Genomic DNA, 55,640 nt, shown 5'->3' with positions numbered 1-55,640 from the left:
CGATCCATCGCCTCGACCACCCACCAGCGGCCTTCGGCGTACCCGTGCCCCTCGCCGGGGATCTGTCCCATCCCCGCGCCGTACTGCACGCTCCGGGTGGACTCGGCGACCAAGCGGCCCTCGCGCACGGCCAGGTTCTCCTCGATCGGCAGCCCGTCGATGGAGTGGACGTAGCTGATCGTGAACACCTCGCCCTCGGCGAGGGGGAGGGTGCCGAGCGGTTCACCGTCATCGGTCAGCCCCAGGGCCGGCCATACGGGCCACAGGAGGAGGGCCGCCGCCGCGGTGAGGACGAAGAGACCTCCCCAGAGGGCCGCGGCCGACGGGCGCGGGACACCGCCGGCGCCCGTCGGCCGCCGGCCGGCCGTCTCGTTCCGGGCGGCCATCGATCCGGTGGCCTAGCTCTGCGCGAGGAGGTCCTCGGGCAGTTCGACGCCCTGCTCCTCGTAGAATCGGGCGGCGCCGGGGTGTACGGGCACCGGGCTGTTCAGGATGCTCTCCGGCACCATGTACTCCTCACCGGGAGCGTACGCCGCGACGAAGTCGTCGATGTTGTCGAACATCGCCGAGGTGATGTCGTAGGCCTGCTGCTCGTTGAAGTCACCGCCGACCACCATGAGGTTCCACACCGCGATGGTCTGGACGTCCCCCTCGATACCCGGGTAGGTCCCGCCGGGGATGGTGTGCTCGGTGTAGCTGTTGGTCGCCGCGGTGATGACGGAGACCTCCTCGTCGCACATCGGGATGAGGTGGACGTCCTCGGTCGTGGCGAGTTCGGACAGCCCCGCGTGCCCCTCGCCGACCACCCACGAACCGGCGTCGAGCTGGTCGTTGCGCAGGGCCGAGTCCGTGTCGGCGTACCCGAGCTGCTGGATCTCGATGTCAGAGGTGGAGATCTCCAGGGCCGAGAACACGTTGGTGGTGGTGGCTTCGTTACCGCTGCCCACCGCACCCACCGAGTAACGGGTGTCGACGATGTCGCTGAAGCACTCCAGCCCCAGCTCCACGGCGTTCTCCTCCAGGGAGACGGCGTGGAAGACGTTGGGGTAGAGCACGGCCAGTGCGTAGGACTGGACCGCCCGGCCCTCGAAGTCGTTCCTCCCCTCGAAGGCCTCCGACACCGCGTCGCCCTGGGCGATGGCGATGTCGGCCTCACCCGAGCCGAGCAGCCGCAGGTTCTCCACCGAGGCGCCGGTGGTCTCCGCGGAACCGGACTGTCCTTCGACCCCGTCCGTGATGGTGTTGGCGAGGACGCCTCCCACCTGGAAGTACACACCGGTGGTCCCACCGGTGACGATGCTGAGCTGTTCACGGACAGCGCCCGCTCCCAGGCCCGACTCCTCCTCGGTCGACTGCTCTGCGGGTTGGGCGCAGCCGGCGAGCATGAGCGCCCCGGCGGGCAGGGCTACCAGAATCCGTGTCGCACGTCGCATGGTCGAATCCTCTCGGATCTCTCAGCGGTCAGGGGGGGTGGAGAAAGGCCTTCGTTGGTCCGCGTGAGACGTCCCGAAACCCCAGGACCGCGCCCTGTGTGGCCCATCCCACAGGGAACCTAACGGGATCCGCACTCCCCGCACGCGCTCCGACCGTCTCTTTTGAGCCTCCGCTGAGGTCCAGCGCGCTTTGGTATCGTCCGCCCATGGCACGGGCGCGGTATCGGAGTCGGTCTTGGACAGCACTTCGGATGGCGGCATCGGTACTCGTCGTCCTCGCTGTCGCCGGTTCGCAGCCCCCGTACGAGGAGCCTCTCCGGCTCCGCGTCGGCACCGGAGGCCCCGGAGGCGTCTACCACGAGTACGGCTCGGGTCTCGCCGACGCCGCCGCGTCCTCCCGCGCGGCCACCGAGATCGTGCCCGTGGAGACCGCGGCGAGCGTAGACAACAACCGGCTGATCGCGGCCGGTTCCGTGGACGCCGCCTTCACGCTCGCCGACGTCGCGGCGCTGGCCGTGTCCGGCGACCCCCCGTTCGACGAGCCCCTGCCCATCTCGGCTCTGGCCCGCCTCTACGACAACCACACCCACTTGGTGGTCCGCTCCGACTCGCCCTACGACGAACTCGCGGACCTCTCGGGAGCGACGGTGTCCCTGGGCGCCGAGGGCTCCGGCACCGAGCTCACGGCCCAGAGGCTCCTGGACCTCGCGGAACTGCGGGTGGCTCCGCGGGGCGAGGAGCGCGGTGGTGTGTCGGCGGAGTCCGGGGGCCCACGGGTGCAAGCGGTCCACCTTCACGTGAGCGAGTCCGCGCAGGCCCTCGCGGAAGGGCGCGTGGACGCGTTCTTCTGGTCCGGGGGGCTGCCCACACGGGCGGTGGCCGACCTCGCCGCACGAACTCCGATCCGTCTGATCGACCTCTCCGACCACGTCCCAGCGATGGCGGAGAGGCACGGTGAGTACTTCTCCGATATGCCGGTCCCCGCCGACACCTACGAGGGCGTCCCGGCCGTGCGCACCATCGGCGTGCCCAGTCTGCTGGTGGTCGGGGACGGGATGCCCGCAGAGACCGCCAGGGAACTGACCCGTCTGCTGTTCGAGTCCCGTGCCGATCTGGTCGACGTACACCCCGTCGCGCTCTCCCTGCACCCGCGTTCGGCCATAGCCACCCTGCCGGTCCCCCTGCACCCCGGGGCGGTCGAGTACTACCGTTCCGTCAAGAACGCCTATGGGCCGCCGGCGGCCTGACCACGGCCCCGGCACGAGGGTCGGGGAAGGCCCGCAGCGGCAGCCGCACCCGGGCATCGACCCCGTGGGGCCTCCGGGGCCGGAGGGTGAGCCGGGCCCCCTGGAGTTCCAACAGGGTGACCACGACGGACAGGCCCAGGCCGCTGCCGCCCCCGCCCCGGTGGCCGTCCCGCCAGAACGGCCGGACCGCGGCGGCCAGCTGCTCCTCCGGCAGTCCGGGCCCGTCGTCGAGGACATGCACGTCCACGTGGCCGCCCCCTTCGGCGGACCGGACGGGGGCGGCGACACCCACCACGATCCGCGCCCCCGCTCCGCCGAACTTCAGAGCGTTGTCGATCAGCGCGTCCAGCGCCTGGTCCAGCGTGCCCTCCACACACCGGACACGGACGCCGGGCACCACCTCCGCCACCAGTTCGGCGCCGATCCGCTCCGCGATGGGGGACCAGGCCGCCACCCGCTCCTCGGCGACCGCGGACACGTCCTCGCGCACCGTCGAATGCTCCGCATCCTCGGCCCTGGCCAGGGTGAGCAGGCTGTCACAGACCCGCGCCAGCCTGTCCACCTCGTCCAGCGCCAGCCGGTGCCCCTGGCGCCCCTGCGCGGTCAGGTGCGGTGACAGCGCGTCCACGCGCAGCCTCAACGCGGCCAGGGGGTTGCGGACCTGGTGCCCGGCATAGGCCACGAACATACGCTGGTTCTCGAGCATGGAAGCGATCGTGTCGGCCATGTGGTTGAAGGACTCCCCGAGCCGACGGAGTTCGAACGGTCCGGCCACCGTCCGCACCCGTGCGTCGAGGCTTCCGCCGCTCACCGCGCGAGTCGCCTCCTCCAGGTCGATGATCGGTCTCAGCACCCATCTGGTGAGGGGACCCGCGGCGGCGATGCCGACGACCATGACCGCGGCGGCCACGGCACAGGCCACACCCCACTGAACGAGGATCGACCGCCTCAGCGCACCGGTGGGAGAGACGGTGACGACCGCTCCGACGACCTCGCCCGCGCCCCCGACGGGTTCGGCGACGACGAGCGCTCCGCCGTCCCACGGCCAGATCACCGTGTCGGCGCCCGCACGGCTGCCCGCCAAGGCCGTGCGCACGGCGGCGGGGACCTCCTCGGTCCCCAGGCCCAGTTCGGTGGGTCCGACGCCCTCACGGGAGGACACGACGACGGCGCCCTCCCGGTCCACGACGACAGCGGTGATCCCGTACAGACGGTCGTAGGCGACCAGTTCGCCGCGGAGGCTCCCCGCCTCCCCGGTCACCACCGCCGACTCGGCGATTCTGGCGAACCTGGTCGTGTCGTTGATGCGGTCGAGCAGCATGGCCGAGGTCCCCCGCTCGGCAAGGCTCACACACAGCGGCAGGGCCAGCCCCAGGCACCCGGCGACCAGGAGGGTCACATACACGATGACGACGCGTCGGCGCACGTACCCGCTCCCCAGGCCTGCCCGGTCAGGAGTCCGCTGAGCGCGCCGCGGCGCGCTCGGGGACGACGAGGCGGTAACCGATGCCCCGAACGGTCTCGATGATCCCCGGAACGCCCAGCTTGGAGCGCAGCGTGCCCACGTGGACCTCCAGGGTGCGGCGCGTGCCCGGCCACGCCGTGTGCCAGACCCGCAACAGCAACTGCTCACGGGAGACGACCGCTCCTTCCTCCCTGATGAGCACGGTGAGCAGGTCGAACTCCTTCCGGGTGAGCTCGATGCGGGCACCCGCGCACGTGACGGAACGGTTCCCGGGATCGACGGTCACGGGCCCGGCGGACAGGACCGGGTCCTCCCGGCGGCTTGTGCGCCGCAGGACCGCCTCCATACGCGCACACAGCTCCTCGATGGCCAGCGGTTTGACGACGTAGTCGTCGGCCCCCGCGCGCAGGCCGCGTACACGGTCGTACCGCCCTCCGCGGGCCGTGACCATGATGAGGGCGGTGTCGCCGACGTCGTGCCGTTCCCTCAGGCGTCGGCAGAGCTCGATACCGTCCATGTCCGGCAGGCCGAGGTCGAGCAGTACGAGGTCCACCGGCGGAGAGGCCAGGGCTGTGGCCGCGGTACGTGCCTGTACGACCGTGTACCCGTGTCCCTCCAAGGCGCCGGTGAGCGCATCGGCGAGCCGGACGTCGTCCTCGACGAGGAGCACCGTGATCATGGGGGGATCCTTCACAGTGAGTGCGGGCCGGAGAGCCTGACACCGCACTTTAGTGGCACATGTCACAGATCACCAGATCCCCTTCCGTCCCACCTCCGGTCCGGGGCGCGGTGCGCCGCCTCAGGGGTGGTCGGCCCCGGGGCGGCTGATGGCCGCCTCCGGCACGATCTCCGGGGCGCCGTGCTGGATGGCGTCGGCCTCGTGGTCGGTGTCCTGCTCCTGTGCGGCGCGCTCGGCCTCGATACCCTTGCGGTAGTACTCGACCTCCCGTGCGACCTGCTCGGCGCTCCACCCGAGGGGTTCGGCGAGGAGTTCGGCGGCCTCCCCGGCCGCACCGATCCCCCGGTCCCAGGTCTCGAAGGAGATCCGGGTGCGCCGGGACAGCGCGTCCTCCAGGTGCCGGGCGCCCTCGGCGCGGGCCGCGTAGACGATCTCGGCGCGCAGGTAGTCGTCGGCTGCGGCGAGCGGGCGCCCGAGGTCGGGGCGCTCGCGCACCATCGCCAGCAGGTCGTGGATCGAGGCGCCGTAGCGGCGCAGCAGGTGTGTCACGCGCGAGACGTGCAGCCCCGATTCACGGGCGAGCACGTGCCGCTGGTTCTGGAGCGCCGCGTAGCCCTGGGCGCCCACCAGCGGCAGCCGGTCGGTCACCGAGTCCGGAACGCCGCCACCGAGCCCGTGCGCGACGGCATCCACGGCGTCCTTGGCCATCACGCGGTAGGTGGTGTACTTGCCGCCCGCGATGAGCACCAGTCCGGGCACCGGGTGGGCCACGGTGTGCTCCCGGGACAGCTTGGAGGTCTGCTCGTCCTCACCCGACAGCAGCGGACGCAGCCCCGCGTAGACGCCTTCGACGTCGTCCCTGGTCAGCGGGGTGCGCAGCACCTGGTTGACGTGGTCGAGGACGTAGTCGATATCGGTGCGGCTCGCGGCCGGGTTCTCCTTGTCCAGGTCCCAGTCGGTGTCGGTGGTGCCGATGATCCAGTGCCGTCCCCACGGGATGACGAACAGCACGCTCTTCTCCGTGCGCAGGATCATCCCCGAGGAGGCCTGGATGCGGTCGCGCGGGACGACGAGGTGTACCCCCTTGGAGGAGCGCACGTGGATCTGGCCGCGCCCGCCCACCATCTCCTGGATGTCATCGGTCCACACCCCGGCGGCGTTGACGACCTGGCGGGCGCGGACGGCGACCTCCTCGCCCGCCTCCAGGTCCCGGGCGCGGGCGCCGACCACGTGCTCGCCCTCGCGCAGGAAGCCGACCGCCTGCACCCGCGAGGCGATCCGGGCTCCGAGCCCGGCGGCGGTGCGCAGAACCGTGGTGACGTAGCGGGCGTCGTCGACCTGGGCGTCCCAGTACTGGACGGCGCCGGTGAGGGCGTCGCGCCGCAGCGCGGGGAAGACTCGCAACGCCCCGGCCCTGGTCAGGTGCCGGTGCGCGGGCAGGCCGCGGTTGTTGCGCGAGGTCAGTGCGAGGGTGTCGTAGAGGGTGACGCCCGCACCGATGTAGAACCGCTCCCAGTGCTGGGAGAACGGGAAGAGGAACGGCACCGGGCGGACCAGGTGCGGGGCGATCGTACTGAGCAGGAGACCGCGTTCGGTGAGCGCCTCGCGGACGAGCTCGATGTCGAACTGTTCGAGGTAGCGCAGCCCCCCGTGGATGAGCTTGCTGGAACGGCTAGAGGTTCCGGAGGCGAAGTCACGCGCCTCGATCAGGCCGGTGGACAGCCCGCGCGAGACGGCGTCCAGCGCGATGCCCGCTCCCACGATGCCGCCACCGACCACGAGGACGTCGAGTTCCTCTCCGGCCATCGACGTGAGCGCTTCGGAGCGCTCCCCCGGTCCCAGCCACGTCGTCGCCATCGGTCGCCTCTCCTCCTCGGTGGTGCTCCCCTCCACGCATACCCGCCCGGGGGCCCCGCCCACCCTGACCGGCGGGACGCCCCTCCCGGGACGCCCCGGCTCTCAGCGGTGCGGGTTGACCACGACCTCGACCCGCTGGAACTCCTTCAGGTCGCTGTACCCGGCGGTGGCCATGGTGCGGCGCAGCGCGCCCATGAGGTTCATGGAGCCGTCGCTGGTGGAGGCCGGTCCGTGCAGGATCGAGGCCAGGTCGCCGATCGTACCGACGGCCACGCGCTCACCGCGCGGCAGTTCGCCGTGGTGGGCTTCGCTGCCCCAGTGGTAGCCGCGGCCGGGCGCCTCCGTGGCGCGGGCCAGCGGGGAGCCGACCATGACCGCGTCGGAGCCGCAGGCCAGGGCCTTGGCGATGTCGCCGCTGGTGGTCATGCCGCCGTCGGCGATGACGTGCACGTACCGGCCACCGGACTCGTCGAGGTAGTCGCGGCGGGCGGCGGCCACGTCGCCGATGGCGCTGGCCATGGGAACGGCCACGCCCAGCACCGAGCGGGTGGTGTGCCCGGATCCGCCGCCGAACCCGACCAAGACCCCGGCGGCACCGGTGCGCATCAGGTGCAGGGCCGCGGTGTAGGTGGCACAGCCGCCGACCACGACGGGCACGTCGAGGTCGTAGATGAACTGCTTGAGGTTGAGCGGCTCGGCGCGGCCGGACACGTGCTCGGCGGAGACCGTGGTCCCGCGGATGACGAAGATGTCCACGCCCGCGTCGACGACCGCCTTGTGGTACTGGGCGGTACGCTGCGGCGACAGGCGGGCGGCGGTGACCAGGCCGGAGTCGCGGATCTCCTCGATGCGGCGGCCGATCAGCTCCTCCCGGATCGGCGCGGCGTAGATCTCCTGGAGGCGCTTGGTGGCCGCGACGTCGTCAAGCCCGCGGATCTCCTCAAGGAGCGGGGCGGGGTCCTCGTATCGGGTCCACAGGCCCTCCAGGTCGAGGACGCCCAGGCCGCCCTGGCTGCCGACGGCCATGACCGTCTCGGGGGAGGCGACGCTGTCCATGGGGCTCACGACGAGCGGCGTCTCGAACCGGTAGGCGTCGATCTGCCAGGCCAGGGACACCTCCTCAGGGTCCCGGGTCCGCCGGGCGGGCACGATCCCGATCTCATCGAGCTCATAGGCGCGGCGCGCGTTCTTCCCCAGCCCGATCTCCACCTGAGCCAACGCTTGATCCCCCTCGTGACGTGGGCCGGGCCGCGGCCCGGCACCCTGACTGCCGCGGCGAGTCTATCGGTCCCCGCCGTGCCCCTCATGCGCCTGTTTCGCTCTGCTCCCGGACATCTGCTCCGGTCGGCCACACGACCCCCTCAGTCACGCTATGTTTTCTCTTGGTCACCCAAGGTCCCGTCCTTGGGTTAGCGAAAGGGAACTCCATGCAAGGTAGGCGCATTCCGACCCGTGCGGCGTCGCTCATCGGCGCCGCGCTCATGTTCCAGGCGGTCCTCGGCGGGGCCGTGGCCCACGCGGCGGCCCCCGCCGAGGACACCGACGCCAGGACGCCATCACGCGCCCAGAGCAACGTGTACCGGTTCGTCAACGCCAACAGCGGCCTGTGCGCGGGGGTCGGCGGATCGAGCCTGGAGGAAGGTGCCGGGGTCATCCAGTGGGAATGCCTGGAGATCGATGACCAGGCGTGGCACCTCAACCACGTGAACAACGGGTTCTACCACCTGGAGAACATCAACAGCGGGCAGTGCCTGACCGTCGCCACCCCCGCCGGAGACGGGTCCCGCGTGGTGCAGATGCCGTGCGGGAAGCACCGCCACCAGGGCTGGCGCCTGGACAAGCAGGGCGGGATGGACCTCCGCTTCGTGAACTACGAGCCCAAGATGACCCTCGCGGTGGCCGACTCCTCCACCCGCCTCGGCGCGCCGCTCATCCTGTCCGAGACGGACGCCCGGGTGAGTGAGGTGTGGACCCTCAAGCCCGTCGAGTAGGAAGGCCGCGGTCCACAGACCCCCGCGTCAGAGGTCCATGGTAAGGCTGACACCCTCGTCCCCGCACCCCAGGCCGCCCCAGCCGAGCAGGCGGCCCTCGCCCGCGGGGACGAGGGGGCCGCAGTAGTCGACCCGGCTGCCCTGCCGCCAGTCGCCGGACCGCTCGGATGCGTGGTCCCAGAGGCTGACGGCCCCGGGCCGGGCGGCGACCAGTCCGAGCCCCTCCACGGCGTGCATGTCCCCTGACAGGAGGCCTCTGGTGACCAGCCGGACGGGTGGCAGGAAGTGGGGCGAGACCGCCGTCTCCACCGGCTGGGCCCGCCCGTGGCCGTCGATCCGGTACAGACGCGTGGTGGTGCCGACGCGCAACGTGAGCAGGGCGGTGCCCTCGGACGTGGTCGCCAGCCCCGCGCTAACGGTCCCGCCCTCGTTCTCCTGCGCCTCAGGGACCGGACGGACGGCGGCGCGATCGTGTTCACCGGGCTCGAAGGCGAGGGTGACGAGTTCCCGGCCCAGGGGGCCGGCGGCGGCCACCGCCACCACACCGTCGCCGCGGGCGGCCACGTCGTACACGGTGTACGCCTGCTGTTCCCCCATGGGCTGAGAGACCTCGACGGTGTGCCAGGCGTCCTCGGCCAGGGAGTACACCAGGAAGTCCGCGCCCCGGCCTCCGCCGAAGACGACGTGGTCGCCGACGACCGCCGCGCGCGCCAGGTCCCGCGCCTCGGGGGCGTCGGCGATCGGCTCCCAGGTGTCGCTCTCCGGGTCGTAGAGGGCGCCGTCCCGGGCCGTCATGGCGTCGGTCTCGTCGTAGGTGGCGGTGAACCCGCCCCACACCAGCATCCGGTCCCCCGCCATCACCGCGGTGTGGCGGGTCCGCGGCTCCAGACCGGACTCGGCCAGCATCCGCCAGGTACCGGTGTCGGGGTCGTAGGCCGCGCCGTCGGCAAAAGAGTTGTGCTGGCCCCGGCCAGGGCCGTCCCCGCCCCAGACCAGGAGTTCCTCGCCGGACCAGAGGAGGCTGTGCTCTCCGCGCGGGTCCAGCGGAGCCGACGGGAGCCCCTCCTCCACGATCTCGACGCCCCACGGGTCGGCCTGGGCGGGGCCGCAGGAGGAGATCAGGGGGAGGAGGGCCAGTGCTGGGACCACCGCACCGGGCAGGCGTCGCATGCGATCACGCTTCCGGGTCACCAGGCGCCGGGCGGCGCCCGTCGAAAGACGCAGTCTAGACCGGCGTACGCCCCGGGGACGGCACCGGGCCCCGGCAGCCCGGGGCTCCCAACGTTCCGCCGTCCGCCAGTAGGTCCGCGCGCTCCTGCTCCGTCATGGCGGCCAGGGCCCGTCCCGCCCGGTCCTGGGTGAGGGATTCGGCCAGACGCGCCCTGCGGGCGGGCACGCGCGACGGGTGCCCGGTGCCGTCGGACGGACCGTGCTCGTCGGAGACCATGGAGCCGATCAGCGGGCGTTGTAGTTGGGGGCCTCGACCGTCATCGTGATGTCGTGCGGGTGGCTCTCGCGCAGTCCGGCGTTGGTGATACGCATGAGCTGGCCGCGTTCGCGCAGCTCGGGCACGGTACGGGTGCCCGCGTACCACATGGACTGGTGCAGACCGCCGACCAACTGGTGGGCCACCGCGTGCAGCGGCCCCCGGTAGGGCACCTGGCCCTCGATGCCCTCGGGGATGAGCTTGTCCTCGGTGGCGACCTCGGCCTGGGCGTAGCGGTCCTTGGAGAAGGAGCGTCCGCGCATCGCGCCCAGGGAGCCCATGCCCCGGTAGGCCTTGAACTGCTTGCCGTTGATGAAGATCAGCTCGCCCGGGCTCTCCTCGACCCCGGCCAGGAGGCTGCCGAGCATGACGGTGCTGGCCCCGGCCGCGATCGCCTTGGCGATCTCGCCAGAGTACTGGAGCCCGCCGTCGGCGATGAGCGGGACACCGGCCGGCAGGCACGCCTGGGCTGCCTCCAGGATCGCCGTGACCTGGGGAGCGCCCACACCGGCGACGACGCGGGTGGTGCAGATGGAGCCGGGCCCGACCCCCACCTTGACGGCGTCGGCCCCCGCGTCCACGAGCATCTGGGCCCCGGCTCGGGTGGCGACGTTGCCCGCCACGATGTCGGCGCGGGAGTTGGCCTTGAGCTTGGCGACCATGTCCGCCATCCCGGAGGAGTGGCCGTGCGCGGTGTCCACCACGATGAAGTCCACGCCCGCCTCCACGAGCGCCTTGGCCCGTTCCTCGGCCTCGGCACCGACCCCGACCGCGGCGCCCACCACGAGGCGGCCGTCCGCGTCCTTGGTGGCGTGGGGGTACTGCTCGCTCTTGGTGAAATCCTTGACGGTGATCAGGCCGCGCAGGCGGTTGTGGTCGTCGACGATCGGGAGCTTCTCGACCTTGTGCGCGCGCAGCAGCTCAAAGGCCCGGTCCCGGGAGACGCCGACGGGGGCGGTGACCAGGTTCTCCGTGGTCATCACCTCGCGGGCCGGGCGGGAGCGGTCGTCCTCGAAGCACATGTCGCGGTTGGTGACGATGCCCACCAGCGCGCCGTCGGAGTCGGTGACCGGGACACCGGAGATGCGGTAGTGGGCGCACAGGCGCTCGATCTCGGCGAGGGTGTCGTCGGGGCGGCAGGTGACCGGCGCGGCGACCATGCCCGACTCCGAGCGCTTGACCAGGTCGACCTGGTCGGCCTGGTCCTCGACGGAGAGGTTGCGGTGCAGCACGCCCGCGCCGCCCTGGCGGGCCATGGCCACGGCCATCCGCGCCTCGGTGACGGTGTCCATCGCGGCCGACAACAGCGGGATGGTGAGTTCGATGTTGCGGGTCAGTCGGGTGGAGGTGTCCACATCACCGGGCTGGAGGGCGGAGTAGGCCGGGACCAGGAGGACGTCGTCGTAGGTGAGCCCCGGTGGCAGGAGTTTGTCTCCGTAGCCGCTGTACTCGTGACCCATGACACAACCTCCGCTTGTCCCGGCACACCTGCGCGGATTCGCCCCCGCGTGTCACCTCATCCTAGGCCGTGGCCCGGTGCGCCTCAGGAGAAAAGCCGAGCCTGACACGTCACCGCGCACGGAAAGTGAGCGGAATCACCGTTTGACGCCGGGGCTCAGCTCCCCGTGCGGTAGGCACACAGGCCCCGCCCGCGAGCAGAGGGGCGTCGGGGGCACACCGGGCGCGACCGCGCCCTGCGCGCGGTCTCACGGGAGGAGGCTGTTCGCCAGGGCCACCTGCCGAAGCCGAGCAATAGCCCGGTGCTGGGCAACCCGTACCGCTCCCGCCGACATTCCAAGAACATGTCCCGTCTCATCCGCTGTCAATCCGGCGATCACTCTCATCACCAGCAACTGCCGCTGTCTCTCCGGGAGCTCCTCCAGCAGCTCCCGAGCCCGCTGCGCCTCGATCACGCGGACCGCCGCCTCCTCTGGGCCGGGCCCGTCGTCGGGGGTCTCCGGCACGGCGTCCGCAGGGACGAGTTCCACCCGGCCGGCCCCCCTGAGGGTGTCGGCGACCTTGTGCGCGGCGATGCCGAACACCAGGGCCGCGAAGGGCCGCCCCCGGTCCTCGTAGCGGGGGATGGCCGAGATGAGAGCGATGCACACTTCCTGCGCGACGTCGTCGGAGTGGTGGGCCAGCCCCGAGACCCGGGCGAGCCGGGCTCGGCAGTAGCGCACCACCATGGGACGCACCTCGCGCAGGAACGAGTCCATGGCGCCGTCGTCCCCCTGGACCGCGAGCAACCCCAGGCGGTTCAGGCCGTTGTCGCACGTCGGGGCGTCCGCACCCCCGTGCGCCCCTGTCCGCTGCGCGGTAGCGCCCCCCCGGGCGCCTGCATCCGTCACGTAACGAATGATGCCCCCATCCGGGGACCTGACCACTCCAATCGACAACTACGGAATGGTTACGTTTAAGAAAAAACGCTCGAAAACACTACAAAAATCTGCGTTGCTTTTGGGAATACCGTGGTATCGAGCGGGGCGGGACGCCACCGCGCCCCGCCCCCGAAGACCGTCCGCCCCGCTAGTGGGCGTGCCCGTGGTCCTCGTCCTCGTCCGCCTCGGGCTTGTCCGCCACCAGAACCTCGGTGGTCAGCAGCATGCCCGCAATGGACGCGGCGTTCTCCACGGCGGACCGGGTGACCTTGACCGGGTCGATGATGCCCTGGGCGGTCAGGTCACCGTAGGTGTCACTAGCGGCGTTGTAGCCGTGGCCGACCTCCATCTCCGAGACGCGGTGCGTGACCACGTAGCCCTCGGCGCCCGCGTTCTCCGCGATCCACCGGGCGGGCTCGACCAGCGCACGGCGGACGATCGCCACACCGGTGGCCTCGTCGCCGCTCAGGCCCAGGTCGCCCAGGGCCGTGGAGGCGTGCACCAGGGAGGCGCCGCCGCCGGCGACGATGCCCTCCTCGATGGCCGCGCGGGTCGCCGAGATGGCGTCTTCCAGGCGGTGCTTCTTCTCCTTGAGCTCGACCTCGGTGGCCGCGCCCACGCGCAGGACCGAGACCCCGCCCGCCAGCTTGGCCAGGCGCTCCTGGAGCTTCTCGCGGTCCCAGTCCGAGTCGCTGGCCTCGATCTCCTTGCGGATCTGGGCGATGCGGTCGTCGACCTCGCCCTGCGCGCCCACTCCGTCAACGATCGTGGTGTCGTCCTTGGTGACGGTGATACGGCGGGCACTGCCCAGAACGTCGAGGTCGGCGTTCTCCAGGGTCAGGCCGACCTCCTCGGCGATGACCTGGCCGCCGGTGAGGACCGCGATGTCCTGGAGCATGGCCTTGCGGCGCTCGCCGAAGCCGGGCGCCTTGACCGCGGCGACGTTGAGCATGCCGCGCATCTTGTTCAGCACCAGGGCACCCAGGGCGTCGCCCTCGATGTCCTCGGCGATGATCAGCAGCGGCTTCTTGTCCTGCGCGATCTTCTCCAGGAGCGGCAGCAGCTCGTTGAGGCTGCTGATCTTGCCCTGGTTGATGAGGATGTGCGCGTCCTCCAGCACCGCCTCCTGGCGGTCGCCGTCGGTGACGAAGTAGGGCGAGACGTAGCCCTTGTCGAACTGCAGGCCCTCGGTGAAGTCGAGGTCCAGACCGAAGGTCGGGGCCTCCTCCACGGTGATGACGCCGTCCTTGCCCACCTTGTCGAACGCCTCGGCGATGAGGTCGCCGATCGCGGCGTCCTGGGCGGAGTTGGTGGCGACGTAGGCGATGTCCGCGCGCTCCTCGACGGGACGGGCCCGCTCGACCAGAGTCTTGGACACCTCCTGGGCGGCGGCGTCGATGCCCTTCTTCAGCGACATCGGGGACGCGCCCGCGGCCACGCTGCGCAGGCCCTCGCGGACCAGCGCCTGCGCGAGGACGGTCGCGGTGGTGGTGCCGTCGCCGGCGGCGTCGTTGGTCTTGGTGGCGACCTCCTTGACGAGCTGGGCGCCCAGGTTCTCGTAGGGCTCGGACAGCTCGACCTCACGCGCGACGGTCACGCCGTCGTTCGTGATGGTGGGGGCACCGAACTTCTTGTCGATGACGACGTTGCGGCCCCGCGGGCCGAGCGTCACCTTGACGGCGTCGGCGAGACGGTCCACACCCCGCTCAAGGGCGCGGCGGGCCTCATCCTCGAACTCCAGGATCTTCGGCATGGCTTGGGTTCTTCCTCCTGACGGTGGTCACACACAAGGGCATCCCGCCCCGCCCGGCGTGGCGCCGACCGGTGCGGGATGCGAATGGCTCCTGGCCCTGCTGAGAGGACCTCGTCGAGACCTACTTCTCGACGACCGCCAGGATGTCGCGGGCGGAGAGGACCAGGTACTCCTCACCGTCGTACTTGACCTCGGTGCCCCCGTACTTGCTGTAGAGCACGACGTCGCCGACGTTCACGTCGAGGGCGACGCGCTTGCCGTTGTCGTCGAGGCGGCCGGGGCCCACGGCCAGGATCTCGCCCTCCTGGGGCTTCTCCTTGGCGGTGTCCGGGATGACCAGACCGGAGGCGGTGGTCTGCTCGGCCTCCAGGGTCTTGACCACGACGCGGTCCTCAAGCGGCTTCAGCACGGTCTTGGTGGCGGTCGACACTGTAGTGACCTCCCCCTTCAAGGTTCTCGGTGTCCTGTACTGCGGCCCGTACGGCGGTACGGGCCAACTGTGTAAAAGGGGCGACCGCGGCGGCCTGTCGTCGCGGGTGCCAGACCGGCCTCGTCGCGGTTAGCACTCTACCCCCGAGAGTGCCAGAATGGAAATGTGGCGGGAAGCGCGGGCCCAAAACCGTGCCGTGCCCGCCGCCCGAACGCCCCCGGCGGCCCGAGCGGCCGCGGCCACCGTCCCACCCCTGGAGGTCCCGTGCGTGTGCCCGCCTTCTCCGCGCTGCTCACCGACGCGGGCCGGGAGGTGTTGGAGCGCGTGGACCCGAAGGAGGCCGCGGCCGACCGGTTGGGGACCGCCTCAGCGCTGCGCGCGGACCCCCGGGTGGCCGCCCTCGACCCGCATCTACCCGTTCCCGAACTGGTCAATGCGCTCCTCACCCAGGTCGATCTGCGCGAACGCGGCCGCGCCAAGTTCGGTGACCGGGCCCGGGAGATGTACTTCACCCCCGACGGCCTGGAGCAGTCCACCCGGCGGACCGTCGCCGAGTACCGGGCGGCGCGGACCGCCGCCACCGCGGACCCGGCCGGTGGCGCGGCGGGCGACCTGTGCTGCGGGATCGGCGCGGACCTGCTGGCCCTGGCCGAACACGGGGTCCCGGTCGAGGGCGTGGACGCCGACCCGCTGACGGTGGCGGTGGCCCGCGCCAACATCGCGGCCCTGGGCCTGGAAGGCCTCGCCCGGGTACGCGAGGGGAAGGCGGAGGCGGTCGCCCCGGACGCCTACCCCCTGCTGTTCTGCGACCCGGCCCGCAGGAGCGGGCGGGGTCGGGTGTTCGACCCGGCCGCCTACTCCCCGCCTTGGGACACGGCCACCCGCCTGGCGGAGGGCTCGGAGGCGGCCTGTCTGAAGGCGGCGCCCGGCATCCCGCACGAGGCGCTCCCCGCCGGTGCCGACGCCGAGTGGGTCTCCGTGGACGGGGAGCTGAAGGAGACGGCGCTGTGGTTCGGCGCGCTCGCCGAAGGGGTCCGGCGGCGCGCGACCGTCCTGCGCGAGCCGAAGGCGTCGCCCCCCTCCGAGCGGGGCGCGGTGCACCTGGACGAGGAGCCGGGGCTGGGGCCGGCTCCCGTGGCACCGCCCCTGCGGTACCTGTACGACCCCGACCCCGCGGTGGTGCGCTCACACCTGGTGGCCGAGGCCGCGGCCCGGGTGGAGGGCGCCCTGCTGGACGAACGGATCGCCTACTTCACCTCCGACCAAGCGGTGACCTCACCGCTGTGGCGGGTCCTGGAGGTCACCGACACCCTGCCGTTCTCACTGAAGCGGCTGAGGTCCGCGCTCCGGGGGCGCGGCGCGGGCAGCGTGACGATCAAGAAGCGCGGGTCGGCCGTGGACACCGAGCGGCTGCGCCGGAGCCTGAAGCCGTCCGGCTCCGAACCGGTGACGGTCGTGCTCACCCGGATCGGGCAGCGGCCGTTCTGCCTGCTCTGCCGGGAGGTCGACGGCGGCCGAGAAGCGTGAAGGGGGCCGCCTCCACACAACGTTCACATCCCCCAGACCAGATCGTTACCTCCGCGGCCGGCATCTTCCGCTGTCCTCTGGGGACATGGGTGTGCGTGTCGTTAAACTGGCCCCCGCTGAACGCTTCCGTCTCACGGTTCCATCCGGAAGGCGCCCGATCACCCGACCAGCACGTGGTTCGACGCCTCAGGGCACCACGCTCCACTCGTCTACACTGAGCCACGCTTTCGTCGCACACGGGAGTTTTCGATCGCGGAGCACCCGCCCCCCGAGGGACCATCGAGAACCCGACCGCCCGGCCCCTGACGTCCCTCCCGGGCCGTGACGGGAGCACCGGAACCAATAAGGAGCAGCCTCGGTGGAACAGACCAACCACAACTTCCTCAACGGGGGAGGCCAGAGCGGAATCTCCGACCGCATGCGTGACCTGCTCTCCCAGGCCGCCCAGGAGCACGTCTCCGAGCAGAAGAGCCAGGGCGCGGTGAGCGAGGAGATGCGCCAGCGCCTCGAAGGCATGGAGTGGCTGCTCCGGGAGCTGCGCGAACGCGAACTCACCGCCCTGGGCGAGGCGGTCGGCGCGGTCAACGGCCGGATCGACGACTTCCTGGCCCGGCCGCCGGAATGGGCCGAGGCCCTCGCCGAGCACATCGAGGTGCTCGGCCGCCAGGTCAAACCCCTGGCGGACATGCCCGCCCTGCGCTCGGACACCCAGCGCGTGGCCGGGAACCTGGACACCGCCCTCACCCGCCTCCAGCGCATGGCCGAGACCGGCGACCGCACCGCGGAGAAGGTGGACGGGCTCGGCGAGCGGCTCACCGCCCTGAGCGAGACCGTCCAGGAGCGCCTGGACGCGCTCGACGCCGCCGTGGCCTCGGTCGACGCCAGGACGGAGCAACTGGAGACCTCCCTGGCCGCGCTCGACACCGCGCTGGGCGAGCGCCACGAGGCACTGACCGCGGACCTGGCCGAGGGCCGCACGGAGATCGCCGCGGCCCTGGAGTCGGGCCGGACCGAACTGTCCGAGGCGGTCGCCTCCGGCCGCGAGGCGGTCACCACCGCCGTCGGCGAGGCCCGGGAGGCCCTGGCCGCCGCCGACACCGAACTGCGTGAGCGGATCACCACCACGGTGTCGGAGTCCGCCGCGGAACTGCACACCCTCGTCCAAGAGCAGGGCGAGGCGGTGCTGTCCCGGCTCCAGGAGAACACCGGGCGACTCGACGAGCGCACCTCGGACCTGGCGCGGGACCTGGAGGCGCTGTCGGAGTCCGCCAAGGAGCGGCACGAGGCCCTGGCCGCCAAGGTCGCCGAGAGCACCGGCTACCTGAGCACGCAGTCCGACGAGAACCACGCGGAGGCCGCGGCCGCCGTCGCGGACGTGACCGGTGCCGTCGCCAAGCTGCGCGAGTACCAGGAGTCCGCCCTCACCGAGCTGCGCGCACACCTGCGCCAGCGCCTGGCGGAACTGGACGAGCAGATCGAACTGGGCCGCAGCGAGAGCCGCGAGCAGAGCGAGACGGCCGTCGAGCGGCTGCGCGAGTCGTTCACCGAACGTGCGGACGCGCTGAGTGCCCGGGTCGAGCAGGACGCCGAGCGGGTCACCGCCGACCTGTCCGGGCTGCGGGCGTTCGTGGAGGAGTCCACGGCCAAGGCCTCCGCCGAGGCGGCCGAGCGGCACCATGGCCTGGCCGAGGAGCTGGGTGAGCGGAGCACGGAGCACCGCACCGCCCTCGACGAGCGGCTGGAGCGCCACCGCGAGGCCCTGACGGGCAAGGTGGACAACCACCTGTCGCAGATCACCGGCAAGGTCGACCACGAGCTGGGGCGGCTGACCGACCGCTTCGACACCTTCGAGGGCCACTTCGAGGGGAGTTTCGAGTCGGTCGAGGGCAAGCTGGACCGGGTCGACGGCCGGATCGACGGCCTCAACGGCCGCGTCAACGGGGTCGAGGGCCAGTTCGAGGGCGTGAGCGGGCACTTCGAGGGTGTCGACGGCCGGATGGAGGCCATCGACGACCGCCTGGAGGCGCTCAACCAGCGGCTCACCCAGCTTCCGCAGACCATGGAGGTCAAGGAGCTGCACCGGCGCCTCACCGAACTGGTGGAGCGGCCCCAGGTGGACCACAGCGGCAGGCTGGACGAGATCGACGCGCACGTCGTCTCCGCCGTGGAGCCGGTACTGCGCGAACTCCAGCAGCGCCCGGACCGCCACGAGTTCGAGGAGACCGTCACCGAGGCGGTGGAGAACTCCCACGACGACATGAGCAAGCGCCTGGCCTCCCTGGAGGAGACCATGCTGGCCCTGGCCGAGGCCCTGCTGCGGCCGGGCCGCGACGGCAAGAAGAAGCGCCGCCGCGACGACGAGGACGACGAGTAGGACCCGCGGGGGCATCGGACCCCCGTGCTGCGCGGGGGCGCCGGGCCTGGAGGCGGCTCGGCGCCCCCGGCGTTCACCCGGCCGTGTTGAGCGACCACACGGCGAGGTTGAGCACGAGGGCGAACGCGGTCCACGCCCAGTAGGGCAGCAGCAGCGCGCCCGCGAACCGGGAGATCCGGAAGAACAGCACGAGGGTCACCGTGAGCACCGTCAGCAGCGCGACGATGTCCACGAACGCCAGGCCCCGCTGCTCGGCGGCGAAGAACAGGGGCGTCCACACCGCGTTGAGCAGGAGCTGGACGGCGAACAGGGCCAGGGCCACGACGGCGCCCGGCGTTTGTCGGCGCAGCCACACCAGCCAGCCGGAGACGGCCATCAGCGCGTAGAGCACCGTCCACACCGGGCCGAACACCCACGACGGCGGTGCCCAGGACGGCAGGCTCAGCTCCGTGTACCGGTCGGCGGTGTCGGCCGCTCCCAGGGCCCCGATCAGTGCCGCCGCGGTCACCGCGAGCGCGAAGACCGCCAGCGCCGCGAGCGAGGCCGGTGTGAGGGGCCCCGCGGTGTCGTCGCTTCCTGAGGTACTCATACCCCTTCGTTTCCCACGTCGCACCGTTCCCACGCGCATCCCTCGGCCCGGGGCACCGTCCGGCCCCGGGACGGACGCGCCGACTCCGCGGAGGGGCAGGACGGGCCGCCCCCGAACACCATGTGAATTCCCCTCGAATACCTGGCGCCCCCGCCCGGGGAACGCAACGACCCATCATCGGACACGGAAACACGTTCGCTGCGGAATGGACCACACCATGAACCCTATGACCGATTAATCCAACAATTCCCCTTTGACACAATCGCCCTTCATGACACCGCTGATCAGCGCAAACGCAGAGTTTTCGAATGCTCCTGAAATTACTGAGCCGTAATCGCGCCATCCGCGCCGAGAATCCCCTAAGGTCTTTTCCGGAAACACCGGCCGGGGCTCCCCCGACCCGACACCGGTGACTCCGCGTACCGGCACGGCGACCTCCACCCGTGTCCGCCGCCCCGGTGCCCGCCCCCGTACCTACGTCCGGACAAGCGCATACTTTCCGTGAAACCACAGCCCTCCGCCCAGCTCGCACGCCCCTCGGAGTGCATTCCCGCAGAGGAGGCCGCACTCGTGCGCCCCTACTACCTCCTGCACGAAGCCGACCAGCGGCACGAGGCCGAGCGCGCCCGTGCCGAGGCCGCCACCCGACCGCCGCTGTCCCGCCCGTGCCGCCCCCACGGCGACCTCCTGGACCGACCGCTCGTCCCCGCCCCCGGCGAGTTCGACGAACTCGCCGCCCTCATCCGCCTCTGGCAGCGCCAGCGCCGAAGGGCGACGGTGGCCTGAACCCGGTGCCCGGTCCGACCGGACCGGGCACCGGTCCCTCACACCGTGAAGACGATCTTGCCGAACTGCTCGCCCTCCGCCATGGCCCGGAAGCCCTCCGCGGCCCGGTCCAGCGGTAGCACCCGGTCGATGTCGGGCCGGATGCCGGTGCGCACGCACATCTCGGTGAGTGCGGCCAGTTCCGGCAGGCTGCCCATGGTGGAGCCGATCACCCGCAACTGGAGGAAGAACACCCGGGTCAGCTCGGCCGAGGGCGCGTCCCCGCTGGTGGCGCCACAGGTGATGATCGCCCCGCCCGGCCGGAGGGAGCGGACCGAGTGCTTCCAGGTGGCCTGGCCGACCGAGTCGAACACCGCGTCCACCCGCTCGGGGAGACGCTCATGGGAGGGAAGTGCCGCGTAGGCGCCCAGTTTCAGGGCGCGCTCCCGCTTGGCCTCGCTGCGGCTGGTCACGTAGACGCGGTGCCCGGCGTGCACCGCCAGACGGACGAGGGCCACGGAGACACCACCGCCCGCCCCCTGGACCAGTACCGTCGACCCGGGGCGCAGGTCGGCCTTGCCGAAGAGCATGCTGTAGGCGGTCAGCCAGGCGGTGGGCAGGCAGGCGGCCTCCTCGAACGACAGCTCCGGAGGTTTGGGCACCAGGTTGCGCCGCGGTACCAGAACCTGTTCGGCGAACGTCCCCTGGTGCACCTCCGAGAGCAGCGACCGGCGCGGGTCCAGGGTCTCGTCCCCGAAGGAGGGGTCCCCGACGACGCCGTGCACGATGACCTCGTTTCCCCGGTCGTCCACCCCGGCGGCGTCGCAGCCGAGGATCATCGGCAGGCGCTCCTCGGTCAGGCCGGCGCCGCGCAGGCTCCACAAGTCGTGATGGTTGAGTGAGGCCGCCCTGACGTCGACGACCGCCCAGCCGTCGCGGGCCTCGGGGGCGGGGCGCTCGCCCGCCTCCAGACCGGAGACGGGGTCGTCGGGTGCGATGCGTGCTGCGGTGATAGCGAACATACACCGCACCCAACCACGGGACCGAACCTCGTTCCAGTCCCGGGCCCCGGTTTCGCGCCGGTCCGGAAGCGGGTCACCGCGTCAGGCGCACAGGTCGTCGTCGAGGTTGATCTGGTGCTTCTGGATCAGCAGGTCCGGCGTTCCGTCGAGCAGGAGGCGGTCGGCGGTCCCGTCGATGTGGAACCCGGGTGCGAAGAGCAGGCGGGAACCGTCGTCGGCGACGCGCCAGTCGTCCCCGGCCGTGCGCTCGGCGGTGCGGTGGAACCCGTGGTCGAAGACCTCGAACACCGGGTGGACGCGCACGGTCCGCTTGATGGGCGTGGCCGAGAGCCACACCTCGGTGCACGGCGAGATGATCATGGCACGGAGGCGGCTGACGTCCTGGGCGAACCCCCAAGCCCAGGAGTGGTCGTGACTGGTGGTCTTAGTGGTGCTGAAGATGTCGTCGGCCACGGTCTTGGAGACGCTGCGGCCGGTGCTGGTGCTCGCTTCGAAGGCCGTACCGTAGGCGATGGTGAACTCGTAGTAGTCGTCACCCGTACCCAGGTTGCGGTGTTTGGCGGTGATCCGACGCTCGACACCGGGGTGGTCCCAGGCCCCCAGCACGGGGAAGTGGCACCGTCCCCGGACGGTCTCCCACGGGCCGTCCGGCCGGAAATGGCCCTTGCGGTCGACGTAGGCCCCCTTGGGCAGGAACGCCCCGGTCTCGTTGTTGAAAGCGCCCTCGACCCGCTTGTTCGGGCCCTTGGCGCAGAGCCCGCCCATGAGGCCTCCGGTGTCGAAGCCCTCGTGGTCCTCCAGGTTGATCGCGCCGGGCAGCGGCGCCCCCTCCGTTCCCGGAGCGGCGTCGCCGACGTCCACCGAGACGGGGTGCTCGGGGAAGCCCGCGAGCCCCGGCATCTCCGCGCCCCCGGGCACCCCGGGGCGGGACGGCATCCCCGGGCGCTCCGGGGCCGGGGGCCTGGCGTCGGCGGACGCCGCCGGGGGGAGGGCCACCTGTCCGCTCCACATGAGGGCCGCGGACACGGTGACCGCCGCCGCTCTGGTGAGGAACGCCCCCCGATTGCGCTGTTGCCGTCTCATCCGACTCCTCCGCGTTATCGACCAGATCGCGCCTCGGGCCCCGGACGCTCGACTCGATGAGGGAATCGATGAGCGAAAAAGCGAACACAAAGTGAAAATACCGGAACCGCCGGAGGCGACAACGGCAGATTAACCGCCGGACCGGGGGAAACGTCCGCGACGCGCCCACCGGAACCGGCGGTGGAGTCCTCGGAGAACACTCGCTTTCACACCGAAGGTGACACGTCCGATTTCACGGTATCGACAGCTTTATGACGGATAGCGGAGATCACATTCTGCATCAGGGGAAATGCCGCTCCATCGGCGCCGGTCCGGGGCGGCTGCCCGCCCCGGACGACTACCTCACGGTCGGCCGATCACATCGAGTTCGGCCAGGTCCTCGGCGCAGAGCCGGAGCCCCGCACCGGCGGCGTTCTCGCGCAGGTGCGCCACCGACGAGGTTCCGGCGATGAGCAGGATGTTCGGCGACCGCTGGAGCAGCCAGGCCAGGGCGACCGACATCGGTGTCGCCTCCAGCCGGGCGGCCACGGCGGAGAGCGCCTCGGACTGCAAGGGGCTGAACCCGCCGAGCGGGAAGAAGGGCACGTAGGCGATGCCCTGCTCGGCGAGCTCGTCGATCATCCCGTCGTCCTGGCGGTGGGCGAGGTTGTACATGTTCTGCACGCACACGATCGGCGCGATCGAGCGCGCCTCGGCGACCTGCTCCGCCGTCGCGTTGCTCACCCCGAGGTTCCGGACCAGCCCCTCCTCACGGAGCCCGACGAGTACTTCGAGGGGCTTGGCGAGCGATCCGGGCTGCGGACCCTGGGCGTCACCCAGCCGGAGGTTGACGAGATCGAGCGCGTCCAGGCCCAGGTCTTCGAGGTTCTCGTGGACGGCGCGGCGCAGGTCCTCGGGCTCACGGGCCGGGGGCCAGCCTCCCCGCTCGTCGCGTTCGGCCCCGACCTTGGTCGCCACGTGCAGCGCTTCGGGGTAGGGGTGCAGCGCCTCGCGGATGAGCCGGTTGGTCACGCGCGGGCCGTAGACGCCGGCGGTGTCGATGTGCGTGATCCCGAGGTCCCGGGCCTCGCGGAGGACGGCGAGTGCGGCGTCGCGGTCGGCCGGGGGACCCATGACGCCGGGCCCGGCGAGCTGCATGGCGCCGTAGCCGAACCGTGAGACGGGCAGGTCGCCCAGGGTCCAGGTACCGCCGGGAAGGGAGGAGGACATGCTCGTACCTCTGTCTTCGATGGTGTGCCGTTCGGATGCCTTGCGGCTTCGCGGCCCAGCCTGGTGTACTGGCTCTCCAAGAGGAAGTAGGCACCTGAAAGTGCGTAGAGCACCTTGAGGTCGGTGGAGGAGCGAGCGGTGGCGACCACGACGGCGGCCCAGCGGCGGGCACGGGCCAAGACGGAGTACGACGCCTTCTTCGCGGCGTGTCCGAGCCGCGAACTGCTCAACCGGATCTCCGGCAAGTGGGTCGCGCTGGTCCTGGCCGCCCTCGGCGGCGACGGCCCGCAGCGGTCCGGCGGAGGCTGCACCGGGGAGCCCCGGCCGATGCGCTACTCGGAGCTGTCCCGCGCGCTGGCGGGCGTCAGTCAGAAGATGCTCACCCAGACACTGCGCTCACTCGAACGCGACGGACTCGTGAGCCGCACCGTGGTGGCCACCGTGCCCGTCACGGTCACCTACGAACTGACCGGCCTCGGTGTCTCGCTGCACCACATGGTGCGCGGGCTGAAGACCTGGGCCGAGACCCACATGGACGACGTGATCGCCCACCGCGCGAGCTACGACTCCGAACCGGCAGGGTAGACGGGGGCTCGGAACGGACGAGGATCGGGGCCGGGAGGGTTACTCAGCGGCCCGCCAGGGGCGAGCCCACCGGCAGGGAGGTGTCCGTGGCCAGGTCCAGGGACGACGGCGGCAGCCCGGCCGCCACGACCTCCGCGCCCAGCGCGGCGATCATCGCGCCGTTGTCGGTGCACAGGCGCGGTCGCGGCACCCGCAGCTCGACCCCCGCCTTCTCACAGCGCTCCCGCGCCAGGGCGCGCAGCGCCGAGTTGGCCGCCACGCCCCCGCTGATCACGAGCGTGCCCACCCCGTGGTCCACACAGGCGTCCACGGCCTTGCGGGTGAGCACGTCCACCACCGACTCCTGGAAGGAGGCGGCGATGTCGGCGACGACCAGACGCCCTCCGGCGCGGTCGGTGTCCTCCACGTGGCGGGCCACGGCCGTCTTCAGGCCGGAGAAGGAGAAGTCGTAGGTGCCGTCGCCCCACTTTCCGCGCGGGAAGCGGATGCCGCCCGGGTCGCCCTCGCGCGCGGCCCTGTCGATCGGCGGACCGCCGGGGTAGGGCAGGTCCAGCAGCCGCGCCACCTTGTCGTAGGCCTCGCCCGCGGCGTCGTCGACCGTGTCGCCGAGCGAGACCACGTCGGTGGCCAGGTCGTTGACGAGCAGGAGCGAGGTGTGCCCGCCCGAGACCAGCAGCGCGAGGGCTGGCTTGGGCAGCGGCCCGTGCTCCAGTTGGTCCACCGCCACGTGCCCCACCAGGTGGTTGACCCCGTACAGCGGCTTGCCCAGCGCCATCGCGTAGGCCTTGGCCGCAGACACGCCCACCAGCAGCGCCCCCGCCAGGCCGGGGCCCGCAGTGACCGCGATCGCGTCCACGTCGTCCATCGCCACGCCCGCACCGTCCAGGGCGCGCCGCACGGTCGGGACCATCGCCTCCAGGTGCGCCCGACTGGCCACCTCGGGGACCACGCCGCCGAAGCGTGCGTGCTGGTCGACGCTGGAGGCCACCTCGTCGCTGAGCAGCTCACAGCCGCGCACCAGGCCCACGCCGGTCTCGTCGCACGAGGTCTCGATCCCCAGGATCAACGGCTGCCCACTCATCGCTGCCCCTCCCCGCCCGCTCCGGGCCGGGCCATGCGCCGCATGACCACGGCGTCGACCCCCTTGTAGTATCCGCGCCGCACCCCGATCGCCTCGAAGCCGAACGCCTCATAGAGCCTGCGGGCGCGCGGGTTGTCGTCGCGCACCTCCAGGAAGACGTCGGTGACGCCTCCCGCGGCGGCCCGTTCCAGGAGTTCGGTGAGCAGGGTGCGGCCGATGCCGTGCCCCCACACCGGCTCGGCCACGGCCATGGTCTGGACGTCGCCCTCGGGCGGCACCAAACGCAGCCCCGCGTAGCCGACGACCGCCCCGCCGGACTCGGCAACCACGTAGGAGCGGGTGGGCTGGGCGAGTTCGTCGCGGAGCATGGCCTCGCTCCACGCGTCGTCGGGAAACAGCGCGCGCTCCAGGCCCAGGACGGCGGGCACGTCTGCGGTGTCCATGGGGCGCAGGTGCACGTCGGTCACTTCACCCACTGGCGCACCTTCTTCGGGGCCCCGGGCACCACGGCATCGGGTCGGCGCAGGTAGAGCGGCAGGGGCTCGGGCAGCGCCAGGCCGCGATCCAGGCGCAGCATCGCCAGTTCGGCCATGGCGGAGGCGTCCGGGTAGAGCGGCTCCGGGGCGGCGGCGCCGGAGCCGAGCACCTCGGCGTACATCTCGGCACCGTGCCCGACCAGGGGCAGGCCGCCGGTGTCGATGTCGGCGGGCCGGTCGACACGCACCTCACCGACCCGGGTGAGGCGGTCGTCGTAGCGGGCCCAGAACACCTCCTTGCGGCGGGCGTCGGTCAGCGCGGCGAAGGGTTCCCCGCGTCCGGTGGCGAACGCGAGCGCGTCCAGGGTGGTGACCCCGTGGCAGGGGATCCCCAGGGCGTCGGCGAGGGCGTGGGCCGTGGCCAGCCCCACCCGCAGGCCCGTGTAGGGGCCGGGGCCGATGCCCACGGCGATCCCGTCGAGGTCGCCCAAGTCCGCCCCCGCCTGATCCATCAGTCGGACGACGGTGGGGCTGAGGAGCTCGCCGTGGCGCCGGGCGTCCACGGACGAGGCGCTCGCACGCGAGGTGTAGGTGCCGTCGCCGGAACGTTCGCCGACGGCGGCGGTGACCGCCGGGGTGGCGGTGTCGAAGGCCAGGAAGAGCACGGGCGGCCGCCTATCCGAGCCCGGCGCCGCCGCCGGGCATCTCGGTTCCGGCCCACCGGCCGCCGACGGGGCGCAGCCGCACGGTGCGGGTGTCGTCGGGGTGGCGTTCGATGGCGATCTCCAACCGGTCCTCGCTCAGCCCCTCGGCGACGCCCTCGCCCCACTCCACCACCGTCACCGAGTCTGCGAGGGTCGTGTCGAGGTCGATGTCGTCGATCTCGTCGGCGCCGCCGAGCCGGTAGGCGTCCACGTGCACGAGGTCGGGGCCTCCCGTCAGTGAGGGGTGGATGCGGGAGATGACGAAGGTCGGCGAGGTCACGGACCCCCGGACGCCCAGGCCCTCGCCGAGCCCCTGGGTGAACGTCGTCTTGCCCGCGCCGAGGGAGCCGGACAGGAGGATCACGTCCCCGGGACGGGTGAGGGCGGCCACGCCGCGTCCCAGGGCGCGCATCGCGCCGTCGGTGGCGGCCCGGACCGCGTGGACGGGGGGTGCCCCGGCGTTGGTGGCTGTTACGTCTGTCATGCGTCTCGCAGTAGGTCGGTCGTGGCGGCGTGCTCAGGAGCCGCCGGTGTACTCGCGGGGGACCCGGACGCCCACCCGCGTGACGATCTCGTAGGGGATGGTCTCCAGCACCCGCGCCCAGTCCTGGGCCGTGGGGGTGTCCGGATCACCGGTGGGGTCGCCGAAGAGTACCGCGTACTCACCCGCCTCCACCGGGTCATCGCCGATATCGACAACGAACTGGTCCATGCAGACTGTTCCCGCGATGACACGGGGGCGTCCTCCGAGGAGCACGGGGCCCTGGTTGGTGGCGTGGCGCGGGACACCGTCGGCGTACCCGAGCGGCACGAGGGCGAGGGTGGTGTCCCGGTCGGTGACGTAGCGGTGCCCGTAAGAGACGCCGCTGCCGGGGCCGACGCGCTTGGTGAGCGCGATCCTTGACCGGAGGGTCATCGCCGGTCTCAGGCCCGGAACCTCCACGTCGGGGACGGGGTTGAGGCCGTAGGCCGCGATACCGGCGCGCACGAGGTCGAAGCGCGCTTCGGGGAGGGTGAGCAGTGCGGCGGAGTTGGCGATGTGTCGGACCTCGGGGGTCAGCCCGCACTGGTCGGCCCTCTCCAGTGCCTCGCGGAACTGGGACAGTTGCGAGACGATGGAGGGGTGCCCGGGTTCGTCCGCGCAGGCGAAGTGCGACCACACCCCGCTGACGCGCAGGTGGCCGGCCTCTTCGGCCCGCGCCGCCGCCTCCACCAGCGAGGGCCACACGCCGGGGCCGATACCGCCCCGGTTGAGGCCGGTGTCGATCTTGAGCTGGACTCGGGCGGTGCGCCCCAGGCTCCGCGCGGCGTCGACGACGCCGTCCAGGACGGCCCGATCGCTGACACCGAGGTCGACGTCGGAGGCGATCGCTTCTCGGAGGGGTTCGCCCGGCGGGATGATCCAGGCGAGCAGGGGTGCTGTGATCCCGGCCACGCGCAGGGCGAGGGCCTCGTGGATGAACGCCGTCCCCAGCCAGGCGGCGCCTCCGGCGAGAAGGGCACGGGCGGCCGGGAGCATGCCGTGGCCGTAGCCGTCCGCCTTGACCACACCCATGAGGGGGGTCCCGCCCGCGCGCTCACGCAGGAGGCGGGCGTTGTCGGCGATCGCGTCCAGATCGACGCGCGCGTGCGCGAAGTGAGCCATGATCCCAGTGTTCCACGTGTTGGTTACCGCTGCGGAGCTGCGGGTATGTGTGCTTTGACCGAGTTCGGCGCCGTTTCTGGGGGGATCGGGGCATGGGCGAATCCGAGCATGAACGTCCGGTCAACGCGGTACGGCTATGGTCCGGGGGACTGGCCACCGCGGTCGTGGCGGCCTTGGTCGTCCTGGCCGGAACCGTGGTCGCACGGGGTGTTCTGGGAATACCGGTGCTCGCACCGGAGGAGGCCGGACACCTGGGTGACACCGGAACCGCGGTCTACGCCTTCACGGCGGCCGCGGCCGCTCTGCTGGCCACCGCTCTGCTACACCTGCTTCTGGTCACGGCACCACGGCCCCGGGCGTTCTTCGGGTGGATGATCGGACTGATCACGGCCGTCGCCGTGGTCACACCGTTCACACAGGCAGCCGGAGCGGCCGCCCAGTTCGCCACGGCCTTCATCAACCTCACCGCCGGGGTGGCGATCGCGACGCTGTTGAGCGGCGTGGCCGCGACCGCCGTGGTGCGGTCCGGACCGCGCCCGAAGCCGGTGTTACGGCACGAGGGCGTCCTTCCGGACGTGGAGCGTCCGGAGTACCGCGAGGATCCGCGGAGGATCTGATCCTGATTCCCGCGCGGCGGCCGGACCTCCCGGCCGCCGCGGCGCGTCCGCGGGGACCGGGCACCGGGCAGAGCGGTGGGCGGCCCGCATCCAGCCGGACGGTCCCGGGAGCGGAGACCGAGTTCTCCAGGACCGGGTACCTCTACATCATCGGGGCGATGACCACCCGGTAGCGGCCGCCGTCCTCGGTGGACACGTCCCGGCGGAAGTCGTTGACGCGGTTGACCGACCGCTGCACCGCGTCCCCGCCGATCCCGGAGGTGTCGGCGGTCGGCAGGTGCCTGGCCAGCGCGAGCAGCGCCTCGTCCACGGTCATGGCGGTCTCCCGAAGCTCCGGGATGATCCGCCACCCGTCGTCGGTGAGGTGGCTGACAGCGATCCGGAACATACCGGTTCTCTCCCTGCGGTGTCGGGGGGCTGTGCGGGTATTCTCCCGCATCACCTCCGGCGGCGTGAAGGCCTGGGCCCGAGCGGAGCCCGTATCGAACCGGGCAAGCTCCGGTGAATGTTAAGTCACCGTTTCTTAAAACGACACATGGCTACTGACCAGGCACGTCGCAGCAGGTAGATTGACCTGCTATGTCCCGCATTCTCCCGTTCATGCCGGATCCTGGTGCGACACGTCCGCTCGCCGCCGCGCTCCGGAGGGGAGCACCGGAACGGGGTGCCCCCCACGGGACACCCACCGTCGGACCGATGAAGGCAGCCTCCAGAGCACCACAACCCGAGTAATCCCCAGCGGCACGGTAAAGCGTTTCTCGATTCTTTCCCGTAGCGGCCGGAGGAATGGAGAAGCACCAGTGATCGACCACCTCCTGCAACACCACCAACCGGGCGTTTTCCTGATCACCATCGTCGTCGCGGCGATCGGATCCTTTCTCAGCCTGGGCTTCACCTCGCGCGCCCGCAGCTCTCGCGGCCCCCTCCGATGGCAGTGGCTAGCCCTGGCCTCCCTGACCCTGGGCGGCGTCGCGGTGTGGTCGATGCACTTCATCGCGATGATGGGCTACTCCCCCGACGGGCTCACCGTGCGCTACGACCCCCTCCTGACGATCGCCAGCGGGCTGCTGGCGGTCGCCGTCATGGCCGTGGCCCTCGGCCTCACCCTCAACCACGACCACCCCCTCCGCCTGCTCNCGGGCGGAGCCATCGCCGGCCTCGGCGTCGTCTCCATGCACTACATGGGCATGTTCTCCATGAACTTCCGCGGCACCATGTCCCACGAGACCGGCTACGTGGCCACCGCCATCGGCATCGCCCTGGTCGCCGCCACCGTCGCGCTCTGGTGCGCCACCCGGCTCAGGAACGTCGTTTCCCTGGTGGGGGCCTCCCTCGTCATGGCCCTCGCGGTCAACGCCATGCACTACGTGGGCATGGCGGGTGTCCGGATCAACCCCGACACCGAGTGGGACGGTGTGGCACTCCAGGGTTCGGGCGTCACCGAACTCATGATCCCGCTGATCCTGGGCCTGTTCGCCCTCGTCCTCGCGTGCAGCACCGCCCTGATGTTCACCGAGAGCGGACGGGACGACGCCCCGTCATCACGCGACGGGTCGACCGGCGGCTCGGAGACCGACTCCGACCGCCGGGCCGCTCCGAACACTCGGAACACCCCTGAGGACGATGTCTGGGGCAGGCACGGCTGATCCCTGCACCCAACAGCGGACACACACTCCACGGGCTCACCGGATCCGATCCGGTGGGCCCGTTCTCCATGAGGGCAACCCCCCTATGGATATTGGCCGATATCGGCCATCTCTTGATAATCCTACATATAAGTGTCGCAATTTCACTACTTTCGTACCGACTTACCCCCCAATCAATAGGCCATGGAGATCCGCACAGTGATCGAGCACCTCCTCAGCCACGGGCCCGCATTCCCGATCTCCGTCGCAGTCTCGGTGATCGGATCCTTTCTCGGCCTGGCCTTCGCCTCGCGCGCCCGCCGCACCCGCGGCCCCCTCCGATGGCAGTGGCTGGCCCTCGCCGCCTTCTCCCTCGGAGCCATCGCCGTGTGGTCGATGCACTTCATCGCGATGATGGGCTACTCCCCCGACGGGCTCACCGTGCGCTACGACCCTCCCCTCACGGTCATCAGCGGGCTGCTGGCGGTCGCCGTCATGGCCGTGGCCCTCGGCCTCACCCTCAACCACGACCACCCCCTCCGCCTGCTCACGGGCGGAGCCATCGCCGGCCTCGGCGTCGTCTCCATGCACTACATGGGCATGTTCTCCATGAACTTCCGCGGCACCATGTCCCACGAGACCGGCTACGTGGCCACCGCCATCGGCATCGCCCTGGCCGCCGCCACCGTCGCGCTCTGGTGCGCCACCCGGCTCAACGGTGCCGCCGCCCTGACCTTCGCCTCACCACTCATGGCCGTGGCGATCGCCTCCATGCACTACACGGCCATGATGGGCGTACGGATCACGCCCGACACCGACTGGAGCACCACACAGCCCCTCCCCGGCGGCAGCGCCACCGAGTTCCTGCTGCCCCTGATCGTGGGCCTGTTCGTCACCATCCTCACGGCCAGCCTCTTCCTCATGCTCTCGGACGACATAGAGACCAGACGCCCCCGCGGAACGCCCGGCCGCGCCGCCGCACCACCCCTGGACCGTTCGGCCCCGGCGGCCGACGACGTGTGGACCCGCCGCCGCTGACACGGCCCCCGCGGAAGCGGCGAAAACCCCTGGCGCCCCCGGAACCGACCGATCTAGGATCAGCTGGTCCGGGGGCGCCGCACGTGCCCGGACCGGAGACGACCAAGGAGAGGACCTCGCGATGACCGTGTTCGACCCCGCCCCCCGCAACGGTTCACCGATCATCAGCGAGCCCTGAAGCACTCACGGGCCCGCCCGTACAGAGAGCCCGACGTGTACCACCACGACACCGACGCACACGCGTCACACCCGCTCACCCGCCTCGGCTGGACCGACCGTGTCGCTGAGGCCTTCGACGCCCTCGCCCTGACCAGTCCGCACACCCTGGTCCCCGCCCGGGTGGCCGCCGCCCGACGTGGCGGCGCCGAGGTGCTGCTGCCCGGGCCGGAGAAGGCCGAACACGCGCCCGCCGTGCGCCGGGCCACCCGCACCGACCCGGCCGCCGCACCGACGAGCGGCGACTGGGTGGCCCTGCGCCGCTCCGGCGACACCTGGCTGGTCGAGGACGTCCTGGAGCGCTCCTCGTCCCTCGTCCGCCAAGGCGTGGCCGCCGACTCCCACGACCAGGTCCTGGCTGCCAACGTCGACGGGGTGCTCATCTGCGAGGCCGCCGACCAGGGACCGAACCCGGGCCGCCTGGAGCGGTTCCTCAGCCTGGCCTGGTCCGGTGGATCCGCGCCCACCGTCGCCGTCACCAAGGCCGACCTGGCCGGCGACCGCCTGCCCGAAGCGCTCGAACTGGCCGCGTCGGCCGCTCCGGGCACCGACGTGTACCCGGTCAGCGCCCACACCGGCGAGGGGGTGGACGCCCTGGCCCGGATCCTGCTGCCGGGCAGCACCTGGGTCTTCCTGGGCACCTCCGGGGCGGGCAAGTCCAGCCTGGTCAACGCGATCGCCGGACGTACGCTCATGGCCACCGGAGAGATCCGCCAGGACAAGCGCGGACGGCACACCACCACCCACCGGCAACTGCTGGTCCTGCCCGGGGGCGCACTGGTCCTGGACATCCCGGGGCTGCGCCGGGTCGACGTCACGGGTGACACCTCGGCGGTCGACCGCACCTTCGACGACATCCGGGAACTGGCGGAGCTGTGCCGCTTCACCGACTGCTCGCATGGCCCCGAACCGGGCTGCGCGGTCAACGCCGCCGCCGACGGGGGCGACCTCGACCCGGCTCGTCTGGGGCGGTGGAACAAGCTCCGGAGGGAGGCCGAGCGCAACCGCGACCGGACCGAGCACCGGCTGAGGGCACAGGACAAGCAGCGGACGAAGACCTACGGCAGGATCGCCCGGGAGGCCCGGCGCCACAAGGGCGGACGGTAGTCCCGCCTCCCCGGCACCGCCGCCTGGGCTCGGGCACCCACGGGACTGGTGGAGGTGCCGGGGGCGGGTTCGCGAGGAACGAGTGGCGTACCGGTCTCCGCAGGAGGAGTCTCCGCCGCAGCGAGGAACGAGCGAGAAGGCAGCGACGACGAAGAGGCCGACTCTCCGCGCCCCGAGCTCCGTCCGAGCCTGCGGGGGCGCGAAGGCAGGCCCTAGGGGCCGAAGGTTCCCGTGTTCGTAGGCGCCCGAGCACGAACCAGGAAGGAACCGCGCCGTCGGGCCTCCGTTGAAGGGTGGTGGCGGGCGACAACCAAGACAAAGGCCACGCCGGAGGCGCTCAGATACCGAAGGCGCGGCGGGCGTTGTCGACGACAGCGGCGGCGAGGGCGTCCTCGTCCATGCCCTTGGTCTGCGCCAGCGCGCGCAGCGTGTGCGGGACCAGGTAGGGCGCGTTGGGCCGCCCCCGGTAGGGCTTGGGGGTGAGGAAGGGCGCGTCGGTCTCCACCAGGACCAGCTCGGGCGGTGCGGCGCGCGCGGCCTCGCGCAGCGGTTCGGCGCTGCCGAAGGTCACATTGCCCGCGAAGCTCATGAAGTAGCCGCGCTCGGCGCACACCTTCGCCATCGCAGCGTCCCCGGAGAAGCAGTGAAAGACCACCCGGTCGGGCGCGCCCTCCTCCTCCAGGACACGCAGGACGTCCTCGTGGGCCTCGCGGTCGTGGATCATCACCGCCTTGCCGTGCCGCTTGGCGATGGCGATGTGGCGGCGGAAGGACTCCTCCTGCGCGCGTTTGCCCTGGGCGCCGGTGCGAAAGGTGTCCATACCGGTCTCACCGACCGCGACGACATGCGGCAGCGCGGCCAGTTCGTCGATCCCGGCCAGTTGCTGCTCCAGGAGCTCGTAGCCGCCGCCGGGACGGGCCTTGCCCGCCCAGTCGGTCTCGTCGACCTCCACGCCCTCCGCACCGTCGCCGTGCACGATACGCGGTGCCTCGTTGGGGTGCAGGGCCACGGCCGCCCACACCCGGCCCGGGTGGGCCTTGGCCGTCTCCGCCGCCCAGCGCGAGGACGACAGGTCCACCCCCACCTGGAGCAGCGGCGTCACGCCCACGCTCTCGGCCGCGGCGATGATCTCCCCGACTCCGGGCTCCTGCATGTCCATGTGGGTGTGGCAGTCGGGCACCGCCGTGCGCAGGGGCTCGGGCGGGGGCGGCGGGGTCCTGCTGTTGCGCTCGCGTACCGCCCGGCCCTTGCGCCTACTCACCGTCGCCTTCCAGGCGGGCCAGCTCCTCGTCCACCACGGACGGGTCGAGCTTGGCGAACAGCGGCTGCGGGCGGCTGAGCGGGGTACCCGGCAGGATCGGGGTCGTCCCCCAGTACGCCTGGTCGTCGGCGTAGTCCCCGGTGATCACCGGGTAGTCCACCGCCTCGCCCGAACCGCCGATGCGGTCGTGGCCGGTCGCCAGACGGGGCATCCCGGTCCACGTGCCGGTGCCGCCGAGCATGGTGTGCACCTTGTTCGCGGACTCGGGCAGGAACGGGGTGAGCAGTGTGTTGGCGTCGCTGACCAGTTGGAGCGCCACGTGCAGGACGGTGGCCATACGGTCCGGGTCGGTCTTCTTCAGCGCCCACGGGGCCTGGTCGGAGATGTACTTGTTGGCCTCGGCGACGGTGCGCATGGCCTCCTGGAGCGCCGTCTTGAACTGCGACCGCTCCAGCCTCTGGCCGACCGTGTCGAAGGCCGTGCGCGAGTGCTCCAGCACCCGCAGGTCCTCCTCGGTCAGCTCGCCTGCCTCGGGGACCGCACCGATGTTCTTGGCCGCCATGGAGATGGAGCGGTTGACCAGGTTGCCCCAGGCCGCCACGAGTTCGTCGTTGTTGCGGCGCACGAACTCGGTCCAGGTGAAGTCGGTGTCCTGGGTCTCGGGGCCGGCCGCCATGATGTAGTACCGCAGCGCGTCGGCGGAGTAGCGCTCCAGGAAGTCACGCACGTAGATGACCACGCGCCGGGAGGAGGAGAACTTGCGTCCCTCCATGGTGAGGAACTCGCTGGAGACCACCTCGGTGGGCAGGTTGAACGCGCCCAGCTCGCCCGCCTCGCCACCGCGGTCGCCCTCACCGCTGGCGCCCATGAGGATCGCGGGCCAGATCACCGAGTGGAAGACGATGTTGTCCTTGCCCATGAAGTAGAACGACTCGGCGTCCTCGCTCTGCCACCAGCGGCGCCAGGCGTCGGGCTCACCGACGCGCCGGGCCCACTCGATGGAGGCGGACAGGTACCCGATGACGGCGTCGAACCACACGTACAGGCGCTTGTTGGGGTTGTCCGACCAGCCCTCCAGCGGGATGGGGACGCCCCAGTTGAGGTCACGGGTGACCGCGCGCGGCTGGAGGTCCTCCACCAGGTTCATGGAGAACTTGAGGACGTTGGGCCTCCACTGCCCTTCCTTGCCCTTGAGCCACCGGGTGAGGATGTCGGCGAAGGCGGGCAGGTCGAGCATGAAGTGCTCGGTGTCCACGAACTCGGGGGTCTCGCCGTTGATCCTGGAGCGGGGGGCGACGAGGTCGACCGGGTCAAGCTGGTTGCCGCAGTGGTCGCACTGGTCGCCGCGCGCGCCGTCGTAGCCGCAGATCGGGCAGACGCCCTCGACGTAGCGGTCGGGCAGTGTGCGGCCGGTGGAGGGCGAGATCGCGCCCTTGGTGGTGTGGGTGAAGACGTAGCCGTTCTCGTACAGCGCGGTGAACAGCTTCTGTGCCACCTCGTAGTGGTTGCCGGTGCTGGTGCGGGTGAACAGGTCGTAGGACAGCCCCAGGGCGACGAGGTCCTCGGCGATGAGCCGGTTGTAGTGGTCGGCGACCTCGCGGGGGCTCTGGCCCTTCTGGTCGGCGAGGACCTGGATGGGGGTGCCGTGTTCGTCGGTGCCGCTGACCATCAGCACGCGGTTGCCCGACATTCGCTGGAAGCGGGAGAAGACGTCGGAGGGGACTCCGAAGCCGGACACGTGGCCGATGTGGCGCGGGCCGTTGGCGTAGGGCCAGGCGACCGCGGTCAGGATGTGGCGATTCGACGACATGCCTCAAGACTAAAGCCGCCGGAGCTCGCTCGCACCCGGGAGCGGGACCGTGGCGGCAGGACGCCAAGGCGGGTAGTGCCGCGGCGGGGACCCGTGGGACGATGCCCCCGGGTCCGACCGGGCCCGTATGCTCTGCCCAACGCCGCCGGACCGCGACTCATCCGGCGACGAACGGACATCCTTCAGGCAAGGCGGTGATCACCACGGACACCCGTGCGCCGCTGCGCCCTGCCCTGGACACCACGGTCCTCGTCACGAGCGTGGTGCTCCTGGTCGTACTCACCCTGCCGTTCGGCTCCGGGTTCCCCGGGTCGGCCCCGCAGACGCGGCCCGCCGCTGAGGAGGCGGTCGCGGCGCACGGCGGAGATCCGGCGGGCGAATACGCCTCCGTCCCGGCCGACCACCCCGTGCTCGCCGACGGGCCGACGGTCGCCGCGTGCGACCAGCGTTCGGCGCCGCGCGACCTCCCCGACGCCGTCCCCGCGTGCGCCCTGCGCCTGGCGGCGTGGGAGCAGCCGTGGTGGCCCCTGGAACGTCCCCAGACGGACCCCCTGCCCGAGCAGGCCGCGGCGGGGGAACTGCCGCCCACACGGGCACCGCCTCTCACCGCGCTCTCCACCACCTGACACCGCCCCCCTCCCGGCAGCGCCGCGCCATGGCACGGGCGCGCCGGGCGATCCGACCATCCGTAGTGAGAGGCCCTACCCCTTGTCCAGTCAAACGGGAGCACAGGGGCGCTGGATACGCGCGCTCATCTCCCTGCTCGTCATCGTCGTCGCGTTCGGCGCGGCATGGTTCATCCCGCCGCGCCTGGGGCTCGACCTCAGCGGCGGTACACAGATCGTCCTGGAGACCCAGGACGGCCCCGACACCCCGGCCAACGCCGAGAACACCGACAAGGTGATCGAGGTCCTGCGCCAGCGCGTCGACAGTCTCGGCGTGGCCGAGGCCAACATGTCGCGCTCCGGTGAGAACCGGATCATCGTCGAACTGCCCGGTGTCCAGGACCCGGCGGAAGCGGCCGAGATCATCGGCCAGACCGCCCAACTGGGTATTCACCCCGTGCTGGGGACCGGCCAACCCACCACCGGCGTCACCGCCGGCGACACCGCCAACGCACCGCAGAGCACCGCCGACGAGGCGCGGGTGCCCGCCGACGCCGCGGAGGAGGCCGCCGAGGGCGACCAGGGCGACGAGGGGTCCGGCGAGGCCGAGATGACCGAGGAGGAGATCGCCGAACTCCTCGAAGGCATGGGCGGCGGCGGCGTCACCGGCGGCCAGACCGGCGGACAGAGCGCGGAGAACCCCGAGGACGTCGTGACGACGCTCCCCGACTCGCAGGGCACGTACCTGCAACTGGGCGAGGCGGCCGTCCAGGGCGATCAGATCTCCGGAGCGGACGCCCTGCTGGACAACACCACCGGAGCGACCTGGAACGTACGGGTCGACTTCGACAGCGAGGGCCGCGACCAGTGGCAGGCCCTGACCGCCGAGGCCGCCTGCTACAACATGGGCGACCCGCGCCGCCGCGTGGCCATCGTCCTGGACGACCAGATCATCTCCTCGCCGGAACTCGGCCAGGACTACGCGTGCGGGACCGGGAGCGCCGAGGGCTGGACCAACATCACCAGCACCCAGTTCACCAGTGAGACCGCGGGTGACCTGGCCGTTCTGATCGAGGGCGGCTCACTGCCGCTGCCGGTCGCCGAGATCCAGCGCCAGACCGTCGGCCCGACCCTCGGTGCCGCCGCCATCCAGGCCAGCGCGTTCGCCGCGCTGCTCGGTATCGCCTTCACCGCGCTGTACATCACGCTGGTCTACCGCCTCGTCGGCCTGCTGGCCTCGGTCGCGCTGGCGTTCTACACACTCATCGCCTACGGCGCGCTGGTCGCGATCGGGGCGACACTGACCCTGCCCGGCCTGGCGGGTTTCGTGCTGGCCATCGGTATGGCCATCGACGCCAACGTGCTGATCTTCGAACGTTCCCGTGAGGAGTACCAGCGCCAGAAGCAGGTGTTCGAGGCCAACAAGGGCGCACGCGGCTCCGAAGACGACAAGGGCTCCGCCTCGGCCAAGGCCCGCCGTCGCCGCCGGGCCATCCCGCCAAGCCTGGAGAAGGCCTTCGCCGAGGGCAGCCGCAAGGCGTGGAGCGCGGTGCTCGACACCAACGTCACCACGCTCATCGCCGCGGCGCTGCTGTTCTTCTTCGCCTCCGGTACCGTCCAGGGCTTCGGTGTCACCCTGAGCATCGGCACCCTCGCCTCGATGATCTCCGCCCTGGTCATCGCGCGCGTGTTCGTCGAGTGGGCGGTCCGCCGCGCGGTGGTGAAGAAGCACCCGGCGATCACCGGAATCGACCGGATCGGCCAGGTGCGCGCCTGGCTGACCCGCAAGAGCCCCGACCTCATGCGCTTCCGTAACGTCGCGCTGATCGCCGCCGGCGCCATCGTCGTCGTCTCCATCGCCGCGCCGTTCGTCCGGGACACCAACCTCGGTGTGGAGTTCACCGGCGGGCGTGTCCTGGAGTACGAGATCACTGGCGACGAGGCCCTGAGCGTGGACGACGCCCGCGAGACGATCGCCGCACTCGACTTCCCCGGTTCGGACACCGCCGTGGTGCAGGAGGCCGGCGACGGCGACATCTCCGTGCGCACCGGTGAACTCTCCGACGCCGACGCCGCGGCGGTCGAGGACGCCCTGGCCGCCGAGACCGGCGGTGTGGCGCTGGTCAGCGATGAGCTGATCGGCCCGAGCATGGGCGACGAACTGCGCAACAAGGCCATGATCGCCCTCGGCGCGGCGCTCGGTCTCCAGTTGATCTACCTGGCCTGGCGCTTCCGCTGGTCCTTCGGCGTCTCCACGATGCTGTCGCTAGCGTTCAACATCACGCTGGTGATCGGCCTGTTCATCTGGTGGGGCAAGCCGATCGACGGGGTGTTCCTCGCCGCGATCCTGAGCGTCATCGGCTTCACCGTCAACGACACGGTCGTGGTGTTCGACCGCATCCGCGACGAGTGGGCCAGGGACGAGACGTCCTCGTTCACGGAGATCGCCAACCGGGCGGTGCTCAACACCCTGCCGCGTACCGTCAACACCTCGGTCGGGGCGCTGATCATCCTGGGCTTCCTCACCGCCCTCGGCGGGTCCTCGCTCCAGGACTTCTCGATCGCGATGCTGGTCGGTCTGAGCACCGGCGTGGTCTCCACGGTGTTCGTGGCGGTCCCGCTGGCCATCTGGTTGCAGAAGTGGGACCAGACGCCCGCCCCGCACGTGCTCAAGGCGCTCAAGAGCAAGAAGCGCGACGCCGCCAAGGCCGCGCGCGAGGAGGACGACGGCGCCGTCGTCTGACGCAGCGGCCCCAGGGCCCGGACTCCTCTCGGGGTCCGGGCCCTGTGCCGTTTCCGGGCTCCGCCCGCTCAGGCCTGGGACACGGGCGGCGCGCCCTCGGAGGCCTGGACGAGCACGAAGCCCTGCCCCTGGAACGCCAACTGGACCGCCTCACCGCTGCCGCGGCCGATGAGGGCCCCGGCCTTCATGGTGCTCCGCACCCCGGCCTGGAGGGAGCTGGACCAGGCGACCGCCGCGTCGGTGTCGACGAAGGTCGGCTGGTCGACGTTGAGGAGCACCGGCGCTCCGTGGCAGGCCACAGCCACTCGTCCTTGGCCGGTGAACACCGTGTTGAACAGCCCTCCGGCCGCGATACCGGCGCCCTTGATCCGGTTGATGTCCCAGCTCAGACCCGCCTCGAAGGCCAGGACGTTGTCGCCGTTGACGGTGAGCGAGTCGCCTTCGAGGTCGATGAGGTGGATATCCCAGGCGTCACGGGCGAGGAACACGTCGCCGCGCCCGGTGATCCGCATGAGCGGCATCCCCTCACCCGTGAACGCCTTCTTGAGGAACCTGCCGACGTTGCCGGAACCCTCGTAGGAGAAGTCGACGTCGCCCTGGTAGGCCACCATCGACCCCTGCCGGGCCAGGACCTCGCCGTTCAGGCCCACACGGAGCATCTTGCCGTTCTGGAGGGCCATACCCTCTCGGCCGATCTCGCGGGAGCTCTGGAAGAGTGCACTACGCATGCCACGATCATCCCCTACGGGGAGGTCACCCGTCCTCCCCCTTCCGTCCCACACCGTGGACGAGGTCGTAGACCCGGCGCTTGGGCACCCCCGCCTCCCTGGCGGCCCGGACGATCGCCTCCTTGCGGTGCACGCCCTCTTCCTCCAGCTCCGCGACCGCCGCGAGGAGGTCGGTGTCCCCAGCCCCCACGCCGCCCCGGCGAGCGCCCTCCACGACCACGGAGACCTCCCCCCGCACGCCCTCGGCCGCCCAGGCGGCCAGCTCCCCGAGCCCGCCGCGGCGCACCTCCTCGTAGGTCTTGGTCAGTTCCCGGCACACGGCGGCACGCCGGTCGGGGCCGAAGGCCTCGGCCATCGCCGCCAGGGTCGCCGACGTGCGGCGCGGGCTCTCAAAGAAGACCATCGTGCGGCGTTCGGCGGCCAGTTCCGCCAGGTATCCGGCCAGGCCTTTACGGGGCGGGAAGCCCTCGAAGCAGAACCGGTCGGTGGGCAATCCGGAAACCACGAGCGCGGTCGTCACGGCCGAGGGGCCCGGGATGGAGGTCACCCGGATCCCCTCCCTCGCGCAGGCCGCGGCCAGGCGGTAGCCCGGGTCGGACACCCCCGGCATCCCGGCGTCGGTGACCACGAGGACGTCGGAGCCGGACCTGAGGCAGTCGAGGAGCTCATCGGACCTGCGGCTCTCGTTGGCGTCGTGGTAGGAGACCGTGCGCGCCCCCGTCTCACCGCCCAACCGGACTCCCGCGCGGGAGGCGAACTGGCGTAGTCTGCGCGTATCCTCGGCCGCGATCACCCGGGCCTCCTCAAGGGCACCCAGCAGCCGGGGGGGCGCGTCCTCCAGATTCCCGATGGGCAGACCCGCGAGCGTCAGCGTCCCGGCACCGCCCATGCCTTCCTCACCCTCGACCACTGTCATCCCCGTCCTGTCGCGCTACGGTTGGCCTCATCACCGACCGATCGACCCGCCGCGTGATCCGTCCGCGGTCGGATCACGCATCTGACGATCCCAACCTACGAGCCGCCCATGACCACCACCCCGCCTTCCTCCGAGACCCAGCCCTCCCCTGGCGGTCCCCCGTCGCGCCGGGGGACCGCCTCTGACACCGACGGGCCGGAGCGCCCCTCCCCCGCCCACCGTGGGTGGCCGGGCTGGGCCGCCGCCGTCGTGGTGGCCCTGTTCGCCGGAGCCCTGAGGTTCTTCCACCTGGGCGAGCCCGCGCGCATCTACTTCGACGAGACCTACTACGCCAAGGACGCCTACGGGCTCTGGACGTTCGGCTACGAGCACGAGACCGTCGAGCGGGCCAACGAACTGCTGGCCAACGGCGACCAGGACATCTTCAGCGGCGGCGGCGACTTCATCGTGCACCCGCCGGTGGGCAAGTGGATGATCGCCCTTGGCGACTGGGTGTGGTCCCTCACACCCTTCGCCGGGACCATGACACCGGAGGGGTGGCGGCTGGCCGCGGCGGTAGCCGGGACGGTCTCGGTGCTCGTCCTGGTGCGCCTGGGGACCAGGATGACACGATCGGTGCTGCTCGGCTGCACTGCGGGGCTGATCATGGCCGTGGACGGCCTGCACTTCACGCTGAGCCGGATCGCCATGGTGGACATGTTCCTGACCCTGTGGCTCCTGGCGGGGTTCGCGTGCCTGGTGGTGGACCGCGACAGGACGCGTGAGCGGCTGGCCCGTCTGGCGACCGCCGGCACGGACATGGCCACGGTGGGCTGGCTGGGCCCGCGGTGGTGGCGCTGGGGCGCGGGGCTGTGTTTCGGCCTCGCCATCGGCACGAAGTGGTCGGCCCTCTTCTTCGTGGCCGCGTTCGGCCTGCTGACCGTGGCGTGGGACTACGGTGCGCGGACCAGCGCGGGGCAGCGGCGTCCGTTCTGGCGGTGGCTGCGGATCGACGCGGTTCCGGCGTTCGTGCAGACCGTGGTGGCGGCGGCGGTCGTCTACCTCGTGTCGTGGACCGGATGGCTGGCGACCGCGGGCGGCTACAACCGCGACCGCGGCGCGGGAACGGCGCCCGACTGGCTACCCGAGGCCCTTCACGGGCCCGCGGAGGCGCTCTGGAGCCTGTGGGACTACCACGACCGGATGATGAACTTCCACCACGGTCTGGAGAGCGACCACGCCTACATCTCCGAGCCGTGGGAATGGCTGGTCATGCGCACCCCGGTGATGTTCCACTACAACGGTGAGGCGGTGGGGTGCGGGACCGGGGACTGCGTGGCCTCGATCGTGTCCATCGGCACGCCGGTCATCTGGTGGACCGGCATCCTCGCCCTCGTGGCGCTGACCGTGTGGTGGGTGCTGCACCAGGACTGGCGCGCGGGTGCGGTCCTGGTGGCGGTCGCGGCGGGCTGGCTCCCCTGGTTCGCCTTCCCCGACCGTCCGATGTTCCTGTTCTACGCCCTGCCGTTCCTGCCCTTCCTCGCGCTGGCCATCACCCTAGTACTCGGGATCGTCCTCGGCCCGGACGGGGACGGCCACCGCTACGGCGTGTACCGGCGCGCCGCGGGCGGGACGGTGTTCGGCGTCGTGCTCCTGCTGTTCCTCGCGCACTTCGCCTACCTTTACCCGGCTCTGGCGGCCTATCCGATCGACGGCTCCCTCTGGCGCGAACTGCTCTGGTTCGACGTGTGGATCTACGGCAGTGACGCGTGACGCGCGAGGAGTTCACCGAAGTTTTCCCGAGACATGAGGAGTTCCGCTCCATTAGTACCAGAGGCGAAGGAAAGCAATAGTTTCCCGTAGCCGAAAGAGGACAGTCGACGACACATTTTCTTCCGGGAAAGCCTCGGCAGGAGAGCACCGGTCCTGGTAATGTCGCCAACGGTTGCTGTTGTTGTTTCCATGGATGCCCGAGGCGCCTCGCGGAACTGCACGTGGGCGCTTGTCGGGGGGACGACCTCGCCGGACGGCGCCCGGCGACCCGGGGCCAGCAGGGTGCGGCCCCGAAGTAGTCCCCAAGGGAGAGCACATGGCTCAGGGCACCGTGAAGTGGTTCAACTCTGAGAAGGGTTTCGGGTTCATCGCCGTCGACGGCGGTCAGCCCGACGTGTTCGTCCACTACTCGGCGATCACGGGTACCGGCTTCCGGAACCTGGAAGAAGATCAGACGGTCGAGTTCGACATCATCCAGGGCCCGAAGGGCCCGCAGGCGGCGGACGTCCGTACGATCTGACCGCCACACGTCCTTTCCGGCCCTCCGCTCCCCGTGGGCGGGGGGCCGGCCTGGTTTCGGACGGAAAACCATCTTCCGGACACTGTTCCGGATCCGGGCGAATACCGGTTAACCTGCATAGAGCCGGTCGGAGTCACGAAGGGCGTGGGCACGCATGTTCAACATCAGCGGTGGCGAGTTCGTCCTGCTGCTCCTGCTCGGAGTCCTGATCTTCGGACCCGACCAGCTTCCGAAGCTGGCCCAGCAGGTGGGACGTGTACTCCGCCAGCTCAGGACGATGGCCAACTCCGCCTCCTCCGACCTCAAGGAGGGGCTGGGCCCCGAGTACAAGGACTTCGACGTCAAGGACCTCAACCCCCGGCGCTTCGTGCAGAAGCACTTCTGGGACGCCGACGGGGAGGACGAGCCCAGGCCCGCGGCCCGCCTGAACGGCAAGCGCCCCCCGTTCGACGACGAGGCCACCTGAGGAACCGGTCATTCCAGCAGCATGACGACGAACAGCCCGAGGCCCAGCAGGATCAGCGAGCCGACGATGACCGCCGGCGACCCCGTCAGCGGCACCAGGACCTCGACGGCGCTGGCCCCGCCCAGCGCTGCGGCCATCCAGGGCCAGCGCGGCGCGGGCTCCCACCCGTGGCGCTCCTCGCGGACGACCGCGACCAGCAGGGCCAGACCGATGAGCGACCAGAAGACCAGGTGCCCCAGGGCGCGCGTCCCGGGTTCGGTGTAGTCGGCCATACCGCCGACCACCATGACGTAGACGACCGTCCCGAAGAGCAGCCGCCAGTGGCCTCCGCTCCTGCGCGGGGGGATGGGCCTGCGCCGTGCCGGGGTGGTGCGGCGAAAGCGCTCCGAGGCGGTCGGGCCGCGGCCGTCGGTCTTCTTCTCGCGCGGTTCCTCGGCGGCCTCCGCGGGAACCTCTGAGGGGTCGGTGCCAGGGGGTTCGTACCCTCCGCCCCGGTCGGGCTTCTCCGGTCGCTGGTAACCGCCGGTGTCGTGGGGGGAATCGGACACGTGGGGTTCGTCCCCTTCAACGTCGGTTCGGTCCGGTCCCGGCGGGGACCGGGGCAGTCGGTGACTCCCTACCCCGCCGAGGCGGGCGTATCCACCCGCGAACGGCCACCGCGTCCTGGTCGTGGCCCTCGCGGGACCGAAACCAGGACGCGGCACGGGTCTTTCAAGAGTCGGCTACTGCCAACTCCAGCCGTTAGGGCGCAAACCCTGGGCATGCGTGGTCATGGCGGCTACCTTTCTTGCGGCTTTCTACCCATCCCGCAGACCAAGATGTACTATCCGACCGGGGGTACACAAGTCCGGCAAGAGACCGGCCCTCCCCGAATCCCCGCAGAACCGGCGGTCCGGTACCCCTTGCTGAGGAGTTTCCATACTCTCCGTGTCACAGCAGATCAGACAGCACAGACGTGACGGGGGAGAATACCGGGAATCCATTGACCAGGAAGGACAAGACCTCCCTTTCGGTCAAAGAAGGCTCTGTTTCCGGTCAGGGGGAACCGGGACTGCCCAGCCCCGCCCAGGGCACGCACCGACGTGTACCTGCACCGCCGGCCCCAGACGCGCCGCGCGCCTCACACACCGCGCCGGGGGCCGCCGCCCCCCGCCACGCTCCGTCACCATCACGCCTTCCGATTATCCCGCTGTGGGAAATCCAGCAGGGACCGCTTTTACCCCCGGTTTCGGTCATGCATGAACAGGATTATCGAACTTTCCATTCACGGGTCCTTCGGGTGCCGGGGGCCGAAGAGCAGACCTGCGCTCCGTCGGGTGATCTCCACGAGGTCGGTGTCGTGGAACAGCCTCCGCACGCCGGAGGAGTCCAGGTTCCCGGTGAGGGCGAGGGTGGCGATACCGTGCACCACCGACCAGCCGGCGACCACGGCGGCTGCCCTGTCCTCGAGCTCCTCCCCCTCGCGCGCGAGGGCGTCCACCCCGGCCGTGAGCTCGGCGAACGCCGCCGAGCGGGCCACGCTCAGCTCCGCGTCGGCCTCATCGAACAGGGTCGGGGCGAACATCACCTGGAAGTGGGCCGGCCGGTCCAGGGCGAACCGCACGTACTCCACCCCCGCGTCGAGAAGGCCGCCGCCGGCCTCGCGTACACGCCGCAGGCGCCTGGCGAGCTCGGTGAACCCCTCGGCCGCCAGCGCGTTGAGGACGCCTTCACGCGAGCCGAAGTGGTGCCGGGGCGCCGTGTGGCTGACCCCGAGGTCTGCGGCGAGCGAGCGCAGGCTGAAGGCGTAGGGCCCCTCGCTGCCGATGACCTCCGCGGCCCGCTCCAGAACGGCCGCACGCAGATTTCCGTGGTGGTAACCGCCTGCCATGCCCGAACTCTACAGCGGCACGTTTCCGGTGGGGTGAAACGGCGGACCAGCCCGCAGGGCTCTGGAAAAGCGGGGAGAGAAGGCGATACGATGCGGCAGTGCCCGGCCCGCCCCGTTTCGAGGGGATAGCAGCTTCGCCGGTGACACTCGGGGCTCCGGTCCGGACCAGGACCCGTGTGCAGGGAACAGCGAGACACCGGACCGCCCCGCGGCGCGGGCCCCGCCCTCGGGGGCGGGGCCCGCGCCGCGAGATACCCGGGCCCGCGCCTCGCCGCCGCACGGCACGGGAAAAGCCCCGCTCCCTTGGGGAAGCAGGGCCTCTCACCTTCGGTGGAGCTATGGGGATTTGAACCCCAGACCCCCTCGATGCGAACGAGGTGCGCTACCGGACTGCGCCATAGCCCCGAAGACGAGACCAAGCCTAGCAGGAGTCCCCGGGTGGTCCGAACCGTTTCCCGGGCCCCCGGGCTCAGTCCCCAGCCGCCCGGAGCCGGGCGTCCGCGTACTGGTCGTAGACCTGGTTGCGGCGCTCGCGCAGGGCGATGACCTTGGCCTCGCGCTCCGCCTCGATGCGCTGCTCCTCCTCGGCCTCGCGGCGCTCCCGGAGTTCGACGCGCCGACGCGCCCGGACCCGGGCCCACCTGTGTTCGGCGTCGGCCTTGGCCGCCTCTCTCAGCAGGACCAGGTGTCCGGCCAGCAGCAGGACGGGCGGCGCGACCACCCACCACGGCCCGAGGCCGAACACCACCGCCAGGGCCGTGGCCACGTTCAGCAACGAGAGCCCGGACGTGCGGCGGCGCCTGCGGGCGATGATCCGTGCGCGCGACTCGCCGCGGTGGCGGCCCCCAGCGCGCCGGGGCTGCTCGGCCACAGGCTCACGTCCGGCGGACCGGTCATCGGCGTCCTCCTCCGGCACGCCGTCCGGGTCGCTGTCGAACTCCTCACCGAAGGCCTCGGGCATCTCGTCGCCGCGGTGCTCGTCCTCGTGGACGCCGTCCGCCGAGTCCTTGCGCAGCAGCATCGGCACGAGGACGATAAGCCAGACCACCACGATGGCCAGGTACAGAGGAGAGCTGCTCATCACCCCTCCTCACGATGACGGCCAGCGGATATCGGTCTGTGGACACCTCGCCGACACCCCGCAACGCGGTTCTCCGCCCCCGATTCCCCTGGGGCATATCCACGTGCCGGCCGCATCGTCAATGCGTCTACGTTCCGCACGTTACGACCCCGTGTCCATAAATGAACCACATTCAGGCCGGAGTGTCGCGAGATTTTAGACCATCTGTTTCAGCTCCCCCTGCCCCACAGGGAAAACCGCAGGTCAGCCAATGAACACGGAGAGGAGTTGAAATTTAACGCAAAGTAATTAGCCAATCTGGCTAAAGAGAGGTTTGCACCCTGTGTTCGGTGGTGATCGAACCGTGTTCAACCGGCCCAGGGCCCCTAGCGCGCCCGATCACGTCCCATCCGACCTCCGTTCGGGCCTTCCGGCCCCAATGGCGGACCTGAACCCGGCTCCGGGAAGGAAACACTGTCGCGCCAGCGACGCAGCATCCCCTGCGGAACCTCTTCGGCCGTGACCGCGTAGCAGATGTGGTCGCGCCAGGCGCCGTCGATGTGCAACTGGCGTCTTCGGACCCCCTCGTCGCGGAACCCGAGTTTGGCGACCACCCGCCTGCTGGCCCGGTTCTCGGGCCGTATGTTGGCCTCGACCCGGTGGAGGCCGACCGTGAAGAAGGCGTGGTCGACGGCGAGGGCGACCGCGGTCGGGGTGATCCCGTGCCCGGCGTGGGCGCTGTCGATCCAGTACCCCACCTGCGCGGACCTCGCCGAACCCCACACGATGGAGCCAACGGTCAACTGCCCCACGAACACCCCGTCATAGGTGATGGACCAGGGCATGGACAGCCCCTGGCGCGCCTCGGCCCGGATGGCCTGGATCATCCCGGCGTAGGGTGCCAGTCCACCCGTCCGCAGCGGCATGTCCGGGTAGGTCGGCTCCCATGGGCGCAGCCAGCGCTGGTTGCGCACCCGGGCCTCCCTCAGCGCGGCGGCGTCGCGCAGGCGCAGCGGGCGCAGCGCGACCGGTCCCTCGTACAGGACCACGGGCCACCCACGTCTGCGATACACGGCCGTCCCTTTCGCGCCTCTTGGAGAATCACGGTCACGGACACACCCCCGTGTTCACGGACCTGCAACACACCCGCCACCGGGAGAGTCTCCCAGTATTCCACCAACGAAGGCCACACCGCCGATCGTCACACCAGCATCGTGCAAATCGGCTTCCACCTAACTCTCATAGTTGTGTTCCGAAAACCGCAACAAGGTCAAGCGATTACCCGTGAACGGAATAGCGCAGATGTGATTCCGGTCATTGCGGCACCTCATTCGGGTCGAACGTGATCCCCGCCACGCAACTGGTCGACCGCGTGGACAAGCACGGATTCCAGCACATCCATTCCGTCCTTCACCCCGCCACGGGAACCCGGCAGGTTCACCACGACCATGCGGTGCCCGTCCGCCTCGACCACCCCCGCCAGGCCCCGTGACAGGACGGCGGTGGGCACGCCCTTCTCCCGCCCGGCCTCCCGCAGCGCCTCCGCGATCCCGGGGATCTCGAAGGACAGCAGGGGACGCGTGGCCTCGGGTGTGCGGTCCTGGGGGGTGAGCCCCGTACCGCCGGTCGTGAGCACCGCGTCCACTCGTTCGCCCAAGGCCCTGCGGATCGCCTCGGCCACGGGCTCACCGTCCGGGACCACCCAGGGACCGACGACCGCGCACCCCATGGCGCGCAGCCTCTCGGCGATCACCGGGCCGGACCGGTCCGGGTAGACCCCGGCCGCGGCCCGGTTAGAGGCCGTGACCACCGCGACGCGCACACCTCCCTCACTCACCGCGCCTCCAGTGCCCCTTCTTCCCGCCGGTCTTCTCCTCGACCCGGACCCGGGTGACCTCGGCCTCCGGATCGAGCGCCTTGACCATGTCGACCAGCCCAAGCGCGGCGGTCATGACGCAGGTGAGCGCCTCCATCTCCACACCTGTGCGATCGGCGGTGCGCACCGTCGCGCTGATGTCCACGCCCGCGTCGACGACCGTCAGGTCCACGTCCGCACCGTGCACGGCGACGGGGTGGCACAGCGGGACCAGGTCCGGGGTCCGCTTGGCCCCCTGGATCCCGGCGATCCTGGCCACCGCCAGGGCGTCCCCCTTGGGCACCCCGCCCCCGCGCAGCGCGGCGACGGTCCCGGGGGCGAGCAGGACCCGCCCGGTGGCGGTCGCGGTGCGCGCACTCACGTCCTTGCCCGAGACGTCGACCATCCGCGCCGCTCCGGTCTCGTCCAGGTGGGTGAAGCCGGAGGGGCGGTCGGCCCCCTCCGCCCGTGGGGTGTGGCTCATGGTCGGCCTCGTCTGCGCTCGAACGGCGGGACGGTCCCCGCGGGCCCGCCCCGGACACGCCCGGACGCGCGCCCACCACGACCGTAGTGCACCCGCGCCGGGCCCCGGTCCGGGCGGGTCAGCACATCTCCGGCAGGCGCATGACATCCACGACCGCTCCGGCAGGCAGCGCGGTCACGTCCTCGGGCACCACCACGAAGGCGTTCGCGTCGGCCAGCGCCGACAACTGGTGGGAGCCCTGCCGCGACGCGGGCACCACCGTCGGCAGGTCCGAGCCCGGCTCGGGCCCCCGCAGGACCCCGCGCAGGAAGGAGCGCCGCTCGGACGGGGAGGTGACCGCCGAGGACAGGACGGCGCGCACGGTCGGCAGCGGCCCCGGGTCCAAGCCGCGCAGCTTGCGCAGGACCGGGCGCACGAACACCTGGAAGGAGACGAAAGCACTCACCGGGTTGCCCGGCAAGGTGAGGATCGGGGTCCGGTCCGGGCCGAGGGTCCCGAACCCCTGAGGCTTGCCCGGCTGCATCGCGACCCGGGTGAACTCCACGGTGCCCTGGCGCGCGAGCACCTCCTTGACGACGTCGTAGGCGCCCATGCTCACCCCGCCGCTGGTGACGAGCACGTCGGCCCCCGCGAGCAGGCCCTCCAGCGCGCCGAGCACGGTGTCGGGGTCGTCGCCGACGAAGCCCTGGCGGTGCACCTCGCACCCCGTGTCCAGCGCGGCCGCGGCGAGCATGTGGCTGTTGGACTCCCAGATCTGGCCGGGGCCGAGCGGGCGGCCCGGCTCGACCAGCTCCTCCCCCGTCGCCAGCACCACCACACGCGGCCGGGGGAAGACCGGGACGGAGCGCCGCCCGACCGCGGCGAGCACCCCCATCTCACCGGCACCGATCCGCGAGCCGGGAGAGAGCACCTCGGCGCCTTCGAGGACGTCGCCCCCGGCGGGCCGGACGGCGTCGCCGACCCGCGCCGGACGCCGCACACGGACGTTCTTCGTTCCCCCGTCGGTCCACTCCACCGGGACGACGGCGTCGGGCCCCTCGGGCATCGGCGCGCCGGTCATGATGCGGGCGCAGGAGCCACGGGCCACCTTCGTACCCGTGCCGGCCCCGGCGGCGAGGTCGGCGACCACGGGCAGTACGGCGGGGGCGTCCTCGGCCGCCTCTGCGACGTCGGCGGCGTACACGGCGTAGCCGTCCATCGCCGAGTTGTCGAACCCCGGGAGCGACACCGGGGAGGCCACCGCCTCGGCCAGGACCTCACCGTGCGCCCGGAGCAGGTCCACCTCGACCGGCGCGGGTGCGGCGACCAGGGCCAGGCAGTCACTGATGTGCCGTTCAACGCTCTTCACAGGGGGTCCTCCCGATCGTGGTGCACGCGGGGCGCGCCCCGCGCCCCGCGCCCCATTGTCACCACGGGAGGCGTCGGCCGCGCGTTACGGGCGCGGCACCGGCCGGGAATCAGGCGGGTGCGGAGTCACGGCTCTCGACGAAGTCGCGCAGCCACGGCAGCAGTTCGGCGGCGAGGTCGGGGCGGCGGCAGGCGAAGTCGACCACGGTGCGGATGTAGTCGGCCTTGTTGCCGGTGTCGTAGCGGCGGCCGCGGAACAGCACCCCGCGCACCACGCCCCCGTCCTCCGGCTTGCGCCGGGCGAGCTCGCGCAGGGCGTCGGTCAGTTGGATCTCCCCGCCCCGGCCGGGCGGGGTCTCGTGCAGGATCGGGAAGACCGCGGGGTCGCAGACGTAGCGGCCGATGATCACCCAGCGGCTCGGTGCCTGCTCGGGGTCGGGCTTCTCGACGAGGTCGGTCACGGTGACCACGTCCTCCTCGTCGGTGGGCTCGATGCCCGCGCACCCGTAGAGGGAGACCTGCTCGGGCTCCACCTCCATGAGCCCGACCACGCTGCCCCCGAACCGCTCACGCACCTCGATCATGCGGCGCAGCAGGTCGGCGGTGTCGATGAGGTCGTCGCCGAGCAGGACGGCGAACGGGTTGTCGCCCACGTGGGCCTCCGCGCACAGGACGGCGTGCCCCAGTCCGCGGGGCTGGCCCTGGCGGACGTAGTGCACCTGGGCGAGGTCGCTGGACTCGCGGACCGCGCGCAGGCGCTTGTCGTCGCCCTTCGCCTCCAGTGCCTCCTCCAGTTCGTAGGCGCGGTCGAAGTGGTCCTCGATGGAGCGCTTGTTGCGTCCGGTGATCATCAGGACATCGGACAGACGGGCGGCGACCGCCTCCTCCAGGACGTACTGGATCGCGGGCTTGTCCACGATCGGCAGCATCTCCTTGGGCGTGGCCTTGGTCGCGGGCAGGAAGCGCGTTCCCAGACCCGCGGCCGGCACGACGGCCTTGATGACGGAGGTGGCGGCAGGGGCCTGCCGCGTCTGGTCGGTGTCGGCGATCATGTCGGCACTCTAGGACAACAGCTCGTCCCTTGACGATGGCCGCGCCACCGGCGCGTTGAGAAGTCCTGAGGTCTTCGCTGCGATGACGCGGAGAGGCAATCGGGAATTCACCAACGGTGGTAAAGCCCCCTCTTCATGACAGAAGGGACCATGGGAGACTGAAATCCATGAACGACGAAGGGCGGACAGTAACGGACAAGCGGCGGGCACGGCGACGCGTCCTGGCGGCACGGCGCGCCCGGAGCGCGGACGAGCGCGAGCTCGCGGGCGCAGCGGTCCTGGGCACGCTCCTGGAGGCACCCTGGCTCACCGGGGCGACCACCGTGGCCTGCTACTACTCCGTCGGCGGTGAACCGGACACCCGCGCGCTGGCGACCGCCCTGGAGCAGCGCGGCGTACGCGTGCTCCTGCCGGTGTTCCTGCCCGGCGGCGACCTGGACTGGGCGGTCTTCGACGGTCCCGCAAGCCTGGCCCCGGCCGGGCACGGGCTGCTCGAACCCGTCGGCCCCCGGCAGGGGACGGACGCCCCGGCCCGCGCCGACGCCGTGGTCTGCCCCGCGCTGGCCGTCGACCGGCGGGGCATGCGCCTGGGGCGCGGTGCCGGATGCTACGACCGCGTCCTGGCCCGCACGGGGCCGCGCACGCCGTCGGTCGCGGTGGTCTATGACGAGGAGTTCGTGGAATCGGTGCCCGGCGAACCGCACGACCGCCCCGTGGACGCGGTCGTCACCCCGGTGGGGGGGCTGCGCGCCTTCGAGCCCCGCTCCCCGGTCTGGGCCGGGCGGAGCGTCCGCACCGCGGCGCCGCACCGGGATTAACCCGTCTACCGGGGGTGTTGTGTCTGGCGGTCGTGCCCGGCCGCCGGAGTGGTTCCCGCGTCTTTCGCCCGGGGACCGTGTCGGGCACGGGGTCCGTCGCGGTCCGGACCGGCGAGCGATTACTATTTAGCAGTCAACGGGCGAGAGTGCCAGCTTAGGAGGACCCGAACAGTGCCTACGTACCAGTACGCGTGCACCGAGTGCGGCGCCCAGATGGAGGTCGTGCAGAGCTTCACCGACGACTCGCTGACCGTCTGCCCCGAGTGCGAGGGCCGCCTGCGCAAGGTGTACTCCGCCGTCGGCATCGTCTTCAAGGGCTCGGGCTTCTACCGCACCGACAGCGGCAAGGGCTCGAACAGCTCCATCACCTCGGCCTCCGGCGAGAACGGCAAGAGCGACTCCTCCTCCACTTCCTCGGACTCCGCCAAGGGCTCCGACACCTCGGTTTCGTCGGGCTCCCCGACCTCCGGCGACTCCTCAAAGGGCTCCTCCGGCGACTCCGCCAAGAGCACCGCGAGCAGTGGGGCCGCCACCGCTGCCAAGGCGAGCTGAGGCACGCCCGGCGCATCGGCCCGCGCGCCGCCGCCTCCGCGGCGGCGCACATCCAGCCCTGTGGACAGCGCCCGCGGCGCCCCTCCCGCGTCTAGCGTCGGAGCATGGCCCACCCTCCGCGCCCGCACCGGCACCGCCGGGTCCTGACACGCCTGCTCGACCGCCACCGCCGCCCCCTCGCAGCGCTGCTCACGGCAGCCGCCCTGGCCAGCGGCGTCCTGCTCCTGCGCCCTCCACCCCCCGCCACCGTCGGGGTTTTGGTCGCCTCCCGCGACCTCGACGCCTCCCGCCCACTCGCCGACGGGGACCTCGTCCACCGCGCCCTGCCCGAGCGGGCCCTGCCCCGCGGCACTCTCACACCCGGCACCGACACCTCCGGGCTCCGGCTCAACGCACCGGTGCGCCGCGGCGAGGTGGTCACCGACGCCCGCCTCTCCGACCCGCCGGCACGGGCCTACGGTCCCGACCTGGTCGCCGTACCGGTGCGTGTGGACGACCCCGGGGTGGCGGGGCTCCTCTCCCCCGGCAGCCGTGTCGACATACTCGCCGTCCCGGCCCCCGCCGACCCGCACCCCTTCCCCACGGGACCGGCCCGGCCGGTGGTGGGCGACCGCCCCGTCCTGGCCGTGCCCTCGGACGGGGAGGGAACCGGTGGGAGGGGCGGCGCACTGGTCCTCATCGCCGCCACCCCCGACGAGGCCCGGGAACTGGCGGGACACGGCGTCTCCTCCCACCTGTCGATCACCATACGAAGTTGACTCATGACGAAACGTAGTGAATGCTGACCAAGCGCACTACCGTGCGCGTCGCCCCTGAAACCCCGAGTAAATATAGGGCAAAACCCATGAACGGCTTCAAAGCATTCCTGCTCCGCGGCAACCTGGTCCAGTTGGCGGTCGCGGTCGTCATCGGCGCGGTCTTCGCCGACCTCGTCACCGCCTTCACCGAAGGCTTCGTCACCCCGCTGATCGGCATCTTCGGCGGGGTTCCCACGTTCGGCGACCTCTACTTCGAGATCAACGGCAGCCGCTTCCTCTACGGCGCGTTCGGCGACGCCCTGATCGCGTTCCTCATCACCGCCGCGGTCCTCTACTTCCTCGTGGTGCTCCCGGTCGCCACGCTGCTGGAGCGGGACACCAAGGCCGAGGAGGCCACCACCCGCGCCTGCCCGCACTGCCGCACCCAGGTACCCAAGGAGGCCACCCGCTGCTCCGCCTGCACCAGCGAGATCAGCCCCGAACTCGTGTAGACCCGCGCGACCCGCCGAAGGGGGGCCGTGCCCCGGACGCACCCCCGGCGGGTCCCGTCAGCGGGTGTACTCCCAATGCCAGGGCTCGAACGGGCTCGACTTGGCCCAGGCCGGGTGGATCCACCCGAAGTCGGCACCGTTCTCCTGCATCCACAGCCACCGCTCGGACTGGTAGTTCTGGATGCCGCAGCCCAGGTCGATCGCCTGCCCCAACCCGTGGTTACTGGTGCCGGGAACGGCCGCGAAGCCCGGCGCGACCTCGCCGTACACGCGGTGCTGGTTGGGCAGGTCGCGGTAGGCACTGGTGATACAGATGTTCTCGCCGAAGTCCTCCACGTACCTCAGGTTGAGTTCGAGGAAGTCCACGGCAGCGTCGGCGCGCAGGTACTTGTCGTCGTCGTAGAGCTGGCACAGCGACGACTGGGGCAGCAGGCCGTTGGCGTAGCCCTCGGCGTCCACCGCCCGGTCGGAGTCGCACTCCGCCGCGGCCATGTACGTTCCCGGGTCGAGTCCCAGGCGCTCCAGCTCCTGGGTCAGTTCCTCGGTGCTCTCCTCGGACTGCTCACGCAGGTCCTCTACCTCGGCGGCCAGCTCGACCTCCTCCAGCTGGGTCTCCGTCTGGAGCTCCTGTGCCTGGCTGGCCAGCTCGATCTGCTCCTCACGCAGGTCGGCGGCGTCCTGGATGAGGATCTCGTTGTCCTCGGCGATCTTGCCCGCGTAGGACTGGACCTGGAGGTCCTCCTCCAGCGTGCCGGTCGCGAGTGTGGCGAGGACGTTGCCGCCGGCAGGCTGCTGGTAGAGCGTGCTCGCCAACTGGGCGAGCGGTTCGCGCATCTCGCGCAGGTCGGACTCGACCCCCTGGAGGTCGTGGAGGATCCCGATCAGCTCCTCCTGCGCCGCGGCCACCGCGTCCTGGCGTTCGACGTACTCCTCAGTCGCCGCCTCCAGGGCCTCCGAGGCCGCCTCGGCCTGCTCACGCAACTGGCGCAGCTCGTTGTCCTGCGCCGACGCGGGGGCCGCGACCCCGAAGGAGCCCGGCATCACGATGAGCACCGAGGCCGCGAGGGCGGTCGCCCGCCGGAGACAACCACGGTGGGGTGCCGCAGGGGTGGTCGGCGTCCGGTTCTGCGGTGCGCGAGCTCCCCGGCGCGCCGAATCAGCGGTGAACGGCACGAATGATCCTCCGGCTGCATGTCTTCCAACACCTGACCCGTTGGCCGCAAGGCAACGTACTACATGTCCACATGCGGCCACACGGAGCCGATTCAGCGGGTGGTGTCCACCAGGAACGGCCCTGCGGTACGCATCGGCACCGACCACCCGATATTCGGCGTCTTTCCTGGTCGCCATGGTGCAAGGACATACCTCACTTCCCGCACCGAACGGCAGAAGCACGACTTATAACTTAAAACGCGCCATAAGTGGTGAAAAACATCACACTACTACCAGGACAACCCATCGTAGGTCAGCGTACTCCGATCCCCTCCACCAATCCCGGAAGGCGAGGCCCCGAAACGCGGGCCGACACCCCAAAGCACCCCCGTTCTGGGTTACGCTTGACCCGGAAACGGCCGGGGCCGAGCGTCCCGGTTCCGTTGTGGCTCCATAGCTCAGGGGATAGAGCACCGCTCTCCTAAAGCGGGTGTCGCAGGTTCGAATCCTGCTGGGGCCGCACGGGGTGACCTGCGACGACATCGCGGAGTCGCCGAGGGAAGGGCCCCGTGGATTGCTGCTCCAGCCGCAATCCACGGGGCCCTTCCTCTTTTCACACACCCTGCCAGGGGAAGCCCGCGCGCCCGGGAGGCTTCCAGGGGTCCCGGGCGCGCGGAGACTAGGCGTCCCGGCGACACCTGTGTGTGAGTCGGGCGCGGAGTGTGGCGGTGTCGGGTGCGGTGATCTCCTCAAAGGGGTCCCCGGGGCCGGACCAGCCCGGTGGGCGGTGGGCCACGTAGGTCACCGTGCCGTCGTCGGCGGTGCGGGTGGTGAGCACCCACGCCCCGCGCTGGATCTGGTCCAGGGCGTGTTCCAGGGCGGTCACGTCGCCGCCCCCTTCTCCAGGTGTTCCAGGGGCGAGGTCCACACCAGCGGCGGCCGGTGCGGGTCGGGGCGGTCGGTGACCGCCACCCGGGTGAGGTGGCCGCGGGTGGCGGCGTAGACCGCGCGCCCCTCC

General features: G+C 71.2%; 55 protein-coding genes and 2 tRNA genes (1 of these 57 running past the window's edge). 20 read left to right on the top strand and 37 right to left on the bottom strand.

What is annotated here, in order from left to right; all coding sequences use genetic code 11:
- Positions 1–386 carry the 5' portion of a DUF1850 domain-containing protein gene (locus tag B042_RS21990; RefSeq protein WP_051415479.1) on the bottom strand. It extends 250 nt beyond the left edge of the window, so only the first 386 of its 636 coding nucleotides appear in the window; its start codon is at positions 384–386; its stop codon lies off the left edge, out of view.
- Between the two features lie 12 nt (positions 387–398).
- On the bottom strand, positions 399–1,433 hold the full coding sequence (locus B042_RS0105005; RefSeq protein WP_028647337.1) for a TAXI family TRAP transporter solute-binding subunit: 1,035 nt from the start codon (positions 1,431–1,433) through the stop codon (positions 399–401).
- A gap of 251 nt (positions 1,434–1,684) precedes the next feature.
- Here B042_RS0105005 and B042_RS0105000 point away from each other — a divergent pair, with 251 nt between their 5' ends.
- Positions 1,685–2,680, top strand: a complete 996-nt coding sequence (locus B042_RS0105000) for a TAXI family TRAP transporter solute-binding subunit (RefSeq protein WP_081748597.1) — start codon at positions 1,685–1,687, stop codon at positions 2,678–2,680.
- Here B042_RS0105000 and B042_RS0104995 read toward each other — a convergent pair.
- From B042_RS0104995 to B042_RS0104980, 4 genes are all read right to left on the bottom strand, one after another.
- Positions 2,649–4,106: a HAMP domain-containing sensor histidine kinase gene (locus tag B042_RS0104995; protein WP_028647335.1), complete on the bottom strand. Its 1,458-nt coding sequence runs from the start codon at positions 4,104–4,106 to the stop codon at positions 2,649–2,651. The two genes, B042_RS0105000 and B042_RS0104995, sit on opposite strands and share 32 nt — an antisense overlap.
- Positions 4,107–4,131: 25 nt before the next feature.
- Positions 4,132–4,824 carry a response regulator transcription factor gene (locus B042_RS0104990; protein WP_028647334.1) on the bottom strand — a complete coding sequence of 231 codons (693 nt, stop codon included), beginning with the start codon at positions 4,822–4,824 and terminating at the stop codon, positions 4,132–4,134.
- A 120-nt stretch (positions 4,825–4,944) separates the two neighbouring features.
- Entirely contained in the window at positions 4,945–6,681 is a 1,737-nt protein-coding gene (locus tag B042_RS0104985) for a glycerol-3-phosphate dehydrogenase/oxidase (protein WP_028647333.1), read from the bottom strand.
- A 102-nt stretch (positions 6,682–6,783) separates the two neighbouring features.
- Positions 6,784–7,890 (bottom strand): GuaB3 family IMP dehydrogenase-related protein, encoded by a 1,107-nt coding sequence (locus B042_RS0104980; RefSeq protein WP_028647332.1) that lies wholly within the window; start codon positions 7,888–7,890, stop codon positions 6,784–6,786.
- Positions 7,891–8,108: 218 nt separating this feature from the next.
- On the opposite strand from B042_RS0104980, the gene B042_RS24250 reads away from it, so the two are divergent.
- Complete coding sequence (locus B042_RS24250) at positions 8,109–8,672, top strand: RICIN domain-containing protein (protein WP_051415478.1); 564 nt, start codon at positions 8,109–8,111, stop codon at positions 8,670–8,672.
- 27 nt (positions 8,673–8,699) lie between these two features.
- On the opposite strand, the gene B042_RS0104970 is transcribed toward B042_RS24250, so the two are convergent.
- The 6 genes from B042_RS0104970 to groES all read right to left on the bottom strand — a co-directional run bounded on the left by B042_RS0104970 (position 8,700) and on the right by groES (position 14,719).
- Entirely contained in the window at positions 8,700–9,842 is a 1,143-nt protein-coding gene (locus B042_RS0104970; protein ID WP_028647331.1) for a kelch repeat-containing protein, read from the bottom strand.
- Positions 9,843–9,897: 55 nt separating this feature from the next.
- Complete coding sequence (locus tag B042_RS0104965; RefSeq protein WP_028647330.1) at positions 9,898–10,119, bottom strand: hypothetical protein; 222 nt, start codon at positions 10,117–10,119, stop codon at positions 9,898–9,900.
- Between the two features lie 8 nt (positions 10,120–10,127).
- Positions 10,128–11,618: an IMP dehydrogenase gene (guaB, locus tag B042_RS0104960; RefSeq protein WP_028647329.1), complete on the bottom strand. Its 1,491-nt coding sequence runs from the start codon at positions 11,616–11,618 to the stop codon at positions 10,128–10,130.
- Between the two features lie 246 nt (positions 11,619–11,864).
- On the bottom strand, positions 11,865–12,419 hold the full coding sequence (locus tag B042_RS0104955; protein WP_028647328.1) for a sigma-70 family RNA polymerase sigma factor: 555 nt from the start codon (positions 12,417–12,419) through the stop codon (positions 11,865–11,867).
- Positions 12,420–12,684: 265 nt separating this feature from the next.
- On the bottom strand, positions 12,685–14,289 hold the full coding sequence (gene groL / locus B042_RS0104950) for a chaperonin GroEL (RefSeq protein WP_028647327.1): 1,605 nt from the start codon (positions 14,287–14,289) through the stop codon (positions 12,685–12,687).
- Between the two features lie 121 nt (positions 14,290–14,410).
- Positions 14,411–14,719 carry a co-chaperone GroES gene (groES, locus tag B042_RS0104945; protein WP_028647326.1) on the bottom strand — a complete coding sequence of 103 codons (309 nt, stop codon included), beginning with the start codon at positions 14,717–14,719 and terminating at the stop codon, positions 14,411–14,413.
- A 264-nt stretch (positions 14,720–14,983) separates the two neighbouring features.
- Between groES and B042_RS0104940 the strand changes: the two genes are divergently transcribed.
- Both B042_RS0104940 and B042_RS0104935 read left to right on the top strand, forming a co-directional pair.
- The gene (locus B042_RS0104940; protein ID WP_028647325.1) at positions 14,984–16,246 is read left to right on the top strand and encodes a class I SAM-dependent methyltransferase; all 1,263 of its coding nucleotides are present in this window, start codon (positions 14,984–14,986) and stop codon (positions 16,244–16,246) included.
- A 358-nt stretch (positions 16,247–16,604) separates the two neighbouring features.
- A complete protein-coding gene (locus B042_RS0104935) occupies positions 16,605–18,620 on the top strand; it encodes a hypothetical protein (protein ID WP_028647324.1) in 2,016 nt (671 codons plus the stop codon).
- 73 nt (positions 18,621–18,693) lie between these two features.
- Here the strand turns inward: B042_RS0104935 and B042_RS0104930 are convergent, their stop codons facing one another.
- Entirely contained in the window at positions 18,694–19,209 is a 516-nt protein-coding gene (locus B042_RS0104930) for a TspO/MBR family protein (RefSeq protein WP_028647323.1), read from the bottom strand.
- A gap of 501 nt (positions 19,210–19,710) precedes the next feature.
- Between B042_RS0104930 and B042_RS0104925 the strand changes: the two genes are divergently transcribed.
- The gene (locus tag B042_RS0104925) at positions 19,711–19,995 is read left to right on the top strand and encodes a hypothetical protein (protein ID WP_155988881.1); all 285 of its coding nucleotides are present in this window, start codon (positions 19,711–19,713) and stop codon (positions 19,993–19,995) included.
- A gap of 38 nt (positions 19,996–20,033) precedes the next feature.
- Here B042_RS0104925 and B042_RS0104920 read toward each other — a convergent pair whose 3' ends face one another.
- The 3 genes from B042_RS0104920 to B042_RS0104910 form a co-directional block, all read right to left on the bottom strand.
- Complete coding sequence (locus tag B042_RS0104920; protein WP_028647321.1) at positions 20,034–20,996, bottom strand: zinc-binding dehydrogenase; 963 nt, start codon at positions 20,994–20,996, stop codon at positions 20,034–20,036.
- Positions 20,997–21,077: 81 nt separating this feature from the next.
- Complete coding sequence (locus B042_RS24245; RefSeq protein WP_028647320.1) at positions 21,078–22,079, bottom strand: hypothetical protein; 1,002 nt, start codon at positions 22,077–22,079, stop codon at positions 21,078–21,080.
- A gap of 342 nt (positions 22,080–22,421) precedes the next feature.
- On the bottom strand, positions 22,422–23,288 hold the full coding sequence (locus tag B042_RS0104910; protein ID WP_036553930.1) for an aldo/keto reductase family oxidoreductase: 867 nt from the start codon (positions 23,286–23,288) through the stop codon (positions 22,422–22,424).
- Positions 23,289–23,426: 138 nt separating this feature from the next.
- Between B042_RS0104910 and B042_RS0104905 the strand changes: the two genes are divergently transcribed.
- Positions 23,427–23,873, top strand: a complete 447-nt coding sequence (locus B042_RS0104905) for a helix-turn-helix domain-containing protein (RefSeq protein WP_028647318.1) — start codon at positions 23,427–23,429, stop codon at positions 23,871–23,873.
- A 43-nt stretch (positions 23,874–23,916) separates the two neighbouring features.
- On the opposite strand, the gene tsaD is transcribed toward B042_RS0104905, so the two are convergent.
- Genes tsaD through alr form a run of 5 tightly spaced genes read right to left on the bottom strand, consistent with a single transcriptional unit; the run spans position 23,917 to position 27,779 of the window.
- Positions 23,917–24,954 (bottom strand): tRNA (adenosine(37)-N6)-threonylcarbamoyltransferase complex transferase subunit TsaD, encoded by a 1,038-nt coding sequence (tsaD, locus tag B042_RS0104900; protein ID WP_028647317.1) that lies wholly within the window; start codon positions 24,952–24,954, stop codon positions 23,917–23,919.
- Entirely contained in the window at positions 24,951–25,397 is a 447-nt protein-coding gene (gene rimI, locus B042_RS0104895; protein ID WP_051415489.1) for a ribosomal protein S18-alanine N-acetyltransferase, read from the bottom strand. The genes tsaD and rimI overlap by 4 nt, the downstream gene beginning before the upstream one ends.
- Before the next feature lie 20 nt (positions 25,398–25,417).
- Positions 25,418–26,095, bottom strand: coding sequence for a tRNA (adenosine(37)-N6)-threonylcarbamoyltransferase complex dimerization subunit type 1 TsaB (gene tsaB / locus B042_RS0104890; protein WP_028647316.1), 678 nt, complete (start codon positions 26,093–26,095; stop codon positions 25,418–25,420).
- A 10-nt stretch (positions 26,096–26,105) separates the two neighbouring features.
- A complete protein-coding gene (tsaE, locus tag B042_RS0104885; protein WP_028647315.1) occupies positions 26,106–26,618 on the bottom strand; it encodes a tRNA (adenosine(37)-N6)-threonylcarbamoyltransferase complex ATPase subunit type 1 TsaE in 513 nt (170 codons plus the stop codon).
- A gap of 33 nt (positions 26,619–26,651) precedes the next feature.
- Positions 26,652–27,779 carry an alanine racemase gene (alr, locus tag B042_RS0104880; RefSeq protein WP_028647314.1) on the bottom strand — a complete coding sequence of 376 codons (1,128 nt, stop codon included), beginning with the start codon at positions 27,777–27,779 and terminating at the stop codon, positions 26,652–26,654.
- A 92-nt stretch (positions 27,780–27,871) separates the two neighbouring features.
- Between alr and B042_RS0104875 the strand changes: the two genes are divergently transcribed.
- The gene (locus tag B042_RS0104875) at positions 27,872–28,396 is read left to right on the top strand and encodes a DUF6069 family protein (RefSeq protein WP_028647313.1); all 525 of its coding nucleotides are present in this window, start codon (positions 27,872–27,874) and stop codon (positions 28,394–28,396) included.
- A gap of 142 nt (positions 28,397–28,538) precedes the next feature.
- Here the strand turns inward: B042_RS0104875 and B042_RS0104870 are convergent, their stop codons facing one another.
- Complete coding sequence (locus B042_RS0104870; protein ID WP_028647312.1) at positions 28,539–28,784, bottom strand: hypothetical protein; 246 nt, start codon at positions 28,782–28,784, stop codon at positions 28,539–28,541.
- A gap of 412 nt (positions 28,785–29,196) precedes the next feature.
- Between B042_RS0104870 and B042_RS21975 the strand changes: the two genes are divergently transcribed.
- From B042_RS21975 to rsgA, 3 genes are all read left to right on the top strand, one after another.
- The gene (locus tag B042_RS21975; RefSeq protein ID WP_051415477.1) at positions 29,197–30,042 is read left to right on the top strand and encodes an MHYT domain-containing protein; all 846 of its coding nucleotides are present in this window, start codon (positions 29,197–29,199) and stop codon (positions 30,040–30,042) included.
- Between the two features lie 183 nt (positions 30,043–30,225).
- Positions 30,226–31,059: an MHYT domain-containing protein gene (locus tag B042_RS0104860; protein WP_155988879.1), complete on the top strand. Its 834-nt coding sequence runs from the start codon at positions 30,226–30,228 to the stop codon at positions 31,057–31,059.
- Positions 31,060–31,272: 213 nt separating this feature from the next.
- Positions 31,273–32,382: a ribosome small subunit-dependent GTPase A gene (gene rsgA / locus B042_RS0104855; RefSeq protein ID WP_028647310.1), complete on the top strand. Its 1,110-nt coding sequence runs from the start codon at positions 31,273–31,275 to the stop codon at positions 32,380–32,382.
- A gap of 337 nt (positions 32,383–32,719) precedes the next feature.
- Here the strand turns inward: rsgA and B042_RS0104850 are convergent, their stop codons facing one another.
- Together B042_RS0104850 and metG are read right to left on the bottom strand one after the other, a co-directional pair.
- Positions 32,720–33,643: a TatD family hydrolase gene (locus B042_RS0104850; protein ID WP_028647309.1), complete on the bottom strand. Its 924-nt coding sequence runs from the start codon at positions 33,641–33,643 to the stop codon at positions 32,720–32,722.
- The gene (gene metG, locus B042_RS0104845; protein ID WP_028647308.1) at positions 33,636–35,453 is read right to left on the bottom strand and encodes a methionine--tRNA ligase; all 1,818 of its coding nucleotides are present in this window, start codon (positions 35,451–35,453) and stop codon (positions 33,636–33,638) included. The genes B042_RS0104850 and metG overlap by 8 nt, the downstream gene beginning before the upstream one ends.
- A gap of 194 nt (positions 35,454–35,647) precedes the next feature.
- Between metG and B042_RS0104840 the strand changes: the two genes are divergently transcribed.
- Together B042_RS0104840 and secD are read left to right on the top strand one after the other, a co-directional pair.
- Positions 35,648–36,079 carry a hypothetical protein gene (locus tag B042_RS0104840; protein ID WP_051415476.1) on the top strand — a complete coding sequence of 144 codons (432 nt, stop codon included), beginning with the start codon at positions 35,648–35,650 and terminating at the stop codon, positions 36,077–36,079.
- An 82-nt stretch (positions 36,080–36,161) separates the two neighbouring features.
- On the top strand, positions 36,162–38,801 hold the full coding sequence (secD, locus tag B042_RS0104835) for a protein translocase subunit SecD (protein WP_028647306.1): 2,640 nt from the start codon (positions 36,162–36,164) through the stop codon (positions 38,799–38,801).
- A 68-nt stretch (positions 38,802–38,869) separates the two neighbouring features.
- On the opposite strand, the gene B042_RS0104830 is transcribed toward secD, so the two are convergent.
- Together B042_RS0104830 and rsmI are read right to left on the bottom strand one after the other, a co-directional pair.
- A complete protein-coding gene (locus B042_RS0104830) occupies positions 38,870–39,529 on the bottom strand; it encodes an AIM24 family protein (RefSeq protein ID WP_028647305.1) in 660 nt (219 codons plus the stop codon).
- 25 nt (positions 39,530–39,554) lie between these two features.
- The gene (gene rsmI / locus B042_RS0104825; protein ID WP_231493832.1) at positions 39,555–40,445 is read right to left on the bottom strand and encodes a 16S rRNA (cytidine(1402)-2'-O)-methyltransferase; all 891 of its coding nucleotides are present in this window, start codon (positions 40,443–40,445) and stop codon (positions 39,555–39,557) included.
- 108 nt (positions 40,446–40,553) lie between these two features.
- On the opposite strand from rsmI, the gene B042_RS0104820 reads away from it, so the two are divergent.
- The 3 genes from B042_RS0104820 to B042_RS0104810 all read left to right on the top strand — a co-directional run bounded on the left by B042_RS0104820 (position 40,554) and on the right by B042_RS0104810 (position 43,183).
- Positions 40,554–42,197, top strand: coding sequence for a dolichyl-phosphate-mannose--protein mannosyltransferase (locus B042_RS0104820; protein ID WP_028647303.1), 1,644 nt, complete (start codon positions 40,554–40,556; stop codon positions 42,195–42,197).
- Between the two features lie 316 nt (positions 42,198–42,513).
- Positions 42,514–42,717 carry a cold-shock protein gene (locus tag B042_RS0104815; protein WP_028647302.1) on the top strand — a complete coding sequence of 68 codons (204 nt, stop codon included), beginning with the start codon at positions 42,514–42,516 and terminating at the stop codon, positions 42,715–42,717.
- A gap of 154 nt (positions 42,718–42,871) precedes the next feature.
- Positions 42,872–43,183, top strand: a complete 312-nt coding sequence (locus tag B042_RS0104810; RefSeq protein ID WP_028647301.1) for a sec-independent translocase — start codon at positions 42,872–42,874, stop codon at positions 43,181–43,183.
- Between the two features lie 8 nt (positions 43,184–43,191).
- Here B042_RS0104810 and B042_RS0104805 read toward each other — a convergent pair whose 3' ends face one another.
- The 9 genes from B042_RS0104805 to galU form a co-directional block, all read right to left on the bottom strand.
- Entirely contained in the window at positions 43,192–43,731 is a 540-nt protein-coding gene (locus B042_RS0104805; protein ID WP_028647300.1) for a hypothetical protein, read from the bottom strand.
- Between the two features lie 716 nt (positions 43,732–44,447).
- A complete protein-coding gene (locus B042_RS0104800) occupies positions 44,448–45,053 on the bottom strand; it encodes a TetR/AcrR family transcriptional regulator (RefSeq protein WP_028647299.1) in 606 nt (201 codons plus the stop codon).
- Positions 45,054–45,384: 331 nt separating this feature from the next.
- A tRNA-Ala gene (locus tag B042_RS0104795) sits at positions 45,385–45,458 on the bottom strand.
- Between the two features lie 64 nt (positions 45,459–45,522).
- Positions 45,523–46,134, bottom strand: coding sequence for a hypothetical protein (locus B042_RS0104790; RefSeq protein ID WP_028647298.1), 612 nt, complete (start codon positions 46,132–46,134; stop codon positions 45,523–45,525).
- 365 nt (positions 46,135–46,499) lie between these two features.
- Entirely contained in the window at positions 46,500–47,186 is a 687-nt protein-coding gene (locus B042_RS0104785) for a GNAT family N-acetyltransferase (RefSeq protein WP_028647297.1), read from the bottom strand.
- Positions 47,187–47,440: 254 nt separating this feature from the next.
- Complete coding sequence (locus B042_RS0104780; RefSeq protein ID WP_028647296.1) at positions 47,441–47,950, bottom strand: molybdenum cofactor biosynthesis protein B; 510 nt, start codon at positions 47,948–47,950, stop codon at positions 47,441–47,443.
- Positions 47,943–48,452 carry a cyclic pyranopterin monophosphate synthase MoaC gene (moaC, locus tag B042_RS0104775; RefSeq protein WP_028647295.1) on the bottom strand — a complete coding sequence of 170 codons (510 nt, stop codon included), beginning with the start codon at positions 48,450–48,452 and terminating at the stop codon, positions 47,943–47,945. The genes B042_RS0104780 and moaC overlap by 8 nt, the downstream gene beginning before the upstream one ends.
- A 118-nt stretch (positions 48,453–48,570) precedes the next feature.
- Complete coding sequence (gene glp, locus B042_RS0104770) at positions 48,571–49,800, bottom strand: gephyrin-like molybdotransferase Glp (RefSeq protein ID WP_028647294.1); 1,230 nt, start codon at positions 49,798–49,800, stop codon at positions 48,571–48,573.
- 109 nt (positions 49,801–49,909) lie between these two features.
- The gene (galU, locus tag B042_RS0104765; RefSeq protein WP_155988877.1) at positions 49,910–50,851 is read right to left on the bottom strand and encodes a UTP--glucose-1-phosphate uridylyltransferase GalU; all 942 of its coding nucleotides are present in this window, start codon (positions 50,849–50,851) and stop codon (positions 49,910–49,912) included.
- 167 nt (positions 50,852–51,018) lie between these two features.
- On the opposite strand from galU, the gene B042_RS0104760 reads away from it, so the two are divergent.
- The 4 genes from B042_RS0104760 to B042_RS0104745 all read left to right on the top strand — a co-directional run bounded on the left by B042_RS0104760 (position 51,019) and on the right by B042_RS0104745 (position 53,470).
- Complete coding sequence (locus B042_RS0104760) at positions 51,019–51,669, top strand: 5-formyltetrahydrofolate cyclo-ligase (protein WP_028647292.1); 651 nt, start codon at positions 51,019–51,021, stop codon at positions 51,667–51,669.
- 171 nt (positions 51,670–51,840) lie between these two features.
- Positions 51,841–52,221, top strand: a complete 381-nt coding sequence (locus B042_RS0104755; RefSeq protein ID WP_028647291.1) for an FmdB family zinc ribbon protein — start codon at positions 51,841–51,843, stop codon at positions 52,219–52,221.
- 104 nt (positions 52,222–52,325) lie between these two features.
- Positions 52,326–52,979 carry an RcpC/CpaB family pilus assembly protein gene (locus tag B042_RS0104750; RefSeq protein WP_028647290.1) on the top strand — a complete coding sequence of 218 codons (654 nt, stop codon included), beginning with the start codon at positions 52,326–52,328 and terminating at the stop codon, positions 52,977–52,979.
- Between the two features lie 86 nt (positions 52,980–53,065).
- Positions 53,066–53,470 (top strand): MscL family protein, encoded by a 405-nt coding sequence (locus B042_RS0104745; RefSeq protein ID WP_028647289.1) that lies wholly within the window; start codon positions 53,066–53,068, stop codon positions 53,468–53,470.
- A gap of 57 nt (positions 53,471–53,527) precedes the next feature.
- Here the strand turns inward: B042_RS0104745 and B042_RS0104740 are convergent, their stop codons facing one another.
- The gene (locus B042_RS0104740) at positions 53,528–54,511 is read right to left on the bottom strand and encodes a D-alanyl-D-alanine carboxypeptidase family protein (protein WP_369797669.1); all 984 of its coding nucleotides are present in this window, start codon (positions 54,509–54,511) and stop codon (positions 53,528–53,530) included.
- A 558-nt stretch (positions 54,512–55,069) separates the two neighbouring features.
- On the opposite strand from B042_RS0104740, the gene B042_RS0104735 reads away from it, so the two are divergent.
- Positions 55,070–55,142: transfer RNA gene (locus tag B042_RS0104735), tRNA-Arg, on the top strand.
- Positions 55,143–55,301: 159 nt separating this feature from the next.
- Here B042_RS0104735 and B042_RS0104730 read toward each other — a convergent pair.
- Complete coding sequence (locus B042_RS0104730; RefSeq protein WP_028647287.1) at positions 55,302–55,508, bottom strand: hypothetical protein; 207 nt, start codon at positions 55,506–55,508, stop codon at positions 55,302–55,304.
- Between the last annotated feature and the right edge of the window lie 132 nt (positions 55,509–55,640).

The sequence above is a fragment of the Nocardiopsis sp. CNT312 genome (assembly GCF_000515115.1).
In the GTDB taxonomy this organism is placed as follows: Bacteria; Actinomycetota; Actinomycetes; order Streptosporangiales; family Streptosporangiaceae; genus Nocardiopsis.
Note: the sequence above shows the minus strand (reverse complement) of the source record. Positions and strands in the feature narration are given on the sequence as shown.

What these genes read in the sequence shown, in the direction of transcription:
- B042_RS0105005 (WP_028647337.1), bottom strand. Translation starts at nt 1,433, where the DNA reads ATGCGACGTGCGACACGGATTCTGGTAGCCCTGCCCGCCGGGGCGCTC.
- B042_RS0105000 (WP_081748597.1), top strand. Translation starts at nt 1,685, where the DNA reads ATGGCGGCATCGGTACTCGTCGTCCTCGCTGTCGCCGGTTCGCAGCCC.
- B042_RS0104990 (WP_028647334.1), bottom strand. Translation starts at nt 4,824, where the DNA reads ATGATCACGGTGCTCCTCGTCGAGGACGACGTCCGGCTCGCCGATGCG.
- B042_RS0104985 (WP_028647333.1), bottom strand. Translation starts at nt 6,681, where the DNA reads ATGGCGACGACGTGGCTGGGACCGGGGGAGCGCTCCGAAGCGCTCACG.
- B042_RS24250 (WP_051415478.1), top strand. Translation starts at nt 8,109, where the DNA reads ATGCAAGGTAGGCGCATTCCGACCCGTGCGGCGTCGCTCATCGGCGCC.
- B042_RS0104970 (WP_028647331.1), bottom strand. Translation starts at nt 9,842, where the DNA reads ATGCGACGCCTGCCCGGTGCGGTGGTCCCAGCACTGGCCCTCCTCCCC.
- B042_RS0104965 (WP_028647330.1), bottom strand. Translation starts at nt 10,119, where the DNA reads ATGGTCTCCGACGAGCACGGTCCGTCCGACGGCACCGGGCACCCGTCG.
- guaB (WP_028647329.1), bottom strand. Translation starts at nt 11,618, where the DNA reads ATGGGTCACGAGTACAGCGGCTACGGAGACAAACTCCTGCCACCGGGG.
- groL (WP_028647327.1), bottom strand. Translation starts at nt 14,289, where the DNA reads ATGCCGAAGATCCTGGAGTTCGAGGATGAGGCCCGCCGCGCCCTTGAG.
- B042_RS0104930 (WP_028647323.1), bottom strand. Translation starts at nt 19,209, where the DNA reads ATGAGTACCTCAGGAAGCGACGACACCGCGGGGCCCCTCACACCGGCC.
- B042_RS0104920 (WP_028647321.1), bottom strand. Translation starts at nt 20,996, where the DNA reads ATGTTCGCTATCACCGCAGCACGCATCGCACCCGACGACCCCGTCTCC.
- B042_RS24245 (WP_028647320.1), bottom strand. Translation starts at nt 22,079, where the DNA reads ATGAGACGGCAACAGCGCAATCGGGGGGCGTTCCTCACCAGAGCGGCG.
- B042_RS0104910 (WP_036553930.1), bottom strand. Translation starts at nt 23,288, where the DNA reads ATGTCCTCCTCCCTTCCCGGCGGTACCTGGACCCTGGGCGACCTGCCC.
- tsaD (WP_028647317.1), bottom strand. Translation starts at nt 24,954, where the DNA reads ATGAGTGGGCAGCCGTTGATCCTGGGGATCGAGACCTCGTGCGACGAG.
- rimI (WP_051415489.1), bottom strand. Translation starts at nt 25,397, where the DNA reads ATGGACACCGCAGACGTGCCCGCCGTCCTGGGCCTGGAGCGCGCGCTG.
- tsaE (WP_028647315.1), bottom strand. Translation starts at nt 26,618, where the DNA reads ATGACAGACGTAACAGCCACCAACGCCGGGGCACCCCCCGTCCACGCG.
- alr (WP_028647314.1), bottom strand. Translation starts at nt 27,779, where the DNA reads ATGGCTCACTTCGCGCACGCGCGCGTCGATCTGGACGCGATCGCCGAC.
- B042_RS0104875 (WP_028647313.1), top strand. Translation starts at nt 27,872, where the DNA reads ATGGGCGAATCCGAGCATGAACGTCCGGTCAACGCGGTACGGCTATGG.
- B042_RS0104870 (WP_028647312.1), bottom strand. Translation starts at nt 28,784, where the DNA reads ATGTTCCGGATCGCTGTCAGCCACCTCACCGACGACGGGTGGCGGATC.
- B042_RS0104860 (WP_155988879.1), top strand. Translation starts at nt 30,226, where the DNA reads ATGGAGATCCGCACAGTGATCGAGCACCTCCTCAGCCACGGGCCCGCA.
- metG (WP_028647308.1), bottom strand. Translation starts at nt 35,453, where the DNA reads ATGTCGTCGAATCGCCACATCCTGACCGCGGTCGCCTGGCCCTACGCC.
- B042_RS0104830 (WP_028647305.1), bottom strand. Translation starts at nt 39,529, where the DNA reads ATGCGTAGTGCACTCTTCCAGAGCTCCCGCGAGATCGGCCGAGAGGGT.
- rsmI (WP_231493832.1), bottom strand. Translation starts at nt 40,445, where the DNA reads ATGACAGTGGTCGAGGGTGAGGAAGGCATGGGCGGTGCCGGGACGCTG.
- B042_RS0104820 (WP_028647303.1), top strand. Translation starts at nt 40,554, where the DNA reads ATGACCACCACCCCGCCTTCCTCCGAGACCCAGCCCTCCCCTGGCGGT.
- B042_RS0104815 (WP_028647302.1), top strand. Translation starts at nt 42,514, where the DNA reads ATGGCTCAGGGCACCGTGAAGTGGTTCAACTCTGAGAAGGGTTTCGGG.
- B042_RS0104810 (WP_028647301.1), top strand. Translation starts at nt 42,872, where the DNA reads ATGTTCAACATCAGCGGTGGCGAGTTCGTCCTGCTGCTCCTGCTCGGA.
- B042_RS0104800 (WP_028647299.1), bottom strand. Translation starts at nt 45,053, where the DNA reads ATGGCAGGCGGTTACCACCACGGAAATCTGCGTGCGGCCGTTCTGGAG.
- B042_RS0104790 (WP_028647298.1), bottom strand. Translation starts at nt 46,134, where the DNA reads ATGAGCAGCTCTCCTCTGTACCTGGCCATCGTGGTGGTCTGGCTTATC.
- moaC (WP_028647295.1), bottom strand. Translation starts at nt 48,452, where the DNA reads ATGAGCCACACCCCACGGGCGGAGGGGGCCGACCGCCCCTCCGGCTTC.
- galU (WP_155988877.1), bottom strand. Translation starts at nt 50,851, where the DNA reads ATGATCGCCGACACCGACCAGACGCGGCAGGCCCCTGCCGCCACCTCC.
- B042_RS0104760 (WP_028647292.1), top strand. Translation starts at nt 51,019, where the DNA reads ATGAACGACGAAGGGCGGACAGTAACGGACAAGCGGCGGGCACGGCGA.
- B042_RS0104750 (WP_028647290.1), top strand. Translation starts at nt 52,326, where the DNA reads ATGGCCCACCCTCCGCGCCCGCACCGGCACCGCCGGGTCCTGACACGC.
- B042_RS0104745 (WP_028647289.1), top strand. Translation starts at nt 53,066, where the DNA reads ATGAACGGCTTCAAAGCATTCCTGCTCCGCGGCAACCTGGTCCAGTTG.
- B042_RS0104740 (WP_369797669.1), bottom strand. Translation starts at nt 54,511, where the DNA reads ATGCCGGGCTCCTTCGGGGTCGCGGCCCCCGCGTCGGCGCAGGACAAC.